This is a genomic window from Abyssibacter profundi, assembly GCF_003151135.1.
GTDB lineage: Bacteria > Pseudomonadota > Gammaproteobacteria > Nevskiales > OUC007 > Abyssibacter > Abyssibacter profundi.
The window spans coordinates 1-56528 of sequence record NZ_QEQK01000006.1 but is presented as its reverse complement, the minus strand read 5'-3'; the positions used below and the strand labels follow the sequence as shown (position 1 = coordinate 56528).

At 61.8% G+C, this 56528-nt stretch carries 58 protein-coding genes, 3 tRNA genes and 2 pseudogenes (1 of these 63 running past the window's edge); 31 read left to right on the top strand and 32 right to left on the bottom strand.

Annotated features, from left to right (window positions below):
- From DEH80_RS07965 to DEH80_RS07950, 4 genes are all read left to right on the top strand, one after another.
- Positions 1-391: the end of a RexA family antiphage protein gene (locus tag DEH80_RS07965; RefSeq protein WP_109719971.1), read on the top strand. The gene continues 539 nt to the left of window position 1, outside the view; the window shows 391 of its 930 coding nt (coding positions 540-930); the start codon falls outside the window, past its left edge; the stop codon is at positions 389-391.
- A gap of 473 nt (positions 392-864) precedes the next feature.
- Entirely contained in the window at positions 865-1233 is a 369-nt protein-coding gene (locus tag DEH80_RS17160) for a trypco2 family protein (protein ID WP_133249162.1), read from the top strand.
- An 89-nt stretch (positions 1234-1322) separates the two neighbouring features.
- Positions 1323-1598 carry a hypothetical protein gene (locus DEH80_RS07955; RefSeq protein ID WP_109719969.1) on the top strand — a complete coding sequence of 92 codons (276 nt, stop codon included), beginning with the start codon at positions 1323-1325 and terminating at the stop codon, positions 1596-1598.
- 5 nt (positions 1599-1603) lie between these two features.
- Positions 1604-2077: a PIN domain-containing protein gene (locus tag DEH80_RS07950; protein ID WP_109719968.1), complete on the top strand. Its 474-nt coding sequence runs from the start codon at positions 1604-1606 to the stop codon at positions 2075-2077.
- Between the two features lie 124 nt (positions 2078-2201).
- On the opposite strand, the gene DEH80_RS07945 is transcribed toward DEH80_RS07950, so the two are convergent.
- The 7 genes from DEH80_RS07945 to DEH80_RS17745 all read right to left on the bottom strand — a co-directional run bounded on the left by DEH80_RS07945 (position 2202) and on the right by DEH80_RS17745 (position 9529).
- Complete coding sequence (locus DEH80_RS07945; protein WP_109719967.1) at positions 2202-2501, bottom strand: hypothetical protein; 300 nt, start codon at positions 2499-2501, stop codon at positions 2202-2204.
- A complete protein-coding gene (locus DEH80_RS07940) occupies positions 2501-4450 on the bottom strand; it encodes a phage terminase large subunit family protein (RefSeq protein ID WP_279323120.1) in 1950 nt (649 codons plus the stop codon). The genes DEH80_RS07945 and DEH80_RS07940 overlap by 1 nt, the downstream gene beginning before the upstream one ends.
- A 104-nt stretch (positions 4451-4554) precedes the next feature.
- A complete protein-coding gene (locus DEH80_RS07935; RefSeq protein ID WP_109719965.1) occupies positions 4555-5298 on the bottom strand; it encodes a hypothetical protein in 744 nt (247 codons plus the stop codon).
- 515 nt (positions 5299-5813) lie between these two features.
- Complete coding sequence (locus DEH80_RS07930) at positions 5814-8090, bottom strand: VapE domain-containing protein (protein ID WP_109719964.1); 2277 nt, start codon at positions 8088-8090, stop codon at positions 5814-5816.
- Positions 8087-8377, bottom strand: coding sequence for a hypothetical protein (locus DEH80_RS07925; protein ID WP_109719963.1), 291 nt, complete (start codon positions 8375-8377; stop codon positions 8087-8089). Before DEH80_RS07925 ends, DEH80_RS07930 begins: the two co-directional genes overlap by 4 nt.
- A gap of 180 nt (positions 8378-8557) precedes the next feature.
- The gene (locus DEH80_RS07915) at positions 8558-9166 is read right to left on the bottom strand and encodes a DUF8585 domain-containing protein (protein WP_133249161.1); all 609 of its coding nucleotides are present in this window, start codon (positions 9164-9166) and stop codon (positions 8558-8560) included.
- A 147-nt stretch (positions 9167-9313) separates the two neighbouring features.
- A complete protein-coding gene (locus DEH80_RS17745) occupies positions 9314-9529 on the bottom strand; it encodes a transcriptional regulator (RefSeq protein ID WP_109720108.1) in 216 nt (71 codons plus the stop codon).
- A gap of 220 nt (positions 9530-9749) precedes the next feature.
- Between DEH80_RS17745 and DEH80_RS07905 the strand changes: the two genes are divergently transcribed.
- Both DEH80_RS07905 and DEH80_RS07900 read left to right on the top strand, forming a co-directional pair.
- Positions 9750-10280: a S24 family peptidase gene (locus DEH80_RS07905; protein WP_165831362.1), complete on the top strand. Its 531-nt coding sequence runs from the start codon at positions 9750-9752 to the stop codon at positions 10278-10280.
- Positions 10281-10379: 99 nt separating this feature from the next.
- On the top strand, positions 10380-10835 hold the full coding sequence (locus DEH80_RS07900; RefSeq protein ID WP_109719959.1) for a hypothetical protein: 456 nt from the start codon (positions 10380-10382) through the stop codon (positions 10833-10835).
- Between the two features lie 11 nt (positions 10836-10846).
- Here the strand turns inward: DEH80_RS07900 and DEH80_RS07895 are convergent, their stop codons facing one another.
- On the bottom strand, positions 10847-11461 hold the full coding sequence (locus DEH80_RS07895) for a BRCT domain-containing protein (protein ID WP_109719958.1): 615 nt from the start codon (positions 11459-11461) through the stop codon (positions 10847-10849).
- Between the two features lie 335 nt (positions 11462-11796).
- Between DEH80_RS07895 and DEH80_RS07890 the strand changes: the two genes are divergently transcribed.
- From DEH80_RS07890 to DEH80_RS07870, 5 genes are read left to right on the top strand one after another with little or no spacing between them, the layout of a single operon-like run.
- Positions 11797-12078 carry a hypothetical protein gene (locus tag DEH80_RS07890; RefSeq protein WP_109719957.1) on the top strand — a complete coding sequence of 94 codons (282 nt, stop codon included), beginning with the start codon at positions 11797-11799 and terminating at the stop codon, positions 12076-12078.
- Complete coding sequence (locus DEH80_RS07885) at positions 12075-12326, top strand: hypothetical protein (protein ID WP_109719956.1); 252 nt, start codon at positions 12075-12077, stop codon at positions 12324-12326. The genes DEH80_RS07890 and DEH80_RS07885 overlap by 4 nt, the downstream gene beginning before the upstream one ends.
- On the top strand, positions 12323-12601 hold the full coding sequence (locus DEH80_RS07880) for a hypothetical protein (RefSeq protein ID WP_109719955.1): 279 nt from the start codon (positions 12323-12325) through the stop codon (positions 12599-12601). Before DEH80_RS07885 ends, DEH80_RS07880 begins: the two co-directional genes overlap by 4 nt.
- A complete protein-coding gene (locus DEH80_RS07875; RefSeq protein WP_109719954.1) occupies positions 12598-12801 on the top strand; it encodes a hypothetical protein in 204 nt (67 codons plus the stop codon). The genes DEH80_RS07880 and DEH80_RS07875 overlap by 4 nt, the downstream gene beginning before the upstream one ends.
- Positions 12798-13106 carry a hypothetical protein gene (locus tag DEH80_RS07870; RefSeq protein WP_109719953.1) on the top strand — a complete coding sequence of 103 codons (309 nt, stop codon included), beginning with the start codon at positions 12798-12800 and terminating at the stop codon, positions 13104-13106. The genes DEH80_RS07875 and DEH80_RS07870 overlap by 4 nt, the downstream gene beginning before the upstream one ends.
- A gap of 4 nt (positions 13107-13110) precedes the next feature.
- On the opposite strand, the gene DEH80_RS07865 is transcribed toward DEH80_RS07870, so the two are convergent.
- Positions 13111-13461: an HVO_A0114 family putative DNA-binding protein gene (locus DEH80_RS07865; protein WP_109719952.1), complete on the bottom strand. Its 351-nt coding sequence runs from the start codon at positions 13459-13461 to the stop codon at positions 13111-13113.
- 1 nt (position 13462) lies between these two features.
- Positions 13463-13744 carry a toxin-antitoxin system TumE family protein gene (locus tag DEH80_RS07860; protein WP_109719951.1) on the bottom strand — a complete coding sequence of 94 codons (282 nt, stop codon included), beginning with the start codon at positions 13742-13744 and terminating at the stop codon, positions 13463-13465.
- A 74-nt stretch (positions 13745-13818) separates the two neighbouring features.
- Here DEH80_RS07860 and DEH80_RS07855 point away from each other — a divergent pair, with 74 nt between their 5' ends.
- Together DEH80_RS07855 and DEH80_RS07850 are read left to right on the top strand one after the other, a co-directional pair.
- The gene (locus DEH80_RS07855) at positions 13819-15333 is read left to right on the top strand and encodes a ParB/RepB/Spo0J family partition protein (protein ID WP_109719950.1); all 1515 of its coding nucleotides are present in this window, start codon (positions 13819-13821) and stop codon (positions 15331-15333) included.
- A 316-nt stretch (positions 15334-15649) separates the two neighbouring features.
- A complete protein-coding gene (locus tag DEH80_RS07850) occupies positions 15650-16231 on the top strand; it encodes a KilA-N domain-containing protein (protein WP_109719949.1) in 582 nt (193 codons plus the stop codon).
- A gap of 86 nt (positions 16232-16317) precedes the next feature.
- Here DEH80_RS07850 and DEH80_RS07845 read toward each other — a convergent pair whose 3' ends face one another.
- The gene (locus DEH80_RS07845) at positions 16318-16641 is read right to left on the bottom strand and encodes a hypothetical protein (RefSeq protein WP_165831361.1); all 324 of its coding nucleotides are present in this window, start codon (positions 16639-16641) and stop codon (positions 16318-16320) included.
- 89 nt (positions 16642-16730) lie between these two features.
- On the opposite strand from DEH80_RS07845, the gene xisR reads away from it, so the two are divergent.
- Genes xisR through DEH80_RS07835 form a run of 3 tightly spaced genes read left to right on the top strand, consistent with a single transcriptional unit; the run spans position 16731 to position 18666 of the window.
- Positions 16731-16949 (top strand): excisionase family protein, encoded by a 219-nt coding sequence (gene xisR / locus DEH80_RS17150; RefSeq protein ID WP_133249158.1) that lies wholly within the window; start codon positions 16731-16733, stop codon positions 16947-16949.
- The gene (locus tag DEH80_RS07840; protein WP_109719947.1) at positions 16904-18028 is read left to right on the top strand and encodes an Arm DNA-binding domain-containing protein; all 1125 of its coding nucleotides are present in this window, start codon (positions 16904-16906) and stop codon (positions 18026-18028) included. Before xisR ends, DEH80_RS07840 begins: the two co-directional genes overlap by 46 nt.
- Positions 18025-18666: a hypothetical protein gene (locus DEH80_RS07835; RefSeq protein ID WP_109719946.1), complete on the top strand. Its 642-nt coding sequence runs from the start codon at positions 18025-18027 to the stop codon at positions 18664-18666. The genes DEH80_RS07840 and DEH80_RS07835 overlap by 4 nt, the downstream gene beginning before the upstream one ends.
- Before the next feature lie 53 nt (positions 18667-18719).
- On the opposite strand, the gene DEH80_RS07830 is transcribed toward DEH80_RS07835, so the two are convergent.
- Positions 18720-18796 (bottom strand) — tRNA-Pro (locus DEH80_RS07830).
- 253 nt (positions 18797-19049) lie between these two features.
- On the opposite strand from DEH80_RS07830, the gene folD reads away from it, so the two are divergent.
- Entirely contained in the window at positions 19050-19913 is an 864-nt protein-coding gene (gene folD, locus DEH80_RS07825; protein ID WP_109719945.1) for a bifunctional methylenetetrahydrofolate dehydrogenase/methenyltetrahydrofolate cyclohydrolase FolD, read from the top strand.
- Here folD and DEH80_RS07820 read toward each other — a convergent pair.
- The 3 genes from DEH80_RS07820 to DEH80_RS07810 are packed head-to-tail and all read right to left on the bottom strand — an operon-like array spanning position 19910 to position 23582.
- Positions 19910-20896 carry a DUF3369 domain-containing protein gene (locus tag DEH80_RS07820; protein ID WP_109719944.1) on the bottom strand — a complete coding sequence of 329 codons (987 nt, stop codon included), beginning with the start codon at positions 20894-20896 and terminating at the stop codon, positions 19910-19912. The two genes, folD and DEH80_RS07820, sit on opposite strands and share 4 nt — an antisense overlap.
- The gene (locus tag DEH80_RS07815; RefSeq protein ID WP_133249157.1) at positions 20896-22494 is read right to left on the bottom strand and encodes an ATP-binding protein; all 1599 of its coding nucleotides are present in this window, start codon (positions 22492-22494) and stop codon (positions 20896-20898) included. Before DEH80_RS07815 ends, DEH80_RS07820 begins: the two co-directional genes overlap by 1 nt.
- A gap of 56 nt (positions 22495-22550) precedes the next feature.
- Complete coding sequence (locus tag DEH80_RS07810) at positions 22551-23582, bottom strand: AraC family transcriptional regulator (protein ID WP_109719942.1); 1032 nt, start codon at positions 23580-23582, stop codon at positions 22551-22553.
- Between the two features lie 119 nt (positions 23583-23701).
- Between DEH80_RS07810 and DEH80_RS07805 the strand changes: the two genes are divergently transcribed.
- The gene (locus DEH80_RS07805; protein WP_109719941.1) at positions 23702-24127 is read left to right on the top strand and encodes an SRPBCC family protein; all 426 of its coding nucleotides are present in this window, start codon (positions 23702-23704) and stop codon (positions 24125-24127) included.
- A 49-nt stretch (positions 24128-24176) separates the two neighbouring features.
- A complete protein-coding gene (locus DEH80_RS07800) occupies positions 24177-25085 on the top strand; it encodes a sterol desaturase family protein (RefSeq protein ID WP_109719940.1) in 909 nt (302 codons plus the stop codon).
- Here DEH80_RS07800 and DEH80_RS07795 read toward each other — a convergent pair.
- The 14 genes from DEH80_RS07795 to DEH80_RS07730 form a co-directional block, all read right to left on the bottom strand.
- The gene (locus DEH80_RS07795; RefSeq protein WP_109719939.1) at positions 25019-25552 is read right to left on the bottom strand and encodes a phosphatidylglycerophosphatase A family protein; all 534 of its coding nucleotides are present in this window, start codon (positions 25550-25552) and stop codon (positions 25019-25021) included. The two genes, DEH80_RS07800 and DEH80_RS07795, sit on opposite strands and share 67 nt — an antisense overlap.
- Positions 25553-25571: 19 nt before the next feature.
- Positions 25572-26519, bottom strand: a complete 948-nt coding sequence (gene thiL, locus DEH80_RS07790) for a thiamine-phosphate kinase (RefSeq protein WP_165831360.1) — start codon at positions 26517-26519, stop codon at positions 25572-25574.
- On the bottom strand, positions 26516-26983 hold the full coding sequence (gene nusB / locus DEH80_RS07785) for a transcription antitermination factor NusB (protein ID WP_165831359.1): 468 nt from the start codon (positions 26981-26983) through the stop codon (positions 26516-26518). Before nusB ends, thiL begins: the two co-directional genes overlap by 4 nt.
- Complete coding sequence (ribH, locus tag DEH80_RS07780; RefSeq protein ID WP_109719936.1) at positions 26980-27498, bottom strand: 6,7-dimethyl-8-ribityllumazine synthase; 519 nt, start codon at positions 27496-27498, stop codon at positions 26980-26982. Before ribH ends, nusB begins: the two co-directional genes overlap by 4 nt.
- Positions 27488-28585, bottom strand: coding sequence for a 3,4-dihydroxy-2-butanone-4-phosphate synthase (ribB, locus tag DEH80_RS07775; RefSeq protein ID WP_109719935.1), 1098 nt, complete (start codon positions 28583-28585; stop codon positions 27488-27490). The genes ribH and ribB overlap by 11 nt, the downstream gene beginning before the upstream one ends.
- Positions 28582-29190 carry a riboflavin synthase gene (locus tag DEH80_RS07770; protein WP_109719934.1) on the bottom strand — a complete coding sequence of 203 codons (609 nt, stop codon included), beginning with the start codon at positions 29188-29190 and terminating at the stop codon, positions 28582-28584. Before DEH80_RS07770 ends, ribB begins: the two co-directional genes overlap by 4 nt.
- The gene (gene ribD / locus DEH80_RS07765) at positions 29175-30302 is read right to left on the bottom strand and encodes a bifunctional diaminohydroxyphosphoribosylaminopyrimidine deaminase/5-amino-6-(5-phosphoribosylamino)uracil reductase RibD (RefSeq protein ID WP_330408663.1); all 1128 of its coding nucleotides are present in this window, start codon (positions 30300-30302) and stop codon (positions 29175-29177) included. Before ribD ends, DEH80_RS07770 begins: the two co-directional genes overlap by 16 nt.
- Before the next feature lie 18 nt (positions 30303-30320).
- The gene (nrdR, locus tag DEH80_RS07760; protein ID WP_109719932.1) at positions 30321-30827 is read right to left on the bottom strand and encodes a transcriptional regulator NrdR; all 507 of its coding nucleotides are present in this window, start codon (positions 30825-30827) and stop codon (positions 30321-30323) included.
- A gap of 16 nt (positions 30828-30843) precedes the next feature.
- Positions 30844-32136, bottom strand: coding sequence for a serine hydroxymethyltransferase (glyA, locus tag DEH80_RS07755; protein WP_109719931.1), 1293 nt, complete (start codon positions 32134-32136; stop codon positions 30844-30846).
- Between the two features lie 118 nt (positions 32137-32254).
- Positions 32255-33355, bottom strand: a complete 1101-nt coding sequence (nadA, locus tag DEH80_RS07750; RefSeq protein WP_109719930.1) for a quinolinate synthase NadA — start codon at positions 33353-33355, stop codon at positions 32255-32257.
- 72 nt (positions 33356-33427) lie between these two features.
- A complete protein-coding gene (locus tag DEH80_RS07745) occupies positions 33428-34774 on the bottom strand; it encodes a hypothetical protein (RefSeq protein ID WP_109719929.1) in 1347 nt (448 codons plus the stop codon).
- Entirely contained in the window at positions 34771-36561 is a 1791-nt protein-coding gene (gene aspS, locus DEH80_RS07740) for an aspartate--tRNA ligase (RefSeq protein WP_109719928.1), read from the bottom strand. The genes DEH80_RS07745 and aspS overlap by 4 nt, the downstream gene beginning before the upstream one ends.
- 52 nt (positions 36562-36613) lie before the next feature.
- Positions 36614-37261, bottom strand: a complete 648-nt coding sequence (locus DEH80_RS07735) for a DUF502 domain-containing protein (protein WP_109719927.1) — start codon at positions 37259-37261, stop codon at positions 36614-36616.
- Positions 37258-37569 carry an FmdB family zinc ribbon protein gene (locus tag DEH80_RS07730; RefSeq protein ID WP_109719926.1) on the bottom strand — a complete coding sequence of 104 codons (312 nt, stop codon included), beginning with the start codon at positions 37567-37569 and terminating at the stop codon, positions 37258-37260. The genes DEH80_RS07735 and DEH80_RS07730 overlap by 4 nt, the downstream gene beginning before the upstream one ends.
- A gap of 243 nt (positions 37570-37812) precedes the next feature.
- On the opposite strand from DEH80_RS07730, the gene DEH80_RS07725 reads away from it, so the two are divergent.
- From DEH80_RS07725 to DEH80_RS07680, 10 genes are all read left to right on the top strand, one after another.
- Complete coding sequence (locus DEH80_RS07725) at positions 37813-40275, top strand: DUF1302 domain-containing protein (RefSeq protein WP_109719925.1); 2463 nt, start codon at positions 37813-37815, stop codon at positions 40273-40275.
- Between the two features lie 425 nt (positions 40276-40700).
- Positions 40701-43169 carry a DUF1302 domain-containing protein gene (locus tag DEH80_RS07720; protein WP_165831358.1) on the top strand — a complete coding sequence of 823 codons (2469 nt, stop codon included), beginning with the start codon at positions 40701-40703 and terminating at the stop codon, positions 43167-43169.
- 109 nt (positions 43170-43278) lie between these two features.
- Positions 43279-44622 carry a DUF1329 domain-containing protein gene (locus tag DEH80_RS07715; protein WP_109719923.1) on the top strand — a complete coding sequence of 448 codons (1344 nt, stop codon included), beginning with the start codon at positions 43279-43281 and terminating at the stop codon, positions 44620-44622.
- 102 nt (positions 44623-44724) lie between these two features.
- Entirely contained in the window at positions 44725-45732 is a 1008-nt protein-coding gene (locus DEH80_RS07710) for a WD40/YVTN/BNR-like repeat-containing protein (RefSeq protein ID WP_109719922.1), read from the top strand.
- Between the two features lie 53 nt (positions 45733-45785).
- Positions 45786-48587: an efflux RND transporter permease subunit gene (locus tag DEH80_RS07705; protein ID WP_109719921.1), complete on the top strand. Its 2802-nt coding sequence runs from the start codon at positions 45786-45788 to the stop codon at positions 48585-48587.
- A 199-nt stretch (positions 48588-48786) separates the two neighbouring features.
- Positions 48787-49899 (top strand): GDP-mannose 4,6-dehydratase, encoded by a 1113-nt coding sequence (gene gmd, locus DEH80_RS07700; RefSeq protein WP_109719920.1) that lies wholly within the window; start codon positions 48787-48789, stop codon positions 49897-49899.
- Positions 49900-49904: 5 nt separating this feature from the next.
- Entirely contained in the window at positions 49905-50846 is a 942-nt protein-coding gene (gene fcl / locus DEH80_RS07695) for a GDP-L-fucose synthase (protein WP_109719919.1), read from the top strand.
- Between the two features lie 47 nt (positions 50847-50893).
- Positions 50894-51889 carry an NAD-dependent epimerase/dehydratase family protein gene (locus DEH80_RS07690; RefSeq protein ID WP_165831357.1) on the top strand — a complete coding sequence of 332 codons (996 nt, stop codon included), beginning with the start codon at positions 50894-50896 and terminating at the stop codon, positions 51887-51889.
- Between the two features lie 51 nt (positions 51890-51940).
- Positions 51941-53218: a WcaI family glycosyltransferase gene (locus DEH80_RS07685; RefSeq protein WP_109719917.1), complete on the top strand. Its 1278-nt coding sequence runs from the start codon at positions 51941-51943 to the stop codon at positions 53216-53218.
- A 30-nt stretch (positions 53219-53248) separates the two neighbouring features.
- Complete coding sequence (locus DEH80_RS07680) at positions 53249-54583, top strand: UDP-glucose dehydrogenase family protein (protein WP_109719916.1); 1335 nt, start codon at positions 53249-53251, stop codon at positions 54581-54583.
- A gap of 50 nt (positions 54584-54633) precedes the next feature.
- Here the strand turns inward: DEH80_RS07680 and DEH80_RS07675 are convergent.
- The 3 genes from DEH80_RS07675 to galE form a co-directional block, all read right to left on the bottom strand.
- Positions 54634-54709: transfer RNA gene (locus DEH80_RS07675), tRNA-Glu, on the bottom strand.
- 4 nt (positions 54710-54713) lie between these two features.
- A tRNA-Ala gene (locus tag DEH80_RS07670) sits at positions 54714-54789 on the bottom strand.
- Positions 54790-54846: 57 nt separating this feature from the next.
- Complete coding sequence (gene galE / locus DEH80_RS07665; RefSeq protein ID WP_109719915.1) at positions 54847-55866, bottom strand: UDP-glucose 4-epimerase GalE; 1020 nt, start codon at positions 55864-55866, stop codon at positions 54847-54849.
- 160 nt (positions 55867-56026) lie between these two features.
- Here galE and DEH80_RS07660 point away from each other — a divergent pair.
- Positions 56027-56284, top strand: a pseudogene (locus DEH80_RS07660) (transposase); the annotation flags it as partial.
- Positions 56285-56325: 41 nt separating this feature from the next.
- A pseudogene (locus DEH80_RS07655) lies at positions 56326-56528 on the top strand (IS3-like element ISXac4 family transposase); the annotation flags it as partial.

Sequence of the window (56528 nt, the reverse complement as noted above, 5' to 3'; positions counted from 1 at the left end):
TGGCACTTCAGAAGAATTTGCAGATGTCGACTCATTCGAACTAACGATCAAACCAAGGAGGAAGCAGAATATTGAACCTGCAGTAAAAAAGGTTATTGCAGGCGTTCGAGACGAGGGATTAGATAAAATGATGATCAGAGCCCGCGAAGAAATCGGAGACGAGATAATGGATGTTTATCTCGCTGGCAAAGGCCATGTGTCAGACAACATCATCAAGACAAAAGATCGCACAATTCACGAGCAGATAAAGGAAAAAATCAAAACCAACAGCACCCTTCAGCAAAAGGTCGTAGAGCATGAGTCAAATTCCGAGTTCAAGAAAAAGGAGCCTAATTCTTTTGCTAAGCTTCATGATGCTGACTCCTGGGCCCATCGGATTAGCAACTTATGAGCTGATACAAATATGCGCTCCGTCCTTCAGCCTTGGCCTTGCCTCGGAGCGCACTGCAATAGCCCAAGTAGTATCGGGTTTCGCGTTCACTATGCTAGGGTTCCTTGCTGCCGTTATTACTATCTTGTTCAATTTTACGCAGACATCCTCCTTCCGCCGCTACAAACGGCGCGGCTATTTAGATATTTTTCTGTTCTGCTATTTTTTAACCGTAGCTTCACTAATCATCACCAGCTTTCTCGCGCTAGGTAATTTTTCACACTTGCATCATGGATACTTGTTTTCTGCAATGCTCGCCAGCTTTGCAAACAATATCATGCAGATTGGACTGCTGACATTCGTGTTATGCAATGTGGCGAGAAGTGCAGCCAAAGAAATTTAACATGAACATGAATTTTTGAATTTATACAACCAAGCGATTTGCGCCGCAATCCGCCTCCAACATACGACGTTTCCGTCAGCGGGATTAAAATATGGACTTGAAAGACTTCGTCAAAGACTCATTAGCGCAGATCGCCGAAGGAATAATTGAAGCCAATGAGAGCTTGGCGCATACAGACGCAATCATCAATCCAACGGCCATAACTGTGAACAGCGAAAGTTCTCAAGCTTATGCTCGAACACGACCACAAGCTCGTAGCGATGATCGAACTCGCGTAGTGGAAAAAGTTGATTTCGACATTGCAGTAACAGTTCACGAGAGCGAAAAAACAAATGCGGGCATCAGAGTATCAGTTGTGTCTATTGGCCTAGGCGCAGGAGGTGAGTCCTCAGCACTATCCGGCTCGAATTCACGAATAAAATTCACGGTGCCAATGGTCTTCCCATCAAAAAGAACATAGAAAGTGAACCGAGCCGACACAATCTCCGCAGCGCAATATATTGCACCTCACCCATAAATTTGAGCGCCAGCACAATTGGTAACAGAAAAATGAAAGTAAAGGATGCAGTCACACTTGCCAAGACCCACGTAGTCGAGTTATTCGCTGATGAAGATGTGCGAAACGTTGGGCTTGAGGAGGTTGAGCTGGATATCGATCACAAGCAATGGTTGGTAACAATTGGTTTTTCCAGACCATGGGATGAGCCAAGAAATACTCTCGCTAATCTTGCCGGCGGCGCCAACTTCCCTCGCCGATCATTTAAGATGGTAAAAATATCGGACACGTCGGGTGAGGTTTTGTCCGTCAAGAATAGGGAAGTTTAGAAACGGTGAAGAGTACTATTCTTTTAGACACAAACCTGCTCCTTCTATTCACCGTTGGAAGCACGAAGCGAGAGTATGTTGAAAAGCATAAACGATTGAGTAATTTTTGCCTCCAAGATTTTGACCTATTAGCAGAAACGTTGAGCGCAGCTTCGGCCATCCTGCTGTTCCCAAACACTCTTACGGAAACGTCAAATCTGGCCGCTTACATAGAAGAGCCTGCGCGTAGCGAAATATTTCATACCTTACGCACGATTATCCATGAGTGCGACGAACGGTTTGTCACCAGCAAAGCCGCCATCGATTGCCCAGAGTTTATTAGGCTTGGATTGGCTGATTCCGTCCTGCTGAGCCAGGCCGAAGCTGACTTCGTTGTTCTTACAGCGGATCTGGATTTATATGTAGCCACCGTTACCAGAGGTTCGGAAGCGGTGAACTTCAATCACTTGCGCGATAGCCACTTCCCGGTGGCAATTTGAACCTTCCGTACAGCGGCATTGAATTCGACATTCATTCATGGGGTCTGTTTTCATAGTTCAAGCCTCGCTCAGTTTTATATTTGAGTGATTTACTGCGTTAAGCAGCCAACTATGGCGACTTCGCTCATCCACACCTCCCCCGCCGCCGGTTCAGCAGCCGATACAGCGTCGCCCGCGAGATGCGATGCTCCGCAATCACCTCCGCCGCGTTGTCACCGGTGAAGTCGGCCAGCACCTTCTCGGGGTCGTAGAGCCGCGGCTGACGGATGTACACCTCGCCAGGGCCCAGCAGCGCGCGGATCTCATCGATCACCAGTTCGGCCAGCTCGCGCGCGTTGTCCATGTTGTTGCCCAGGCGTGGCGCCAGTTTGGCGGCCACCTGGTCGACTGTTTGGCCGAGTTCGTCAGGTTGGGTGGCTGGCATCAGTCTCCTCGGTATCCGGTGAATCGCTGCGCCCGGCCCGCCTTTCGGGCCGGGGTAGTTTGTTCGGCGGTGCGACCGGTCGGTGCAGGGGTCAGCAGACTGGGTTGCCGCAGCTCGCGCTCAGCGGCATCCCAGTGGTGGCTCTCCCAGGTGTGCAACCGGTGCCGGTGCGCCTGGTGCAGGCACATGACGGTCAGGTCCAGTGGCTCATTCGGCACGCCGGCTTTTTTGACGTAGTACGCCACGCCATTGGCCTTTGGCAGCTTGGCTTCGCTGGTCAGGCCATGCAGGTAGGTGGCGTTGGTGTCTGCATCAAAATGCATGCGCCCTGGCCCGCTGCCGGTGAGCTTGAGCCGACCGTAGATCTGATCCTTGGCGGTCCGCGTGCCAATCATGTAGAGCTTGAGGCCGTACTTAGCAGCCTTGTCGTTCGTCGTGGTGTCGACCGGCTTTGGCGGCGTGAAGATTGGCGCTTGGCGCCGCCCCTGCTCGTTGTGCCCTTTGATGGGGATAAAGCCACGCGCGCGATTGCGACGACAGTAGGCGAGCACAGCATCCATCGTCATGCCGTCGGAGGCGTCGATGCTCACGCCACGCAGGGGCATATCGCCGCCCCCCGCGTTCTTCACTGGCGTCTTAGCCCACACTTCGTCCAGCGCATCCCAAGTGGCGGGTTCCAGGGGGTTGCCGAGCACAACTCCGTAGGCAACGCGCCAACTTTCCATCTCTCGCCCGTACGCCGTGATCTGGTATTCGAGCCGCGGCTCGCCGCTGCTCTCGCCCCCTCGCTGGACGTCGACAGCCCCGACCAGTACTAAGCCTCCGTGGGGGCACGTCCATGAGGGATAGCGCTCTACGCGATCGACCAAGACTTCGACTTCCGGCGTATCCGGCTTGAGCCGCCACGGTTTCGCCAGGGTGCCATTCCAGAACTCGATCAGCTTCTCTGGCTTTCCGCGCCGCTCCTCGTGCTTCGCCTCGAGGTAACGACGCACAAGGATCTCCATGCGCGATTCGCTGAGCGTGGAGTACAGCTCGCCGCCACCCTCCAGGTCGAACCCGCGTACGCCGGTGAACGATGCCGTAGCCTGCCAGCCGAGGTCTGGATCGAGATCGGCCTGCCGGATGGCTTCGTTCTTCTGCGCATTGGTCCACAGCGCTCCACAGCCCTCAGCAACGCACAGGTACCGTGCGGTGTCGGGTCGGTGCTGGCCGTAGACCACGTGGCTGACGTCGGCGTCTGACAGCCATTCGACCTGCCCCCAATCCAGCCGCTGCGGGTGCCCGCAATCAGGACAAGCGACCAGGTAGCGCTGTCGATCGCTGATGGCCATTTCGGCGCTGATGGCCGAATGGTCCTCGATGGTAGGCGTACCGCCGATGACGATTTTGCGGTCTGGGAATGTCTTGGTGCGGGCCTTGGCGAGCGAGATGGCGTCACCCTGCCCTTTGACGTCGTGCGAGACGTCGTCGGGCTCCTCCACCAGCACGACGCGCGCATCAGTGGATTTCACATTGGCGGGACTGTTCGCGCCCGCCAGCATCAGGAACCCGCCCGGGAAGCCCTTGAAGTCGTTGGTGTTGGCCGGGTCGTTGCGCTTGTCGACCGGGATCCGCTCTGCCAGTGGTGCCGTGGCTCGGATTGTGGGGTCGAGCTTTTCGCGCACGAATCGTTTGGCCGCGCCGTCCTTGGCGAACAGCGCAATCATTGCGCACGGTGCCTGGTGAATCAGGAAGCCGATGATGTTGAGAACCACGGAGACGGTCCAGCCGATCTGCGATGGCTTCCGGAAGACGATCTCGGTGACGGCAGGATCATCAAACGCTTCCAGAATCTCGCGCAGCACAGGGACCGCATCTGACCTGAACTGTCCGCTCCGCGACCCAGTCGCGACGTAGCGGTGGCGCTCCGCCCATTGGGTAATGGTCAGTCGCTCCGATGGCCGCACGCGGCGTACGGTGCGGCGAAATACGCGCTCTGCCGGCAAGGACAACGCCGCCAGAAAGCCAGGCGGGAGCCGCGTACCCGATGCGGTTTGCTCGGCGCTTGACGTCACGCTGAGGCCTCTTCGTGCGCCTCGGCATCCACCGCGTCCGCCATGCGCTCGAGAGCGCGGTCGAACTCACGGTCGATAGCCCGGCCACGCTCGAGATCGGTGCCCAGGCCGGCCAGCTCCGCCTTGAGCTGCGCCCGCAGCCCCTGCATAGCGCCCAGGAACAGCGCCTGCTGGGTGTCGAGACAGAGTTGCAGCTCATCGTCGGAAACCAGGCTGCCCTCTTCGCGCTTCCTCTTGGTCCGCAGTGCAATGGCTTCCTCGGCCGCTTTCCAGTGCCGTGGATCTCGACCCCCAATGACCTCCATGAGCAGGTCCAGCAGCTCAGGGTCTTCGTGTCCGTCGGCCTTTGCAGCCTGGACGCGATCTTTCAGAGACGGCCGCCCCATTGAGTCTGTCGCGCCCTGTTGTATCGGCAGTCCGGCGCAAGCCTGCTCACGCGCCGAAATTCCTCCAGGATCGGGGACAGGCGACGGTTCGGCCGCGCGACGCAGCATCTGGAGCACGGTGTCGCCAGCCTCGAGCCGGTCACCCGCGCGCTCGGCGCGATCGCACAGCCATTGCACCACGTCGACCAGGCGGTACCGGTGCGATTGCCCGTTCTGCCCGCGCTGCGCGATCGGACACGGAATCTCCTCGTGGATCCACCGCCGAACGGCTGCAGCCGTCCAGGTACCGACCTCCAGCTCATCGAGCTGCGCCACCAACTGGCGGCCCGACAGCAGCCGCTCGCGATCAGCCATGGCCACGCCCCATGTGACGGTGAATCACATCCGCCGCACACCCTAAGCCCCCGACCTGTGAACCGATCCGGCAACCCGCGCGCCTGCGAAAAAACTGCGACTTTCTATGCCCGCATGGCGTGCGGCTAGGGAGGACCCGTGGGCATTGGCGGGCAACGGCTTGATGGAGGCGGGTCCTGCCTGGGTCCGACTGAATCGCCATTGGGTCCGGGTATACCTGGACCCACTTTTTCCCGTCGTTACGGGCTAAACGGCACTGGGTCCGGGTTGTCCGGGTGAAATCTCGCACACATAGGGGGTGCGGTAGCGCTGGTTGTTCGTCTCGCGTGCGTGCGCGGGCGGGCGTGTGCGCACGAGGGAGGCCGGACCGCTGGACCCAGCCCATGATTCCGGCACTTTTTACCCGGACCCAAGGTGGACCCAGCCCGGACCTACCCCGGACCCAACGCCGCACGTTGCCCGGCAGACGCTGGCCCACCACCAGCGAAACTACCGAGCGTTGCGCACGCGCAATCTCAGAATACATCGTCGACCTCCGGAGCAGGCGCCGAGACTCGGGCTGGCGCTTCAGCCGGCCGTTCGTAGACGCGTGGCCGGCTAGGCGCCTCCTGCTTGCCGAGGCGACGCTGGGTCCAACCAAGGCGCGTCATGATCCGCCCCATTCGCCCAGACTCCTGCTGTGTATGCCGGCCGAAGTCGACATGCACCGCCCACCGCAACAGGTCCGACACACTGGCTCGATGCACTTGCCGCCCTGGGCCTGTCACATACCGCAGCGTGATGGACTTGTTCTCGGCCGGGTACTGCTCTTCACCGCCCTTGCCTGCCAGCCACTGAGCCACAGGCACTGCCCACGGATCATCTTGATAGCGGGCGTCCTGCTCCTCCTGGGCCGACTCTGGCACCTGCCACCAAGACTCGTCGCGTTCGCAGGCCTCGCGGTAGCGAACGCTGGCCTCAGCCCACAGTTGGTCTCGGTTCTGGCGTAAGCCTGAGCGATCGACGAATCCGGCCCGCACCGGTAAAAAGCGGCGCGCCCCAGTGTGATCACGCAGGTACTCACTCTCGTTAGTGGTGCCGACAAACACACACTGCCGGGGATAGTCACGCGCGACGCGGCCGTAACTGGGCCGGTACGTGTCCTTCTGCGCAGAGAGGCCGGCCTTGACCTTGTTGACGTCGGGCTTGGATAACGCGGCGATCTCGGCGAGCTCAATCACCCACTTACCTGCCAACGCTTGGTAAAAGTCCTTGTCGCCGAACGGCTGGCTGGTGTCCATGAACCACTCGGGCCCTACCAGCTCGCGGATGCCTGAGCTCTTGCCCAGCCCTTGCGAGCCCTCCAGCACCACCATCGTGTCGACCTTGCAGCCGGGGTGCCGCACGCGGGCCACGCAGCTCAGCATGAACAATCGGCTGACGGCCAAGGTGTAGTCGTCGTCTGCCCCTCCGAAAAACGCAGTGAACAACCCGTCCACCCGAGGCACGCCATCCCATTCCAATGCGTCGAGATACTCGCAGACCGGGTGATACGCGTAACGGGTAGCCACCATCGAGACCGTCTCGGCCGCCAGTGATTGCGACACGCTCATGTCGTAGCTGTACGGGTGGCCAAACCAGGCCGCGATCTCACTCAGCTCCGCGTCGGTAACTTCCCGGCGAGTGCCGCCGAACGGTGGCTCGCGCGTCATCACGATTCGATTGGCGAAGCTGTCGAGTCGCAGCAGCCCGGCCCAGGCCGGATCTCGCTCCAAGATCAGCGCGACGTTGTGCTGATTGGCCTTGTACCCGCCAGAGCGCTTGGAATACGTCAACTGCTGCCGCCACCGCCCACCGCGCGCTCGCTTTGCAGCAGCGACCACGATCTGTCGCACCGCATCGAGCCCCTGCTCTGCGTGCAGATCGTTAAAGTCAGTGCGGCCCGTGCGATTCTGGAAACTCGGCCAGCACCAGGCGCCTCGCACCGCCTTGGCGGCGTCTATTCCCTTGGACTTGCCTGGGTTCTTGCGCTGGGTGTGGTCATCATCGCAACACACCACCATCCGATGATGGTCGTACTGCTCACGCCACAATGCCGCGACCTCCGGCAAATTGCCGGCATCAAAGCACACCAACACCGGCCAGCCCGTGGCCATGTAGATGGAGACCGCTGTGGCGTAGCCCTCAGCCAGGCCGATCACGACATCGTCGCCATCCACATCCAGCTCACCGACGATCGAGAAGGCGCCCTGCTTCGGCGTGCCGCTCAGAAACCGCTTTTCGCCATCCGACTGGATGAACTGCAGGCCGACCAGCTTGCGCTCGACCGAATAGAGCGGCACCACAAGCGAGTCCCGCATCACGCGGGCGCCGATACGATCGATGCCCTTGCGGTCCAGATACGGCGTTCGTCCATGCTCGCGCGCACGCGACCAAAGTCTGCGGGCCCGCTCGGCGCAGCTCTCGGCGGCCTCCTTGGCGTCCTTCGCGCGCTGCGCATCCATCGCCTTGCGATGCTTCGCGATCTCCTCGAGCTGCGATCGGTCAAGCTTGCTGTCCGGCGGCTCGAACTTACCCCAGGTATCGGCCCAGTAGTTCTTCCACCAGCCGATGACCATCGAGCCGCCATCGCGCAGCGTGATCAACTTGGCGTAATAGCGGCCGGTGTCCTTTTTCGGTGGCTTACCCACCACCTCGCGAGACACCGGGCAGTAGGTGCGCTTGTCCAGCTCCAGGGACTCGACGATGAGGCCTTCGGCGGCAAGTTGATCGATCGCATGCACGATCGCCTCGTGCGTGGACGTAACCGTCACGGCAGCTGCTCCGCGAGCTCTTCCAACACCTGCTTCGCAAGACTCGCTGCCGGCGCCAGCTCCAGTCGGCACGTGCGCACACTGACCCACTCGCCGGCCAGCTGCACATACACGGGGTAACTCTGCCCCGATGTCCCCGGTATTGGGCCAGAACGGTAGATGCGCACCCGTCCGCAAGGGCTCTGCAAGTAATTCGTGTCACGCACCCGCTGCCAACCCGGCAGTAAATCCTTCATCGCAGCGGGCGCCGCGACAGCCTCTGGGGCCGAGTCGAACAGTTCGCTCACGCCTCCTCCCCCGGCTCCGTCTGGCGGTCCAGGAGGCAGTCCGAGCAAATGGCGTAATCAGGACGATCATTGCGGCCACCGCAATCGCCGCACACCAGCACTCGCTGCGCCGGGCTGCACCGATTACTCAGCGCCTGGTGCAGGTGCAGATCCTGTAAGACCTGGGCACGATCTACGACATCAGCCATTGCCTGCCCCCGACTGCACCTGAGCCACCCGCGCCGCCACACTCGCTAGCGCGGCCTGCGCGTCAAAGATGCGATCCATCAGTGTCGGGTCTCGACGCAGGTCGTCCGCATCAATCACCCCGTCGGCCAGGGCCTGCGACAAGCCGCTCAAGCACTCCCCGGTTTGGGTCATCACCCGACCCACCGCCTCGCCATCCGTGCACGCAGCGGTCTGAGGTGTCTCGGCGGCCAGAAAGCCATACCGCCGCGCCAAGCGCGTACGGGCAGCCTGCTGGTACGGATCCGGCAAGGCAGCTACCCACGCCTCCTCCAGTTCCACCGGCAGATGCAGTGACCCATCCACGTATCGCTGCACCCGTTTACGGATACGGCCAACCGCCTTCGCGTAGTCGCTGTACGAGCCGCGATCCTGCGGCGGCTCCAGATCGAGCGACCGGGCATGTTCCGGTACCAGCCCGTGGTACGCACGGGCCAACGCCTCCGAAAAATCGTCCAATGAAAAACGCGTCTCAGCCGTAGCGCGCTGGAGATAGAACACCAGCACATCCACGCGCGTAACGTGGGTCTGTCCAGCACCGGACATAGGCAGAGGCTCAGACATCGAACATCCTCATCGGCATGGGGCAAGCAGCAGGTAATACGACCGATGCAGATCGATCGAATGAGCAAAGAAAAGCCGACCGGCTATGTAAGCCGGCCGGCAACGGGGCGGGCGCCATGGAACGCCCTGGGGAGACTCGGGGAGACATCAAGCGGCGGCCTCTGGTGCGTCACCAAATACATCCGGGCGCAATGCGTAGCGGGTGACTTCACCTTCCGTGGCCTCCTCTACCGCTCGGCATCGCTCAGCTGGCACACGCCCCCGCTTTCGCCACTGGGAGACTGTCATCGGCACGACGCCAAGCTTGTCAGCGAGCGCTGCTGCGCTCCCGCAATGCTCAATCGCTTTGTCCAGTTCAGTCATACAGAAAGTCAACACCATGTTTCATGGTTAGTCAACATTTTGTTTTGACTTGCCGCGCAGTGAACTAAACACTTCGTTTATGAACCGTGCAGAGTTACGCGCCTCTCGCTTCCGGGAGCTCCTGGGGGGAAGGGGTGGACAAGTCAGACTGGCCGAGGCGCTAGGCCTCGAAGTGCCCGTTATTAACAACTGGACTCGTCGCGGAGTTGCCAAGTCCGAGATGTACCGCGTAAAGGAACACTTCGGAGTCAGCTATGAATGGCTAGATGGTGACCCTGAGGCTGCCAAGTATGGCGATCGTGAAGATGCGCTCGAATACCCTCTAGACTCATCGCTGGAGCAAGCCCCCACGCGAGGCGATGACGTTCCACTCATAAGCTGGACTCAGGCCGGTGACTGGGAGCCAACCTTTGACCCCTATTCGCCTGGTGAAGCAGAGGAATGGCTCCCGAATCCAACTCGAAGCGGCCCTCATACTTATGCCCTGCGTGTGGTTGGAGAAAGTATGTGGCCTACGTTCAGCGATGGGGACATCATCTTTGTCGATCCCGAGCGCAGCCCTCGCCACAATGATTTTGTTGTCGCCCGTTTGGCCACAAGCGACCGGACGACCTTCAAGCAGCTCAAACTCGATCAGAACGGCAATGGAACCCTTCACGCCGTGAATGACAGGTACCCCGACCCAATCATCCCAGCTGATGAGAACGTATTCATCAAAGGCGTCGTGGTATTTAGCGGACGCGCCTGGTAGTCAACCGTCTATCAGGCCGCCCGCCAAAACAAAACATATTGTTGACTTAAGGAAACGTGGCGTTTATGTTCGAACTCAACATTTTGTTGAGCGCCGAACATGCAACACGAACTCGCAGCACCCCTCAGCCCCACGCTTGAGGCCCTAATCGGCCACACGGGTTTCGTACCCGTTACCGTCCACACCGCAGCCACGCAACTGCGCACCACGCCGAAGTTCGCGCACAAGCCCGAACTGCTGGACATGGACCTGAGCCCGTGGGTGCCGTGCACGATCACCGGCGGGCGGTTTCAGGCCGGAATTCCCGCTGAATACACAGTGGAGCTGAAGGACGGCGACCTGCTCACGCTGGCGCCGGACGGCCTTCTGTTCGTCCAGCGCTCGACCCTCGACGACATCGACCGCCTACGCGCCAAGCATGCGGGCGACGACTGGATGTCGATGTCATTCGGCGAGTACCGGCGGGCGTTCCCCAGCCTCGATATCGCCGTCCGCGACTGGCTGTTCCTCTCCGACTGCCGCTGGCACAAGCAGATGAAGGCGGCCCAGGCATGAGCCGCGCAACGTCATTCAGGCAACGAGTTGAACAGGTGCGATTCTCTGACGATCAGCACGTGGTGCCCCTCGTCTCTTGCGGTCGCGGCCGCTTCAATCTTCCGGCCGTAGGTGGCGTGAACCCACGCCGGCGTGCACAGATCACCGATCACCAGCACATCCACCTGTGCGGAAAAGCCCGACTTGTACTGGCCGCCCGCCTTTTCGATGCAGGCCACTACACGCTTGCGCGGGCCGTACGAAAAGGTGCCCGTCAGGCAGAACGCACTGCCAGGTATGAGCAGCTCTGGTTCCGGTCGAGTCAGCGGCAACCAAGTCGGCAAATTACTCTCGTGGGCCTCATCTACGCGAGTGAAGTCGGCGAGCAATTCCATCAACTCGCGCTGCTCGTCTGCGTCCAGCTCACCATCGGCAAGCATCGCTCGCAGTCTGTCGTGGATGATCCGCCCTTCCCAGCTAACCGATGCTTGGAAGCGGCCATCGAGCCAGCCCAGCAGGAATTCAGCCTCTTCCTGCACCAGAGTGCCGTCGGCCAACACGCCTTTGCACAGCCCGATCAACTCATTGATTTCTGCGTCTTTGACGTAGTCCGGCTCTACAGCGCGTCGCCAATCCGAGTCACTCATTCCACCCCCGGCAGTTCAACCCCTTCACTGATCGTAGCAGCAAGCTGCTCACGGGTGACCACCACGAGGGACGAATCTGCGGCCGGCCAACGGAGCACACGCAGCGTCAATTGTTCCCCATTCGCCTCGACAACCTGCACAGACAGGCCTTCAGTCGGTGGCCAGTCAGCGTATGCAGACGCTTGTGAATGCAAGGTGTCGCCAACCCGAAATTCACCACGCCTAACCACCTTGCGAAAAATCTCTGGTACCGGCCATGCAAGGGGTGGCTGGTCTTTTTCAGGTTTTGCTCTCTCAGTCATAGCACTTTTGATGGTAGCACCCGGGGTGCGGTCATGAACGGCCGCTCCAGCCATCCTAGCGCCGCCCTCACGCGGTTCCGCCGCAAGCTCGACGCGCAGGCCGCAATGCAACTGCGAGCCGAACTTACCCGCCTCATTGAAGAGAACGAATCACTGCGAGCGGAGCTGCACGCAGCCCGGGCCGATGCCGAGTGGGCCCGACAGCAGATCGACTATCTGGATGAGCTGTTGGATGAGCAACGCCCGGGGGCTGCACGCGCGATCACGCCGTCTGGTCAGTTCCTCCGCGTCCTTCTGCCGGAGAGCCACGCATGACCCGCGACCGCGTCGATGAGCCCTACCCGGCCCCGGGCACTGTTGCGCATGCGCAACACCCCGCAGGCCGCCTGTGCGAGGGCCATACCCGCAACTTGTTGCTCCTCAGTGTCGAGAGGGCAGCCATCGAACTCTCCAACGCTGGCGGCGATGTGATGGATCGCCGCCACACCCGTAACAGCGAGCAACGGCTCGTCCGAATGCCGGACGGCCGACGGCTGAAACTCACAGCGGAGGTCATCCGATGATCGGCCAACCCTTGTTCTCAATCGAGCCCCACAGCGCCGGCGCATTCCGCGCCCGCATGGCGCGGCGGCTGCTCCAGGCTCAAGGCCTGCACGCAGCGGCAGACACCCTGCGCCGCGCCTACAACAACCGCCGGGCAGCACAGGAGCAGCTGTTCTGCGTGTTGGTCGACGGGCGCGCCATCAACACCTACGCGGCGAGCCGTGCCGAGGCCCAACTCAAGTATCCAGCGGCCACCGGCATCGTCCCAGTCACGCAGGCGGGGTCCAACGAATGAAACAGACCGCTCTATTCCCCCTGCCCGCCGGCGCCCCGCCTGCAGCTTGCCTGCCCGTGCGCCGGGCCATCGAACAAATCTCGCAGGCTGTCTCGCTCACCGACAGCCGAGACGATCTGGTGACCGTCACCCTGCCGCGCTACCAGCTGGAGGCCGTGGCCACCGCCGCGATCGCCGGCGACCACCCGGAGCAATCATGATCAATCCCGAGCAAGCTGAACTCCCGGACCTCATTGACGCTTGGGTGCGCATGCAGCGCCAAGCACAGGCTGACGCCGAACACGCAGACGCGGTCGCCATTCAGGCGCGGCGCAGCGCCGACCAGGCAAAAACCCTGCACTCGGCCATCCGCGCGCGCATGCGCACCTTGGGCGTGCAAGCCTGCACCCACAATCACTGCGTGTACCAGCTGGACAAGGGCCAGCTACACGCCACAGCGGCACCCGATGCCCGCTACCTCGAACATCCAGGCGAACTCCCCCTGGATAAGGAGAGCGTGGCGTGATGCCCTACGCCGCAGCCTCCAGCGTGCAATCCACGTGTACGGCGTCGAAGCCCAGCGAGACCTTGCCGTCCTCACTTCGTCGCAGCACCCCGGCATCGGTGAGTGCCTTGACATCCCGCAGCACCCCTGTGGGATCACGCTCCACGCGCCGAGCCAGCTCGCGCAGCCCGATAGCGCCTACGCCGCACAAGGCACGCAGCACGCCCAGCCGGTTGGTGGTGAGCAGGTCAAACAGCAGCTCCGCGCTGGCAAAGGCATGCACCGCATCGCCGCCATCACCACCGGCGTTCAACGCCGACAGCGCGCTCGCCTTGAATTGCTCCGTGGTCTGCACGGTCAGGGTCAGCGTTGCCATATCAGCCCTCCAGGTTGTCGATGGCTGCGAAGAAATCGATGAGCAGCTGCTCGGGCGAGGTGAACGCGTAGTCGCGTTCCTCACCGTGCTCGTGAATGTGCCCGCCCTTGCCGGCCTCGTTATCGAAGCGCAGCACGCAGGCGCCATCCATCACGTACGCCAGCCGGAACTTGAACAGATGGTCCGAGCCCGGCACCGGAGTCGCCAGCTTCCAGATCACCACCTCTGCGAACGCGTTGGCGCTGAGAGTGATGCGGCGGTTGATGACGGCTTCGGCTTTCATGTTGTCAATTATGACAACACTGGTATTTGTTGTCAACGGAGACAACACACGCCCCGACAAGCGGAGATAGCCGCATGACCCAGATCCCGCTCGACCACATCCGGCCTGATCCAAACCAGCCGCGCAAGCACTTCGACGAGGAGAACATCCGGGAGCTGGCAGACAGCATTCTCCTGAATGGCCTGATTCAGCCGATCACCGTCCGGCTGGACCCTCAGTCCAACACCGACGGCGCAGACCACTACCTGATTGTGGCCGGCGAGCGCCGCTATCGCGCGCACAAACTGCTGGGCTGGCCGACCATCGAAGCTGCGGTGATCGAATCGACAAACCGGGCCGGCCTGGCCGCGATCCAGATCGTCGAAAATCTCCAGCGCGAAAACCTCTCCACGGCCGAGCTGGTCCAGGGCATCAGCGAGCTGGTGGAAATGCCCGGGAACACCGGATCGCCGCTCGGCGTAGGTGGTGTAGCCGCGATGCTGGGCAAGTCCAAGACCTGGGTGAGCCGAAGAGCGAAGATCGCCCGCATGGCCGAGCCCATCCGCCAGCTCGTGGCCGACGGCCTCATCACCGATGTGGATGCGGCCGACGCGCTCGATGCGCTGCATGCCGAGTTCAAGAGCCTGGCTGTCAACGCCATCAAACAGATACGCGGCGAGCAGGTCCGACACGATTGGAAAGCGCCCTACACGCTGGACCGCGCAGGGTTCCGCGAATGCCTGCAGCGAGCACGTGAGCGTGCCAAGGCCGCCGAGGAGGAACACGCACGCAATGCGGCGGACCCTGACTACGTGCTCGTCGGCGAGCGCTGGGAGCATCGCCCCCAGCAGAGCAACAAGTCCCAGGCCGAGCAAGATTCCGACAGGGCCAGGCGACAGGCCAACGAGCAGCTACGCCCTCTGCGCGAACAGATGAACGCCACGCTGCGGCAGATTCGGCAGCAACTGTGCATGCCGGCGGACGAGCACAGCTACTGCGCTTTGACCACCGGTCAACTGTTCAGCACTGACTTTGTGCCGCACGGCAACGCGGCGAAACCTGTGCCCGACTGGAACGCGCTCACGCGCAACTTCCGGGCAAGCGTCACCACCACGGAGCAGCTCGCGCGACTGATCGGTGCCCTAGCGCACGTAGGCGTGACCGCGCCGGGCTGGCAGGTAGACGGATTCAAGGAGCTGGAGCTTTCAGGCCAGCAGCTCGACACCATCGTTGAGTGGCTCAAAGCGCACCCCACCGGCCGCCTCGCCATCGATGATGAGCCCGCCGTGGCCGTTGCGCATGCGCAACCCGACGTCTGCATGACGCTGGACGAAGCCATCGGCACCTTCATCGCCGAGCGCTGCGAGCTATCGCCGGCTGGATCTACTCGCATCGCAGACGCCTACGACGCCTGGCTGGACTGGTGCCAGGCCACCGGGAACCGGGCCTGCGACCAAGCAGAGTTCTCAAGGCAAATGCAGGCCGGCGACGTCACCAAAAAACGGCGCGAGGACGCGCACTACTTCATCGGGCTCGCGCTGCTTGGTGATGAAGCGTTAGGAAACGCTCGGCATGAGGGAGGCGATCAGAATGGAACGCGAAGTGTGTAACGAGGCTTGCGCCGAGCTCCATGCCGTTGTTAGACGGCGCATGGCGCCGTGCTTGACAACCCAGCGCGCGCCGGCGCAGGCTTGCCGTACGGAGTGTAGTAGCTCCATGACTAGCGGCACCCGCGCCCGACAGCTACGCGGTTTTTTTGTGCCCGGCATTCGGATTAGTCCGACTATGGCCGGGAGGGCGACGGATACAACACGCGTTCGCGCGAAAGAAGTCCACCGTCTAGTCACGGCTACTAACCTCCCGGCCACCTCGCGGGGCTGTGTAGTAGCGGCTCCGCGAGTTCTCAGAACTCGACTAGGAGTCGCCATGACACAGCTCACCATCGGTGAACGCACCATTCGCGCCCGCGACGGGCGCTTCTCTCTCAATGACCTGCATCGGGCCAGCGGCGGCGCTGAACGGAATACCCCTAACCGTTGGATTCGCAACCGAGAAACGCAGGACCTGATTAAGGAAGTAGAGCAAACGCCAGATTTGGCGTCTGCCCCCATCGCTACCAAGCGCGGTGGTCACGGGGCCGGCACGTACGCCTGCAAAGAACTGGTCTACGCCTACGCGATGTGGATCAGCCCCAAGTTTCACCTGCACGTGATCCGCGCGTTTGACGCGCTGCAGCAGCACGCACCGCAAGCCGCCCAATCCGCGCCCGCCGACCACATCGTCAAACCGCCCGACATGCTTAGCCTGCGCGTGCTGACTTCGCTGGATCACGAGGGCAAGCAGCACAGCACCATGCTGGGAGATGATGAATTCATCTGCTCATGGGACACCCTGCCAGACCACCTTCACTCAAGCACGCGCGTGAGCGCGGATCAGCTACTGGCCATCCAAAACGAATGCGTTCGGCTGCTGGCAGCCATCGCACGATTCGCGGAGCGCCATAAATGATCGCGTTTAGCAGGACCTGCCGGGCAGCGCTGAGCACACCAGAGAGTTCCGGCGCAGGGCCGGTCGTTCGGGATACGACGTCATCACTACGCGCACGCCCTACTAGGCCAAGTAACCGCCATGATCGCGTCCGCAGCCGCCCACAGGCGCTGGTCGAGCTCCACCGGCTGAACCCTGCAACGGTTGAGTTGTGCCTCATCATTGCGAGCGTCTGTGATCTCCAGCACGCGCCCGTAGAAGCGCTCGCCGTCCAGCTGCTCGGCTTCAAAGAAGACTCGCTCACCGTCTTCAGTGTGCAATTCAACGATGCAGCCCACGTCCGGGAGTCGCGCCGCGTAGTCCGTCCAGTCACCCAAGTCCTCGATCGTGCAACGCCAGTGATCCCCGATCCGTCGTGTGAACTCAGCCATCAATCGCTCCATGCAGTTCTCTCTCCGCTGATAACGGACTGCAGCAACAAAACCGGACACGCTGAAAATGATCTCCGAGGAGGTGGGAGGTGACTGGCGAAGCACCGACGATTGACTGGGTGACACCGCATAAGCTGGAGCAGCTCACGGGTTTGACCGTCAAGGCCATGCAGCGGAAGCGAGAGCGCGGTGTTTGGCGCGCGGGTGAGCAATACCGCTACGATGGGAAAAACGTGCTCTACAGCATCCGGGGATACAACAAATGGGCAAACTCCCTGCCGGCATCGAGATCCACCGCGGGCGACTAAGAATCGTCTTCATGCTCGATGGGCGCCGCCGCCGTCGCAGCCTGGACCTGCCGCCCACAAAGACCAACATCAACGGCGCCGAGCGTTTGCGCGCTGAGATCCTCCGAGCAATAGCGGCCGGTACGTTCCGATGGTCCACGTTCTTTCCTGAGGGCGACGATGCCGCCATCGAGGACAAGACCGACCTCTTCGAGTCAGTGGCCGAAGACTGGTACGAACTGCACACGCACGTGGCCAAGTCCACACGCTTGGGCTACCGCCGATTCCTCGACTACACCTGGTTGCCTGAATTCCGAGGCCGACCGATCCAGAGCATCACCACACTGGATATCAAACGCGTCGTGGCCACAAAAAAATGGGGAGCCAAGCGCGCCTACAATGTCATCAGCTGCCTCCGCCTGATCTTCGATCACGCCATTGAGGCCGAGCTAATCGACGCCAATCCCTGTGCAAAGCTGAAACTCAGCAAACCGCAGAAACCGCTACCTGATCCCTTCAGCCAGGCGGAAGCGACGGCGATCCTGGAATACCTCGAGCAACATGAGCCAGGGTGGCACAACTACTTCGACCTGGTGTTCCACTCAGGACTGCGGCCCAGTGAAGCCATCGCACTACGGTGGCCGCAAGCCGATCTGTTCAACGACCGGGTCCGCATCGAACGGGCGCATGTGGCCCACGAGGACAAGGCAACCAAAACCAACAAGGTCCGCGACGTGCGCCTCAACTCCCGAGCCCGGGCGGCGCTGGAACGCCAGAAAGCCAGCACCTACCTCGCCGGCGACCACGTGTTTCTGCACCCCGGCACCGGCGAGCCCATCAAGGACGACAAAGCCCCGCGCAAAGCGTTCACCCGCGCATTGAAGGCACTGGGCATCCGACATCGCCCCGCGTACAACGCACGTCACACCTACGCCACGGTCGGCCTCATGGCTGGCGCCAATCCCGCCTGGATGGCCAGGCAAATGGGTCACTCACTCAAGGTGTTCTTTGAGGTCTATGCGACGTGGATCGAGGGGCAGGATGGAGATGCGCAGATGGAAAAAGTTGAGACGTTCCTTGCCGCCGAGAAGAACGCATGAGCGTAGAGCTGGCCGAACATGTAGCTGTCATCAGCGACATCATCGTCGGTCTCGCCGCCTTCATGACCGCAGTCGCTGCGCTTTGCGGATTAAGTACTTGGCGCACGGAGATCGCGGGCCAAGCTCACTTTGAGGCCGCAAGAAAGCTTAACCTGGCTACGTTTAGGCTCAAAGGTGCAATTGAAACATGCAGACATCCGGTGTTCGCGGTCTCGGAGTTTCCCCCTGGAGACTATCCGACAGCAGGGGCGGAAGAGCGCCGACGAAATTTTGAACGCTACACTCATGCCTACCGAAACAGATGGGAGCCGGTTCAAGAAGCTTTCGCCGAGTTCAACTCTATAGCTGTGGAATGCGAAGCCCTTTGGGGTCACGAATGCGTACGTGCTGCAGCTGCTATGAGACGCCGTGTGTTTCAACTGCGTGACGCGATCTCGCAGTATCTCTCATCGCTCGCGCCGGAAAATGCAGTCGCCCTGCGTACTAGGGAGCAACAAGATGCGAACAGACGGATACGGCTTTGGGGTGTGACTGTGCCTGAGACGGAGACCGAGGCTGTGGATGATCAGTTCGCTAGAGATGTCGAAGCGGCGATCGCCGAAATTGGCACTCTCACGAAGAGGCATTTGAGGCACTGAGCGGAGCACATTGCCCCCGCTTTGCCCCCAGCCACTCCAAGTCATTGAAAAAATGGTCGGGGCGGAGGGATTTGAACCCCCGACCCTCTGCTCCCAAAGCAGATGCGCTACCAGGCTGCGCTACGCCCCGACGGTGACCACAAACAGGCGGTATTCCACACACCCCTTCGTGAACGATCTGGATCCGGCCACTGATGGGTAGGCTCCAGGCCCGCGGCGGCTGGATCGACTCCGTACCGGCGTCGCGGGCGGCGGATTGTAGCAGGTTCGTCCGGCAATCGGTCAGCCCGTCTGGGGATGGGTCGAATCGCGGCATGGTAGATAGCCGCGGCCACCACGGGCATGCGACAATTTTGGCTGCACCATCAGCCCCTGCCGACTGCATGACAGCCCAACTCATAGACGGACGCGCGATTGCCGACCGCGTGCTGGATCGCGTTCGAAACGCACTGGCATCGCGCGCCGAGAACGACCGCCCCTGCCTCGCCGTGGTCCTGGTGGGCGCCGACCCGGCCTCGCAAACCTATGTCGGCTCCAAGCGACGTACCTGCGAGAAGCTCAACTTTGGCTCGGTGGGACTGGACCTTCCCGCTGACACCACACAGGAAGCGTTGCTCGCGCACATCGACAGGCTGAACGCCGACGATTCGGTCAACGGCATCCTCGTGCAGTTGCCCCTGCCCGCGCACATCGACCCGACGGCCATTATCGAGCGCATCCATCCTGCGAAGGATGTCGATGGCTTTCATCCCTACAACATCGGCCGTCTGGCCCAACGCATTCCTGCGCTGCGCCCCTGCACCCCACTGGGTGTCATGACGCTGTTGGAGGAAAGCGGATTGGACGTGCGCGGCAAGCGCGCGGTGATCGTCGGGGCGTCGAATATTGTCGGTCGCCCCATGGCCATGGAACTGCTGCTGGCCGGTGCCACCGTCACCGTCACCCATCGTTTCACCGAGCGTCTGGATGAAGAGGTCGCGCGGGGTGACCTGGTGATCGCCGCAGCGGGCAAACCCGGCCTGGTGCGCGGCGAGTGGATCAAACCGGGCGCCGTGGTCATCGATGTGGGCATCAATCGCCGTGACGACGGCAAGCTCGTCGGCGACGTGGAGTTCGACGCTGCAAGGGAGCGCGCCGCGTGGATTACACCGGTGCCAGGCGGTGTGGGGCCGATGACCGTGGCCATGCTCATGGCCAACACGCTCACCGCATTCGAAATGCAGCGGCGAGCGTCGCCGGGCGACTAGTCCGATTCAGACTCAGCGCTGTCGTCTGACGCCCCAGCCTTTTCGGTATTAATCCGATTCAGCATGGCCTCATAGGCCAGCGCAACGCTGCGCAGGAACATATCGATCAATTCCTGATCGGGGCGTGACATCGTCGCCGGCCCCGACACGTACAACAGGTGCTGGCCGCCGCCCGTCGATTCGAAGTAACCCGAAAAATGGTCGGGCGTGACGATGTTGCGCTGTTTGCGCAATGCCAGCGTTAAGTTGTGATAGTCGAAATGCGCCAAGGATTCGCGCGGGTTCTGACCGATCATGTCGGTAAATCGGCCTGTTGCAGCAACGATGCGCTCATTCGTCCCTTCCCGAACCGTCGCGATACTGGAGCTGACATACAGCATGTCGGCCGATTCGTAGATCAGCGCGGCGACCTGCTCCAGCACGCCCTGAACAAACTGCTCCACGGATTCGGTTCGAAACAGGTTGGCCGACGCCTGCACCACCTGCAGCAACCCGCGGCGATTCGCCTCCAGCGCTAGCAGGTCACGGTATGACCGCAAGGCGGTATAGACCACCGTGAACAGCTTCTTGGCTGTCAGCTCGGTCTTTTCCTTGTAGTCGTTAATGTCATAGCGGCGGATGACCTCGCGCTCGGGGGCCTGCCCCGGCTGGCCGGTGCGCAGCACGATGCGAGCGAAGCGATTTTCGATCACGTTCCGCACGAAATCGGCCACCTCCAGACCGGCATGGTCCGTCTCCATGACCACGTCCAGCAGGATGACCGCAATATCGCGGCGCTCGCGCAGCACTTCGCGGGCTTCGGATGCCGAGTGCGCCGACACGAATTCCAAACCGCGTCCGGCAAATTCGAAACCGCTGAGCGCCAGCTTTGTGACCGCATGAACTTCTTCTTCGTCGTCGACGATGAGCAGCGGCCAGCGCAAGGCCTCGCCATTGCTCTCCAGCCCTTCGTCGTCGTCTGCAAATACGAGATCGTCGTCCATCACGGCGCCCCAGGAACGTATGGAAAATCAAACGCGAAGCGAGTCCCCTGTCCCGGGGTGCTTTCGCAGCTCACGCGTCCGTCCATGGCCTGCGTGGCAAGGTTATAAACAATATGCAGTCCAAGTCCGCTGCCGCCTTGACCGCGACGCGTGGTGAAGAATGGATCAAAGATCTGTTTGACCTGATCTGCAGGGATTCCGCGCCCATCGTCGGCAAATGTCATCAAAACACGATCTCCGTTGCGCGCGACCGACAAGCTCATTCGGCCCGGCCTGTCGTCGTCGAATGCATGCAACAGCGCATTCATGACCAGATTCGTCACAATTTGCGACCAGTTGCCAGGATGACCAGAGAGAATCAAGCCCTCCTCGCATTCGAAATCCAGCGTATGCGGCGTCTTGCGCAGGTTCGGCGCCAGCGATAGCAGCACGTCTTCCAGATAGGGCCTGACTTCGAAGCTCCGCAATTCATCACTGGACTGGTCAACGGCGACTTGCTTGAAACCTTGAATCAGTTCGGCGGCGCGGCGCAGGTTGCTGAGCAGAATGCCCGCGCTGTCGGTGGCGGTCTTGAGATAGGCATCCAACTGCGACCGCCGGAGTCCACCAGCCAGCATCGCCTCCTGGAGGTCAGTGGTCTGTTCCTGCAAATGACTGGCAGCCGTCACGCCAATGCCGATGGGCGTGTTGATTTCATGCGCCACACCCGCCACCAGCCCGCCCAGCGAGGCCAGCTTTTCCGACACCAGCAATTGTTCTCGCGCGGCTTCCAGGCTTTCCTCTGCGCGCTTGCGTTCGGTGATATCGCGAATCGCACACACCAGCATGGGCTCGCCATCGGACAGCATCCGCCCGATCGAGACCTCCAGCGGAAACTCCTCGCCCGACTTACGCAGCCCAACGCCTTCCCGATCGCCTCGATCCGAGTCACCTAGCGTGCCGGCCAGCATACCGTCGATCAGGTTGCGGACAGTCGAACGCCGGTGTTCGGCGCTCAGATCGACGATGTTCATGCCGACGAGTTCGCTGGCCTCGTAGCCGAACATCCGAACCATGGCCGGGTTCACGGTCTCGATGACGCCACCGTCGCGCACGGTGACCAGACCATCGGGCACCGCCGCCACAATGCTGCGCACCAGATCTTCGGAGGCCCGGCGTACCGCCTGCGACTCCTTGACTTCTTTCGACCGGCGTTCGATGGCATAGCGAATAGTGCGCAGCAGCGCATCGCCATCTTCGTAGTCACCCTTGACGATGTAGTCCTGGGCACCCTGCTGCAATGCCGTGGTGGCAATGGTGTCGTTCTTGAGGCCGGTCAGCACGATGATGGCCGTTTCCGGCGCGACTTCGGTAATGGCGGCAATATTGGCCAGGCCCTCGCCATCTGGCAGTCCCAGATCCAGCAGGACACAATCCACGGAGTGCTCGGCGAGGTGTGCCCGCGCCTCGGACAGCCGGACCACGTGACTCATATCCAGGCCACGGGGAAAGTCCGCCATCGACAAGAAAGTTTCGATCAGGCGGGCATCAAACTTGGAGTCCTCGACCAGCAACAGGCGCATGGGGCCATTGTCGGCAGTTGTCTCAAACGCTGTCACGTCGTTACTCAAATTACTCTCGCCATTGGCGGCCGGCGCTACGCTGGCGCTCGACCTCAGTCGGATTGTAGCGATTCAATGGACGCGAGCAGGCGTTCAGGCTGGCTTCGCGCCTCACCCGGCGTCATGTCGAACCAGCGGCGAAACGCACGATTGAATGCGGTCTGGTCCGAGAACCCAAGCATGAACGCCAACTCGGCGCCTGTCATCCCGGGTTCAGCAAACAATTCCAGCGCAAGCGTGCGTCGGGTGTCATCCACCAAGCGATTGAACGTCCAGCCCTCGGTCGCCAGGCGGCGCTGCAGCGTGCGCGGCGCCACATTCAGCGCGGCGGCGGCCGTGACCAGCTGTGCGTCACCGGCCGCTAAATGCCGGCGCAGCCAGTGTCGCAAACGGCCCTCCGCGCGGCGGGACTGCGCATACTCGGTGAGCAGCCGCTGCGCGTAGCGGTCCATTTGTTCGCGCAACCCGGGGTCGGCCTGGGCCATGCGCAAATCCAGATAGTGGGCCGGAAACTCCAGCGCGGTGACACCGGCATCAAAGTGAACCGGGCATTGGAATAACGCGGCGTGCGCCTGCTGATCATCGGGCGCCGGATGGGGCAGCAGCACGCGCGTGGGCGAGAGGTCCTCGCCGGTAATCCACCGTGCATAGCTCACCCAGCCCGCCAGATTGTGCTCGGCCAGTTGTCGCGTCGGTGGACGCTGCGTCGCCCAGGTCAACCGCAGCTGCCCGTCAGGCAGAGGGGTCAGGCTGGCCTCACCGATATCGGCCACCAGGCGCTGGTAGCGCAGATGGCGTGTCAATGCGTCGCCCAGGGTGTCGCAGCTCATGACGACATAGCCAAGCACCCCGTAGTGTCCTGGCCGGATGGCCGAGCCCACAGCCAACCCAAGATCGGGTCGCCGCAACTGCGCAGCCGCCGCATCAAACAGACGCGCGAACACCGCACCGGGCACCCGGTCGGCCGTCGGGGCCAAGGCCTGGGCAGACAGGCCCACCTGCGACAACAACGCCGGCACGTCACCGCCGGCCTGCTCCACATAGTCCAGCACCGATTGCACATAGCTGACGGCCACGGAGCCCATTATTGACCGCTCCCGGGCCGAATCCGCCGGTCCATGGCGCCATCGGCAAAGGCCTCGGCGCGCACGGTCAAGACGTTCGGGCTATGTTTAGCCATCATTCCAATCAACAAGGAGACACCATGCCCAAGCAGCGGATTGCCATCACCCAGGATTTTCCAGCGTCGCGTGATGCCGTGTTTGCCCATCTCACCGACCACAACAAGGTAGGCCCGATTCTCGGCGCCAAGATGGAGCGCATCAAGGACGGCGACGACGCGCCCAATGGGGTGCACTCCGTGCGCAAGGTGTCCATCGGGCCCCTGTCCTTCGAGGAAACCGTGGTCCGCCACGAGCCCCCGGCCCGCATGGAATACACGGTGACCTCCAAGGCCCCTATCAAGAACCACCGCGGCATCATGCTGTTCGAAGACACCAGCGACGGCTGCCGCCTGCATTACGAAATCCTGTTCGACGGGCGCCTGCCCTTCACGGGCGGACTGATCCGCAAGCAGCTCGAGGCCGCGATTCGTAAGGGTCTCAGCCGCTACGCCCGGTCACTGGCCTAGGCGAACAATCGCCGGGGCCGGACGAACAGCTGCCATACGGAGACACACGATGGAATCACTGATTCTGCTGGCCCTGGCCCCCATCTTCTACGGTTGCATGCTGTGGGAGGCCCTGTACTGGAGACGCCGTGGAGTGGCGCAGTACACCTGGCGCGACACCCTGTCGAACATGACCCTGGCCGGCATGCATCAGGTCGCCGATGGACTGGCCTGGGTCGTACTGCTCGGTCTTTACACGGTCGTTTATCAGTTCCGGCTGCTGGACCTGGACATGGGTCCCTGGGTGGTTGCGGCCCTGTTCATTGGTCAGGACTTTTTCTACTACTGGTTCCACCGGGTGAGCCACGGCATGCGCTGGATGTGGGCCTCGCATGTCACCCATCATTCCTCGGAGCGGCTGAATCTGTCCACGGCGTTCCGCCAAAGCCTCACCTACCCCATCTCCGGGATGTGGGTGTTCTGGCTACCGCTGGCCTGGATCGGCTTCGAACCGCAGTGGGTGGTGCTGGTCGTGGGCATCAACCTCGCCTACCAGTTCTTCGTGCACACCGAAGCCGTGCGGAAACTGCCGGCCTGGGTCGAGTTCATCTTCAACACGCCCTCGCATCACCGGGTACACCATGCGCGTAACGACCGCTACGTCGACCGGAACTTTGGCGGTGTGTTGATCATCTGGGACCGGCTGTTCGGCACGTTTGTCGAGGAGCGTGAGGATGACCCCTGCGAATACGGCATCACCCGCCGTCAGATCCGCACGCATAACCCGATCACGCTGACCTTTCAGGAATGGCGCTACATGCTGCGGCAGGCCACCCAGCCGGGACTGCGCCTCGGTGAGCGCCTGCGGTATCTATGGGGCCATCCCGACTGGGAGGCGGATTCGCTGCAGACTCAGCCCAGCCAGGCGAAGACCCAGGCAATGGGCCAGCCCGTTAGCACCGTGAACAAACCCGCGTAGACGCCCGCCAGCACATCGTCCAGCACAATGCCGGTCCCGCCACCAACGTGGCGGTCGACCCAACGAATTGGCCAGGGCTTGAGGATGTCGAAAAAGCGGAACCAGATGAACGTGATCACCGCCCACACCCAGACCGGCATGGGCGCAACCATCTGCGGAATCGCCATATTGAGCGGGATGAGCGCCAGCCACAGGCCGACGATCTCATCCCAAACAATGCCCGGCTCGTCATGCACTTTTAGCAGCCGGGCACTGGCACCGCAGATATAAAGCCCGAAGAGAAACGCCAGCACCACCACGGCCCAGTACAGCTCGCGCGGCAACCAGCCGATCACCCCGTACAACAGCAGCCCGACCAGGCTGCCGAAGGTCCCGGGCGCAACCGGCGCCAGACCGCTGCCGAATCCGAACGCCCAGAAGTGCACGGGCGTCGTCAGAATGAGTCGATTAGGCGGACGTGGAGTCATGTCGAGCGCTCGGACCGGATTAGAAATGGCGAAAGCCGGAGGATACGGGATCGATTGTCGGCGCGTCGCCCTGCCACTGCAGGCCAGGCGCATCGACCAGTTCACCGATGCACAGGGGCGCCAGGCCCTGCTCGGCCCAGATCGACGCCAGCGTCTGGGCACGCTCGGGCGGCACAGCGACCAGCAGCTCATAGTCATCGCCACCGGTCCAGATCCAAGGCGCCGGCGCCTCGCCCAATGAATCGGCCAGCGCCTGCATGGCAGCGGTCGGGCGCAAGGCATCGGCGTCCAGTCGTGCGCCAAGCCTTGATGCCTTTAGCAGGTGGTCCAGATCAGCCAGCACCCCATCCGAGACATCGATGGCAGCATGCGCCAGCCCCCGCGCTGCCCGCCCGGCCGCACAGCGCGCCTGAGGGCGGTCCAGCCGGGTGAGCAAGGAGGCATCGGGTGTAACCCCCGCAGCGAGCCCGGCCACCGCAGCGGCGGCCTGACCGGTCGTACCGGTTAGCCAGAGCTGATCTCCGGCCTGCGCGGCGCCTCGAGTCAATGGGGCATCTAGGGTTTCGCCCAGGGCCGTCACGCCAATGGTCAACGGCCCGCGGGTGATGTCCCCCCCAACCAGTTCGGCCTCAACCTGCTCGGCTGCCGCCCGAAACCCGTCAGCAAAAGCAGCCACCCAGGCGTCATCGGCCTCGGGCAGCGTCAGCGCCAGCGTCAGCCAGCGCGGCGTGCCACCCATGGCCGCCAGATCGCTGAGATTCACCATCGCCGCTTTCCAGCCCAAGGCATCGGCGGGCACGTCCGGGCGAAAATGTCGTCCGACCACCAGCGTATCGGTGGTTACGAGCAAGGTCGCGCCGGGCGCGGGCGTCAGCGCGGCGGCGTCATCGCCAATGCCGATGCGAACCTCAGCCGAACGGGCGGGACGCTTGAAATGGCGGGCGATGAGTTCGAACTCACCCGTCACCGTTTTGCAGCCTTGACCTCCACCGCACGGGCCTGACGCGCAACGCGGTCGAGTACGCCATTGATATAGCGGTGACTGTCCTGGGCGCCGAATAGTCGGGCCAGTTCCACACCTTCGGTGATGATGACGCGGTACGGGGTTCCGAAATCCTGCGTCAGCTCGTAGGTGCCCAGCAGCAAAATGCCCTGCTCCACCGGATCGATCTGCCCCCAGGGGCGGTCGAGATGTTCGGAGACCTGGCTGGCCAGCGGGCCGGCGGCATGGATAATCCCGCGCAACGCCTCGGCAAACCACTCCGGATCGGCGCTGCGCATGTCCTCGGCCAAGCGGTACTCGGCCAGTAGCGTGGTCAACTCGGCATCGGCCAGACGCCATTGATAAAGCGCCTGAACCAATAGGCGCCGGGTCCAGTGGCGACGATTCGGGCGAGGCTTGCGGGCTGGCTTGGTGGGTTGTTCGCTCACAGCAATCGCATCGCCCGATCAAAGCGCATCATGTCGAGCATGGCTTCAGCGGCCTCGCGTCCCTTGTTGTTCTCCGGGGTCGCCCGCGCCTCGGCCTGCTCGATGTTGTCGACGGTGAGTACGCCAAAGCCAATCGGCAGCTCGCGCTTAATGGCCACGTCCTGCACGCCACGCGCGCATTCGCCCGCGACGAAATCGAAATGGGGTGTGTCGCCCCGTACCACGGCGCCCAGCGCGATCAAGCCGTGAAACCGTCCGGTGCCCGCCATGCCGTCGGCGGCATGGGGGACCTCAAAGGCACCCGGCACGCGGACAAAGCGCATGGCCGACGACGAAATGCCGGCCTCGTGCAGGGCCTCGACAGCACCTTCGACCAGCTTGTCGATGATGTCCACGGCCCAGCTGGTGGCGATAATGCCGATACGGGCGTCGGAGACGTCCTGGTCCAGGGTGATGACGGGCACGCCGAAATCAGCCCGCGTGGTCTTGCTGCGAGCGCGATGATCACTGGACATAGTCGATGACCTCCAAGTCGAATCCTGAAATAGCCGACAACCGCTTGGGTGCCGACAGGACGCGCATCTTGCGCACGCCCAGGTTGGATAGAATCTGGGCGCCCAGACCGTAGGTGCGAAGCTCCTGGTCGGTCGCCTCACGCTCGCCCTGAGGCTCGGGATGCGCCAGCCCGGCGATGCGCGAGACCATCTCCGCCGGGGTTTCGGGGGTCCGAAGAATCACGACCACCCCCTCGCCCTCCTCGGCAATGCGCTTGAGCGCGCTGTCCAGCGGCCAGCCAAAGCTGGCGTGCTGGATTTTGAGCAGATCCGCCAAGGTGTTGCGCACATGCACACGCACGAGCGTCGGCCGGTCTGCCGACGGGGTGCCGCGCACCATCGCCAGATGCAGACAATTGTCGATCTGGTCCTCGTAGACCACCAGATTGAATGGCCCGTGCGGGGTTTCGACCTGCTGAGAGGCGACGCGCGAAATCGTGCGCTCATTGGCCAGGCGGTAGCGAATCAAATCGGCGATGGTGCCGATCTTCAGACCATGTTCCTTGGCGAATTCATGCAGTTCCGGCGCCCGCTTCATGGTGCCGTCATCATTGACGATCTCGCAGATCACGCCACAAGGCCGCTTACCGGCCAAGCGCATTAAATCGACGGTCGCCTCGGTATGCCCGGCCCGGCTCAGCACGCCGCCCTTGTCCGCGCGCAGCGGGAAGATATGCCCCGGGCGGTTGAAATCGCGCTCATGGGATTCGGGATCGGCCAGCGCGCGAATGGTCGTGGCGCGGTCTGCTGCGGAGATGCCCGTTGTCGTCCCGTGCCGGTAATCCACCGACACGGTAAACGCCGTGCGGTGCGACTCGGTGTTCTCCGGGACCATTTGTGGCAGGCGCAGCGCCTCGACCCGATCCGAAGACATGGGCGTGCAGATGATGCCGCTGGAGTGGCGCACGATGAACGCGACCTGCTCCGGTGTAATGCTTTCTGCCGCGACGATGAGATCGCCCTCGTTCTCGCGGTCCTCGTCATCCATCATCACGACCATGCGGCCGGCGCGGATTTCGTCAATGATGTCTTCGATCGAATCTGTCATGCCGATTGTCCAGTCGTTTCAAGCAGGCGCTGCGCGTAGCGCGCCATCAGGTCCACCTCGAGATTGACGCGCGCACCGACCTGCCAGTGCTCCAGCGTCGTCACCTCCCAGGTGTGGGGAATCAAGTTGACTCCAAATTCGTCGCCCTCGACCTCGTTGACCGTCAGGCTGACGCCATCGAGCGCCACGGAGCCCTTGGGCGCGATGAATCGGGCCAGGGTGTTCGGCGCCTGCAGGCGCACACGCCGGCTGCTGGCATCACCTGCCAGCGCGACAATCGTCGCCACACCATCCACATGCCCCTGTACCAGATGGCCGCCTAGCGGCTTGGTCAGCGTGAGCGAGCGTTCGAGATTCAAGCGTGAGCCCACCGCCCAGTCGCCCAGGGTGGTGACCTGCAGCGACTCATTCGAGACATCCGCCGAGAAGCCCTCGGCGTCGATGTCCAGCGCGGTCATGCACGCGCCCGAGCAGGCCACGCTGTCTCCCGCCCGCAGGCCCTCGGTGTAGCCAGCAGGCGTGCGGACACGCATCCGCACATCGCCGCCATGCTGGCGTGTGTAATCGACCACCTCGCCGGTGGCCTCGATCAGACCGGTGAACATGCTTTCGGATGCGCCTGTGCAGGCATAACAGGGCGCGCGATCATACGCCAGTCGGCGCCCAGCTTGCGAACATCGACAATCTCCAGCATCGGCGTCTGGGCGAGATGCTCCAGGCCCGGTAACTCAACCAAGCCGCGCGCACCATTGCCCAGCAGCCGTGGCGCCATGTAAATCACCAGCTCATCGACCAGATTCGCCGCGACCAGCGCGCCCGCCAGGGTCGCCCCGCACTCGACGAACAGCTCGTGCACATCCCGACCGGCCAGCATTTGCAGGGCATGGCCCAGGTCCACTTGCTCGCCCTCGCCCGGCACGGCCAGGCACTCGACATGTTCCGGGTATGCAGCGGCGGCATGGGCGCCTGCAGCGCCGAGCAGCAAGACCGGTGCATCGCCGGCGCAGACGGCCGCATCGGCGGGCGTGCGGTAGCGGCTGTCGAACACCACCCGCGTGGGCTGGCGATCGGTGTCGATGCCACGTGCCGTCAACCGCGGGTTATCCGCCAGCACGGTTTCCACGCCGGTCGCAATGGCGCTGGCCTCGGCGCGCATCCGATGGACATCCAGCCGGGCGGCCTCACCCGTAATCCACTGGCTCTCGCCGCTGGCCATGGCCGTCCGCCCGTCCAGACTCATCGCCAGCTTGAGCCTCACCCAGGGGCGGCCCGCGTCGAATCGTTGAAAGAACCCCGGATTGAGTCGCCGCGCGGCCTCGGCCAGCACCCCGGTCGTCACGCCAATACCCGCTTGCTCCAGGCGGCCCCGCGCACGTCCCCGCGTCCGGGGATTGGGGTCTTCGCAAGCGTAGACCACTCGCGACACACCCGCCTCGATCAGACCATCCACGCAGGGCGGTGTCCGACCGAAATGGCTGCAAGGTTCCAGCGTGACGTAAGCCGTGGCACCTGCAGCTTGGGAGCCGGCCGCCGCCAGCGCCATCCGTTCGGCATGGGGTTCGCCCGCCGCACGATGCCCGCCGGCACCCACGCATTGATCGCCCTGCACCAGCACACAGCCGACGCGTGGGTTGGGATGCGCGGTGTAACGCCCGACGTCTGCGTGCTGAATGGCCAGGGCCATCCAGTGTTCGTCACACGCGGCTGAGTCTTGCACCCGTTGCGAATCCGCGCGTCAGCGCTCGCCGGAGATGAGCGACAGTTGCTGGCGTCGCACTTCCGCGGGGTCGGGTTCGGCTTGCAGTCGCTCGATCTCGGCGCGGAAGGCCTCGACATCCTCAAAGTCGCGGTACACCGAGGCAAAACGCACATAGGCCACATGATCCAGCTCGCGCAGCGCGTCCATGACCAGGTTGCCGACAACACCGGCATCGATGTCCCGGTCGCTAATCGCGACCAGCTTGCGTTTGATCTGGGCGATGGCCGCCTCGATTTGCTCGACGCTGACCGGGCGCTTGTACAACGCCCGCTCCATGCCACGGCGTAGCTTGGGCTCGCTGAACGGTTCGGGCTTGCCGTCGCGCTTGACGATGCGCGGCATCTTTAGCTCGGCCACCTCGAAGGTGGTGAAGCGCCCGCCACAATCGCCACACTCGCGACGGCGGCGGACCTGCGCTTCCTCCGCCATGACCCGGCTGTCGACCACCCGCGTGTCACGGGCTCCGCAGAAGGGACAAAGCACCTGAGGCGGCCGTGGCTCAGGCGGCCGAAGCCGTCTGGGTGTACACCGGATGGCGGGCGCAAAGCGCCTCGACCTTGCCGCGCACGGTGGCGACGGTCTCGTCGACCTTCGCGCTGTCTTCGGCATCCAGGGCGTCCAACACGTCGCAAATCCAGTGGGCGACATTCCGCATATCGTCTTCGTTAAACCCACGTGTGGTCGATGCCGGCGAGCCCAGCCGCAACCCGCTGGTCACACGCGGCGGACGCGGGTCGTTCGGAACCGAGTTCTTGTTGACGGTGATATGCGCCTGGCCCAGGGTCTCCTCGGCGTCGTGACCGGTGACGTTGCGACCGACCATGCTGACCAGAATCAGGTGGTTGTCGGTCCCACCGGAGATGACGTCGTAGCCGCGTTCCAGCACCACCTCGGCCATGGCGGCGGCATTGGCGCGCACCTTGACCTGGTAATCCTTGAACTCCGGCTGCAGGGCTTCTGCAAAGGCCACGGCCTTGGCGGCAATCACGTGCATCAGCGGACCGCCCTGGGTGCCGGGGAAGACGGCCGAGTTGAGCTTCTTGTAGAGGTCGGCATCCCCCGCATTGGAGAGGATCAGACCGCCGCGGGGGCCGCGCAGCGTCTTGTGCGTGGTCGTGGTGACCACGTGGGCATGCGGGATCGGGCTGGGGTACTCACCGGCGGCGACCAGACCTGCGACATGCGCCATGTCGACCATGAACTTGGCCCCGACCTCATCGGCAATGGCGCGCATCTTCGACCAGTCGATCTGGCGAGAGTACGCAGAGAACCCACCGATCAGCATCTTCGGCTGCTCGCGGCGTGCGGTCTCGGCGATCTTTTCGTAGTCGATCAAACCCGATTCGGGGTCGATCTCATAATGCACGGCGTTGTAGTTCTTGCCGGAAAAGTTGGGCTTGGCGCCGTGGGTCAGGTGACCGCCATGGGCCAGACTCATGCCGAGAAAGGTCTCGCCCGGCTTCAGCAGGGCCAGGAAGACCGCAGCGTTGGCCTGTGCGCCGGAATGCGGTTGCACGTTCGCGAACTCGCAGCCAAACAACTGCTTGGCCCGCTCGATGGCCAGGTCCTCGGCCACATCCACATGCTCGCAGCCACCGTAGTAGCGACGGCCAGGGTAGCCCTCGGCGTACTTGTTGGTTAGCAGCGAACCCTGGGCCGCCATCACCCGCGGGCTGGCGTAGTTTTCCGACGCGATCAGCTCGATGTGGGCCTCTTGCCGGGCAGCCTCTGCATCCAAGGCAGCGGCGAGATCGGGATCGAAGGCGGACAGCGTGGAAACATTACGCCACATGTAGGCAACTCCTGCGGGAAGGAACAAAGACAACAATCAATGCATTGTAACGCGCCGCCCTTCTGCGACCCCAGAACGGATCGTCAGGCGGCGCGGGGCGGCCAACCGCCGTATGCGGCTAGCGCGTGATGCTCAGCATCAAGTCCAGCGCGGCCTTGGCCGGCTTGGCGACCTCGGCGGGGACCTGGATGCGGTTCACGACCTCGCCGGCCTGGATGGACTCCAGCGTCCACGCCAGATGCTGCGGGTCGGTGCGGAACATGGTCGAGCACATGCAGACCGTGGGCGACATGAACTGCACGGTCACGCCCTTGGGCTTCATCTCGTCATGCAGTCGGTTGACCAGGTTCAGCTCGGTACCGACCAGCCAGTGACTACCCGGCTCGGCGGCGCGCACGGTCTTGAGGATGGTTTCCGTGGAGCCGACATAGTCGGATTTCTGGCAGACCTCAAAGCTGTTCTCGGGGTGACTGATGACAAACCCCTGCGGATGCGCTTCGCGGAAGCGGTCGATATGACCCGGCTGAAACATCTGGTGCACCGAGCAAAAGCCCTTCCAGAGAATCATCTTGGCGTTCTTGATCTGCTCCGGCGTCAGCCCGCCCATGGGGAGCATGAAGTCCCAGACGACCATGTCCTCCAGCGCAATGCCCATGTCGTAACCGGTATTGCGCCCCAGATGCTGGTCGGGGAAAAACAACACCTTCTCGCGTCGCGAAAAGGCCCAGTCCAACACGCCGCGGGCATTCGATGAGGTACAGACGATGCCGCCGTGCTCGCCGCAAAACGCTTTGAGGTCAGCGGCCGAGTTGATGTAGGTCACCGGCGTGACCTGCTCGTCCGGATCCAGCACCGACTGCAATTCGGCCCAGGCGCGGCGCACGTTGCGCAGGTTCGCCATATCGGCCATGGAACACCCAGCTGCGAGATCCGGCAGGATCACAACTTGGTTGTCGCGGGTCAGAATGTCGGCCACTTCGGCCATGAAGTGAACACCGCAGAACACGATGTACTGCGCATCCGATTCGGCGGCCATGGCCGACAGCTTGAGCGAGTCGCCACTGACGTCGGCATGCGCAAACACTTCGTCGCGCTGGTAGTGATGCCCGAGGATCATCAAGCGATCCCCCAAAGCGGCTTTGGCCGCACGGATGCGGGCGTCGCACTGCTCGTCGCTCAGTGCCGTGAAAGAGTCCAATGCAAGCGCTGTTGCTGCCATGGTGATCTCCTGTGGCGCTGATGTTGCGCCAAACTAACAAAGCCCCCCGGCCTTGGCCCAGGGGTGTCAAGGCTAACGTGCGGTAACCGCTTCCTCGTCGGATTCTTCCGTGTCTTCATCGACCACCGGCTCGATGGTCACGGTTTCCGTGGCCTCGACAATGGTGTCGTCTTCGCCGGTGGTGAACCGGGCAGTCACAATCGACTGACCCGCTTCATTGACCAGCGGGAAGAAACGATTCGCCGTCAGGAACGTGTTGCCAAACCGTGCCACGTCGGTGTCGTCGGTGGACCAGCCAGCGCTTCGCGTAATGACCTGCTCGAAGGCACCATCATCGAAGCTGCCGGTGGCGACGAAGTCGAGCGTGTCGCCAAAAGCCACGGTGGGCGTATCCGGGGTGATGTCCAGCGAGGTCAGCACGGCATCGACCACCGTCACGTCTTGCGGGGCGGAGGTCATGCCGGTGCTGAGATCGATTTCCTCGCCCTCTTCCGGCTCCTCGGCCCCGAAGGTGGCGGTCACCTGGACCGGACCACCGGCGGCCAGCGCCAACACCAGGCTGGGCGCGGTGCTAAAGGCATCCACCAGCACGACTTCTTCATCCGAAGACGTGAAGATCACCTGCCCATCCAGATCCTGCTCATCGCCGTTTTCGAACAACGCAAACGGATACATGAACTCGGTGGTGCCGGTCACCAACTGGGTGGAACCCTCATACTCGCGGCGCAGTTCCAGCGTCTGGACCGGCGCCACCCGCACGACTGCCGTGGCACGTTCCTCACAGAAGTCCAGCACGGCAACCGCCTGGCGTTCGCCGGCAGCCAGACCATCGACGCGCCCGGCGTAGCTGCCGTCGGCGCGTTGGACATACTCGATCTCTGCGACGTCCTCGTTGGTGTCATCGAATGACCAACTCGCACGGATGCTCAGGTCCAGTTCCTCGCCGTCCTCGTCACCGACGGCCCGCAGAAAGCGAAACGCACCGATGGCGGTCGTCGACTCGGGCACATCAATGGCCAGACCATCCAGCGCATCGACGACCACATCAAGGCGGGTTTCCAACCCTGCGAGTTCGGCGAACACCGATGCGGTACCGGGAGCCACCGGCACCAGCACACCCGACCCGAAGGTGCCACCACTGCTCGGGGCTTCGATGTCGCGGTTACTGACGCGCACGACCGACTCGTCCGTGCTGCGCCAGGTCACCCGATCCGTGAAGTCACCGGCGCGACCGTTGGTGAACTCGGCCAACGCATTGAGCTGCACGATATTGCACTCGGTGGCCTCCAGAATGCCGTCCTCGCCCTGGGCGATGCTCAGTGATTCCGGCGCATTGCCCTCACCCAGGCCTTCGCAGCCAGCCAACCCGGTGACTGCCAGTGCGGCGGCCAGGACGATCTTATGATTTCGCTTGCTCACGCGTTCGATTCCTCAGTCGGTTTCGGGCGCAGTCGCAGGCCCAGCTCACGCAGCTGAGCGGGATCGACCGAGCCCGGCGCCTGGGTTAGCAGGCAGCTTGCAGTCTGTGTCTTGGGGAAGGCGATCACGTCGCGAATGGTCTGGGCGCCGCTCATCAGCATGACCAGTCGATCCAGACCGTAGGCAATGCCGCCATGCGGCGGAGCGCCGTGGCCCAAGGCCTCCAGCAGGAAGCCGAACTTGGCCGACGCTTCCTCCTCGGAGATGCCGAGCACCTCGAAAACGGCCGCCTGCATGTCCGGGTCGTGAATACGCACCGAACCGCCGCCGATCTCCACCCCGTTCAACACAAAGTCGTAGGCCTGAGACATGGCCGCGCCGGGATCGTTCTTCAGCGCAGCCGGGTCGGGATCGGCCGGGGCCGTGAAGGGGTGGTGCAGGGCCTGCCAGCGGTTCTCGCGCTCGTCCCACTCGAACATCGGCCAGTCCACCACCCACAGCGGGCGCCAGCCATCCTCGTTCAGATCCAGATCGCGACCGACGGCCAGACGCAACGCACCGAGTGCATCGCAGACCACCGTAGCGCGGTCGGCGCCGAAGAAAATCAGATCGCCCGTTTCGGCAGCGGTGCGCTCCATGATGCCGGCCACCGCATCGTCCGACAGGAACTTCAGAATCGGAGACTGCAGGCCGTCACGGCCGGCTGCGGCATCGGCCACCTTGACGTACGCCAGACCCTTGGCGCCGTACCGGCCAACGAACTTGGTGTACTCATCAATCTGCTTGCGTGACAGGCTCGCCCCGCCCGGCACGCGCAGGGCAGCGACCCGCCCCTTGGGATCCTTGGCCGGTGCGGAGAACACCTTGAATTCGGCATCGGCGACCAGATCGGCCACGTCGACCAGTTCCAGCGGGTTTCGCAGATCCGGCTTATCCGAGCCATACCGACGCATCGCCTCGGCGTAGCTCATGCGGGGCAGCGGATCGGGGAACTGCACGTCCAGCACCTCGGCGAACAGGCCGCCGATCAGGCGTTCGTTCAGCGCCAGGATCTCGTCCATGGTCATGAACGAGGTTTCGATATCCAGCTGGGTGAATTCCGGCTGCCGGTCGGCACGCAGGTCCTCATCGCGGAAGCAGCGGGCGACCTGGTAGTACCGGTCGAAGCCGGCAATCATCAACAGCTGCTTGAACAGCTGCGGGGACTGTGGCAAGGCGAAAAACTCACCGGGATAGGTGCGGCTGGGCACCAGATAGTCGCGGGCACCTTCCGGGGTCGAGCGCGTGAGAATCGGCGTCTCGACATCCAGGAAGCCTTCCTGATCGAGAAACACCCGCAGGAAGGTCGACACCCGCGAGCGCAGTCGCATGCGCTCGATCATGGCCGGCCGGCGCAGATCCATATACCGGTGGCGCAGGCGCACATCCTCGCCTGCTTCTTCGTCGTCGAGCGGGAATGGCGGTGTCTGGGCCCGCGACTGGACCGTTAGGGCGGTGGCATAAAGCTCCACCTCACCGCTGGCCAGCTTGTCGTTCACCGTCCCCTCGGGCCGGCGGCGCACGCGCCCCGTCACGGTGATCACATACTCGGAGCGCAAGCGCTCGGCCTCGCCGAACACCGCCGGATCATCCGGATCGAACACCACCTGCAGCAGACCTTCGCGGTCGCGCAAATCGATGAAGATCACGCCACCGTGGTCGCGACGGCGGTGAACCCAGCCGGAAACCGTGACGGTGGTGTCGAGTGCGGCGGCAGTCACCTGCCCGCAGTAATGCGTTCGGTACATGGAATGTCTTGGTGTTCGGCGCGCTGGCGCCCATGCGAAAAGGCCGGCGATTCTACCGACCGGGGGTGGCGGCGTCGATGCGCACCGGCGCAGGCTCCGCGCCCTCCGGTCGCAACGCCCCCATCGAGATGATCAATTGCAATGCCGCCTCGACCGGCATGTCCAGCGGCACCAGCTCGTCCTCGTCAGCCATCACGACGAATCCCGAGGTCGGATTGGGCGTCGTCGGCACATAAACCGTCGCCATGCGTCGCCCGGTGTGCCGATTGATTTCCGACGGCGCCTGCCCCGTGCGAAACCCCAGCGTCCAAAGCCCCTTGCGCGGGTACTCCAGCATCAGCACCTCACGAAACGCATTGCCCTTGTCGGAAAACACCGTCTCGGCAACGCGCTTCATGGACTTGTAGATGCTGCGGATCAGCGGCAGGCGATCCACGACGGATTCCCCCACGCCGAGCAGCTTCAGCCCCACCCAGTTCGCGGCCAGCGCGCCGGTCGCCAGCACGATGATCAGGCTGAACAGCAGACCCAAGCCGGGTAGCTCGAAGCCCAGCCAGCGCTCCGGCTGCCAGGCGGCGGGCATCCAGGCGATGGTCTGATCCAGCAAGTCCACCAGAAAGCGAACCGCCAGAATCGTGGCGACAATCGGCAACCAGATCACCACGCCGGCCAGCAGCCAGCGCTGGAGCAGCCGTCTCACGCCGCGCTGGAGGACGACGACGTGCTGGACTTGCTGGACGCTGTATCTGAGCCGCCGGATGCGCTCCCGTTTCCGCCGGAGGCCGACCCGCTGGACTGCCCATCGCTGGCCAGATTGCGCTTGCCGCCCGACTTGAAGTCAGTCTCGTACCAGCCGCCGCCCTTCAGGCGGAAGCCCGCGGCCGAGACCTTTTTTTGGAGCGATGCCGCCTCGCAGGACGGGCAGTCACTGAGCGGATCGTCGGACAGGCGCTGCAGCGCCTCGAGTTCATGGCCGCAGTCGCGGCAGATGTATTCGTAAATCGGCATTGTTGTTCTCCACACCCACCGATGGGCGCTCGCAATATGGGGGCCACCGTGTCCGGTTCCAAGAGCCTGCGCCACCTCCCCCGCCTGCAATCGGTGTGTGGCGCCAGCGCGCATGCAACTTGCTGACCTCGCTGGACCGCTCTAGAGTCCGGTGACATAGGACAAACAGCGGCATCAGACCGCCAGTCCGATACAAAAAACCGGGTTCGATTCAGCGAACACCGGCACAAGGAGGAGACAGAGATGGGACAGGTGTATCTGTCGTTTGGCGCGTGCGGCCTACGCTTGGCCGCCGGCGTCGGGGTGGGGGTTGTGCTGGCGTTTCCTGCCCAGGCACTGCAATTCAATTTCGACAAGCTGTCGGCGACCATCAATACCTCGATGGAAGTGGGCGCACAGTGGCGCATGCAGGACCGGGACAGCCGCCTGGTCGGCAAGGCGAATCTGGACCCGGAGCTTTGCCGCATTTCGTCTTGTCAGGGCCACAGCAACGGTTTCGATGCAAATGGAAACCCCGAACCGGGCCTCGGCATCATCGGCGAGGGTCCGGACCGCAACCAGCGCGCGGTCGACGCGCCCGGGGCGTTCTCGATCAACCACGACGATGGCAACCTGAACTTCGACAAATACGACGTGACCCAGGGCCTGGTGAAACTGGCCCAGGACATCACACTGACCTTCGAAGCCTTCGACCTGGATTGGAAGTTCTTCGGGCGCTACCACGCCCACTACGACTTCGCGAACTACGATCGCCCGGAGTTCCACCCCAATCGGATCACCCAGAACGCGATCAACAACAACCCGGATTCGGGCCTGTTCCCTGACGACGACCCGCCCAACCGCCGCCTGGGTGTGGGCGAGCCGGTGTTCGTCGAGCGTAACGACCGGCAGCAGGAGCAGATCGGGCTCGGCTACCAGCTGCTGGACTTCAACCTTAATACCCGCCTGCCCTTCATCGGCGACCGCGACCTGGACGTCACCATCGGTCGGCAGCTCATCAACTGGGGGGAATCCACCTATCTGGCGATTGGCTCGCTCAACAGCTTTTCGTCTATCGACGTCAATGCCTTCATGCGACCGGGCTTTCTGAACATCGAAGAAACCTTCCGGCCGCTGGGCGCCGTGTCGTTCAAGACCGACCTGACCTACGACATTGGCATCTCCGCTTGGTATGGCTACGAATGGGAGCCTGCCGCAATCCCGCCGCCGGGCTCGTATTTCTCATTTGTCGACCTGGACACCAACAATTCGGCGGATTCCATCGCCATCAACTTCGGCAAGACCGCCGAAGACCCGCTGGGTCTGGCGCTGGGCAACCAGTCACTGCTGGTGGCGCTGGCCGAGACCGGCGCCACGGCCGAACTGCTGCCGCAGAAGGAAGCGCGTGATGGCGGCCAGTTCGGCCTGTCCATGTCGTTTTATTTCCCGGACCTGTTCTCCGGCACCGAGCTCAACCTCTACTACGCGCGCTACCACAGCCGCCTGCCTTTCCTGTCCGCATACGCAGGGAGCATTGGCTGCCTCGACAACGCCGTGCCGTCTGGCAGTCAAGTCCAGGACACGCTGGCCGTGTTCACCGACTGCCCGGAGGCCCACACCGAGTCCGCTCTGTGGGCCATCCAAACCGGTGGCGACCCGGCCAACGATCCCAACGGCGGGGCTCCCGAACAGGACACCAACCGCCAGACCGACCCCGAGGGCTATGCCCAACCGGGCGTAGGCGGCACGGCCTACCCGCTGGACACGGTGAAATTCCAGCTGGAGTACCCGGAAGACATCGACATGATGGGCTTCTCGTTTAATACGGCCATCGGCGATGTCTCCTTCCAGGGCGAGTTCGTGTATCGACCCGAAGACCCGCTGCAGGTCTCGACGGTGGATGTCGGCTTCTCGGCTTTGCAAACCGTTTTCCCGGCCGGCTGCTCGGCTGACCCCACGGTGTGCACGCCAGGCAGCGCCGAAGATTTTCTGGATGTGTCACTCCCAGGCGTTGGCAGCACGGTGACCACCATCACCGGCCGCTCCTTCGTCGGCCCGTCGTTCCTGCTGGACTATCGCGGCGTACCCAACCACTCCTCCATGGACGGCGGCATCCAGCCGGGTGACTACATCCGGGGCTATGAGCCCTTCCAGACCATTAACTGGATTCTGGGCGCGACCTACGTGCTGGGCCCGGACAACTGGTTCGCAGCCGATCAGATCATTCTGCTATTCGAGCTGGGCGGCACGCATATTCTGGACCTGCCGCCGCTGCATGAATTGCAGATCGAAGCGCCCGGCCAGTTCACGCATGCCTCCGCCGGTGCCGACGGTTCCGGTGCGGACGGCAATCTCGACGGCCTGGCCAACAGCGGCTGGGTGGGGCCCTCCGGTGCTCGCTTCAATCCGCGTCAGGCCGACCCGAATCACTGGACCAGCGCCAACTCGTTCGGCTACGACATCATCGCCATCATGCGCTACGAGAGTGTCTTCCCAGGCATTAGCTTCGAGCCGGTCCTGCTGGCCAAGCATGATGTCTCCGGCATCTCGCCTGGTCCGGGCGAGCGCTTCGTGCAGGGGCGTCAGCAGTACTCGGTCAATGTGGAGATGCGCGTCAAGAACGCGCTGTCGTTTACCGCCGGCTACCAGTGGTTTACCGGCGCGAAAGAAAACAACGTGCTGCGCGACCGCGACTTCGCTCAGCTGGGGGCACGCTACCGCTTTTAAGCACCCCTTCCATACCGTGTCTGCGAGCGGGCAGGCGGTCTGAGGCCAGACCGTCTGCCCGTTTTTGCATGCGACACCACGACCACGGCCGGCGCGGGCGACCAGCGGCGTCATCTTGATGGCCGCGCCTCGCGCCTGCCTGAACCACCGTACATTCAGCCACTTTGGCCCACAGCCTCCGCCAATCCGCCCCACTCAAATGACTAGGCGTCACCTTTGATCCACCCCAGATGCTTGAGCGAATCTGAACGATCGATTAGGTTTCACTGACTACCTGTGCGGTCATCGCCATTGACACGCCGGGAGAACCCCAGTGGTGACGGTCGACATAAGGCCCCGCCGAACAATCAAGACGCCAGAGCCGGGCCCCTACCCGGCCACGAGACGCGTGCGACAGGATGGTCAGCGCGACGGAGACTTCAAGGATGCTCAAGCTGCATGGGCCCCAGGGCCGGGGATGGAACGCGACGGCAGGTTTCGCAGGATTGGGATGCCTCTTACTGGCGGCACCCAGCCAGGCGCTGAAAATCGATTTCGGCGAAATCAGCGGCACGGTCAACACGACCATGGAGATAGGCGCCCAGTGGCGCATGCAGGACCGCGACAGCCGACTGGTCGGCAAGTCCAATCTCAATCCCGACCTGTGCGCCTTGTCCTCCTGCCAGGGCCATAGCAATGGCTTTGACGCAAACGGCAACCCCGAACCCGGCGTTGGCGTGGTCGGCGAGGGCCCGGCCCGTAACCAGCGCGCGGTCGACGCGCCGGGCGTGTTTTCGGTCAATGCCGACGACGGCAACCTGAATTTCGACAAGTACGACATGACCCAGGGGCTGGTGAAGATCGCCCAGGACATTTCGCTGGATTTCGAAGCGCTGGGGCTGGACTGGGAATTCTTCACCCGCTACTACGGCCACTACGACTTCGCGAACTACGACCGGGCGGAGTTTCACCCGAACGTCATCACCGAAAACACCATCGCCAACAATCCACATGCGGCCCCGCCCTTCGGGCCTGGCGGCACCGGCAACACGCGCCTAAGCCGCGGTGAACCCGTGTTCGTGGAACGCAACGATCGCCAGCAGGAAATCGTGGGCATGGACCTGGAACTGCTGGATTTCCGACTGGCCACACGCCTTCCATTCTTTGGCGACCGTGACCTCAACGTCACCGTGGGGCGCCAGCTGATCAACTGGGGCGAGTCGACCTACCTCGCGGTGGGTTCGCTCAACACCTTCGGTGCGCTGGACGCCAACGCGCTGAACCGCCCGGCCTTCCTGAACATCGAGGAAGTGTTCAAGCCACTGGGCGCCGTGTCCTTCAAGACCGATCTGACGTATGACATCGGCATCTCCGGCTGGTACGGCTACGAGTGGGAGCCCGTCGTCATTCCGCCACCGGGCGCGTTCCTGTCCTTTATTGACGTGGATACGAACAACTCGGCGGACCACGTATCCATCGGATTCGGCAAGACGCCCGAAGACCCGCACGCCCTGGCCATCGCCAACCAGGGCCTGTTGTCCGCCCTGGCCGAGACCAGCCTGACCGCAGAGCTGCTGCCGCAAAAAGAGGCCCGCGACGACGGTCAGTACGGCCTGGCGTTGTCGATGTACCTGCCCGACCTGCTCACCGGCACGGAGCTGAACTTCTACTTCGCCAACTACCACAGCCGTCTACCCTTCCTGTCCTCGTATGCGGGCAATGTCGGCTGCCTGGAGAACGTGGTACCCAGCGGCAATCAGGTCCAGGACACGCTGGCCCTGTTCACCGCCTGTCCCCAGGCGTCGTTGGATGCGGTCCTTTGGGCGATTACCTACGGCGGCGACCCGGCCAATGACCCCAACGGCGGCCCCGCCGAGCAGGACACGGGCCGCAGTGCCGGCGGCACGGCCTACTCTGACCCCGGCGTCGGCGGCACGGCCTACCCGCTGGACACCGTGAAGTTCCAACTGGAATACCCCGAAGACATCAAGCTGTTCGGGATGTCCTTCAACACGGCGGTGGGCGAGGTCTCGCTACAGGGTGAGTTCGTGTATCGCCCCAATGACCCGTTACAAGTCTCCATCATCGATGTGGGCTTCTCGGCACTGGCCAACCCCTTCCCTTCGGGCTGTGCGGCCGATCCCACCGTCTGCACACCCGGCGGTCCGGAAGATTTCCTCGATATTTCCCTGCCCGGCGTTGGCTCGACCGTCACCACCATCACCGGCCAGGATTTTGTCGGACCAACCTACCTGCTGGACTACCGGGGTGTGAGCGGCTACTCGGGTGACCCGAACGGCCTGCAGCCCGGTGACTACATCCGCGGCTACGAGGAGTTCCAGACCATTAACTGGATTCTCGGCGCGACCTACATCATGGGCCCGGACAACTGGATTGGCGCCGACCAGATCATCTGGCTGTTCGAGTTGGGCGGCACGCATATTCTCGACCTGCCCGACCTCGCGGAGCTGCAAATCGAAGGGCCCGGCCAATATACCCACGCCTCGGCGGGTGCGGACGGCTCCGGCGCCGATGGCAACCTGAACGGCTTGGCCAATAGCGGCTGGGTCGGCCCGTCGGGTGCGCGATTCAACCCCATGCAGGCCGATCCGGACCAGTGGGTTTCGGCCAATTCCTTTGGCTACGACATCATCGCCATCGTGCGCTACGAAAGCGTCTTCCCCGGCATCAGCTTTGAACCCGTGTTCCTGGCCAAGCATGATGTATATGGCATTTCCCCCGGCCCCGGCGAGCGCTTCGTGCAGGGCCGCCAACAGTATTCGGTCAATGTCGAGATGCGCGTGAAGAACGCGCTGTCGTTCACGGCCGGCTATCAGTGGTATACAGGGGCCAAGGAAAACAACGTGCTGCGGGATCGCGACTTTGCCCAGTTGGGCGCGCGGTACCGCTTCTGATCGCATCGCGTCGCCCGCATTCGCGCGATGCGGCGGCACGAACAAAAGAATAGAGACGAACGGCTCGCCCGCAGGCGGCCAACGACGACTTCACTGGAGGAGTGCTTACATGCGTTACACGCCCATGATTCTCGCTGGGGCTTTAAGCCTGGCCGCCCAGCCACTGCTGGCCAAGGTGTCGCCCGAAGAAGCGGCCAAGCTTGGCAAAGAACTCACCCCCATTGGCGCAGAGCGCGCGGGCAATGCCGACGGCACCATCCCCGAATGGACGGGGGGTCTGCCAGCGCTGGACATCGACGAGCCCACGCACTGGGAAGACCCGTTCCCGGACGACAAGGTCTTGTTCACGATCACCAAGGACAATGTTGATCAGTACAAGGACAAGCTGACCGTCGGCCACCTGGCGCTGTTCAACGCCTACGGCGACACCTACAAGATGAACGTGTACAAAACGCGGCGCTCCTCGGGCTTCCCGGAGGAGTACTACGAGTACACCAAGAAGAACGCGACCAACGCCAGTCTGGAAGGCACCGACCTGCTGCTGGGCGCCGAAGTGGGCTTCCCCTTCCCGATCCCGAAGAATGGCGCGGAAGTCATCTGGAACCATCGCCTGAAGTACCGCGGCAAGGCCATCCAGCGCTTCAACAACCAGTTCATCGTGCTGCCGGACGGCTCCTACACCCAGTCCACGCTGCGTGAGGATGTGCTGTTCCCCTACGCGAACCTGTCGGGAGACCACACGGTCATCGACGACAAGGACGACGTGACCATTTACTACGTGGCCGAGATCCTCTCCCCGCCGCGTAATGCCGGCCTGTTCCTGATGGCCTGGGAGCATGTGGACTACCGCAGCGCCTGGCTGTACCCGCCGGCCCTGCGCCGCGTGCGTCGTGCGCCCTCGGTCGCGTATGACAATCCGTACGAAGGCACCGACGGCAACCAGTTCTACGATCAGGTCGACATGTACAACGGCGCCCTGGATCGCTTCACCTGGAAGCTGGTGGGCAAGAAGGAAATGTACATCCCGGTCAACTCGTTCCGCATGAACGAAGCCGGCGTGAAGTACGACGACGTGATCGGCAAGAGCCACATCAACCAGGATCTGCCGCGTTACGAGCTGCGCCGCGTCTGGGTGGTGGAATCGGACCTCAAGGAAGGCACGACGCATAAGTTCGGCAAGCGCCGCTTCTACGTGGATGAAGACAGCTGGAACGTGGTCGCCGTGGACTGCTACGACACCCGTGGCAACCTGTGGAAGGTGCAGGAAGGCCATCTGATCGTCGAGCGCAACCTGCCCGCCTCAACCACGGTGCCGGAAGTGATTTACGACCTGCAGGCCCGGTCCTACTTCGCCACCGCGCTGCGATCCGAGGACGAGCCCAACAACCCCTTTGTGGACTACGACACGCGCTTCTTTGACCCGCGTGAACTCAAGCGCCGCGCCACGCGCTAGCGCCTGACAAGCCCGGCGGATGTGCATGCATTCGCCGGGCTTTTTACTGCGGGCCCGCCCGCTCGATCACAAGAACAAGACCGACTCACCGGGAGAAACCACATGCGCTGCAACTGGCTTGCCGCATTGCCCCTGGCCTGCTGCACCCTGGCATGGGCCGCACCGCAGGACGACCCCATCCAGCCGCATCCGGCCATGTTGTCGGAACTGGCGGATCAATCCATCGTTACCGACATCGGCCAGGCCGGCAACACGCTGATCGCCGTGGGCGAGCGTGGGCACATTCTGCGCTCCACCGACGGCAAACAATGGACCCAGGTGGAATCCCCGGTCTCGGTGATGCTCACGCGCGTGCATTTTGCCGACGAGCGCACAGGATGGATCGGCGGCCAAGACGCCACCGTGCTGAAAACGACGGACGGCGGTCAAAGCTGGTCGCTGCTGAACTACCAGCCCGAGCTGGAGCAGGCAATTTACGACCTGCACTTTTTCGATGCCGACAACGGCTTGGCCGTAGGTGCCTACGACCTGTTCTGGCGCACCGATGACGGCGGCGCCAGCTGGACGCCGGTCGACTCCCCGGTCGGGCAAGGCGAGCTACATCACTACTCCATCACCGAACTGGCGGATGGCACGCTGCTCATCGCCGGTGAACGCAGCATGCTCGCCCGCTCCACCGACCAGGGCCAGACCTGGGAACGCGTGGCCAGCCCCTACTTCGGCTCCTACTTTGGTGCCGTGCCCAATGGCGACACGGGGGCCATCATCTTCGGCCTGCGCGGCAATGTGTATCTGCTGCCGAATGTCGCCAACCTGCCGACGCTGGAAGGTGACGAGTACGGCGAGTATCCGCTGGGCGAGATTCCTGATGGCCAGGTCACCCAGCTGAGCTTTGGCGGCACCGACTCGCTGTTCAACGGCATCGCCACCGACACCGGCGCGCTGATGGTCGGGGTCAACGGCACCATCGTGGAATACCGCAATGGCCAGTCGCAGCTGACGCGCGTGGATGGCGGCGGCTCGGCCGCTCTGGGCGATATTCACTTGCTGGCCAACCTGCGCGCCCTGGGCGGCGAAACAGGCCTGAACCACATCGACAGCGGACGCTAAACGCCGCGATATTGGCCGCGCACTGACGCGGCCGGAGCTGGGAGAACACAAACATGGCGACGACTTCTGCGTCCAACAGCGGCTGGACCGACCGCATTCTGCGAGTGGTGGAACCGCTGGTCTATGGCAAACGCTGGGTGGGGATTACCTGGCTGACGATTCTGACGGTCCTGCTGAGCTATCAGGCCCTGCAACTGGAGCCGGATGCCGGCTTCGAGAAATCCATCCCGCTTGAACACCCGTACATGAACGTGTTCAAGCAGTACCAGTCGGACTTCGGCGGCGCCAATACGGTGCTCGTGGCGCTGCTGCAAAAAGACGGCAGCGACATCTACAACGGCGAGTTTCTGGAAAAGCTCAAGTTCGTCACCGACGAGGTCTTCTACGTGCCCGGCAACGACCGCCGGCGCGTCACCTCGCTGTTCACCCGCAACGTGCGCTACATCGAGGTGGTCGAAGGCGGTCTGTCTGGCGCCAACGTGGTACCGGCCGATTACCAGCCCACCCAAGCCAATTTCGACCTGATCCGCACCAATGTGGGCAAGGCCGACATCATCGGCCGGCTGGTCACCGAGGACGAATCGGGCGCACTGGTCCAGACCGAGTTGCTGGAATTCGACCCGCAATCTGGTGAGAAGCTGGACTACCGTGCTGTGGCTGCCGAGCTGGAGCGCATTCGTGGCTCCATCAACAGCCCGCGCAAATGGGAGTACCGGCTAAAGCAGCCTGTGGCCCAGGAAGATGCCGGCACCGTGGTCGCCACCAAGTTCAGCGAGCCCGGCAAGATGGACCGTTGGTTTGGCAAAACCACGGTGGTCAGCGCCAATGAAGACGGCGTGCCGATCACTGTTGAGGTCAACAATCGCGATCTCGACATCGTGGAGATGGAGAACGAGAACTACTCCGAAACCGTCTCCGTCCACATCATCGGCTTCGCCAAGATCATCGGCGATGTCACCGACGCCACGCTGGAAGTGGTCGGCTTCTTCCTGCTGACCCTGCTGATGACCTTCGTGCTGCTGTGGGGCTACACCTCATCGCTCAAGCTGGCGTTTTTGCCGCTGGCCTGCTCCATCGTGGCGGTCATCTGGGAGTTCGGACTGCTGACGACCGCCGGTTACGGTCTGGACCCCTTCGCGATTCTGGTGCCGTTCTTGGTGTTGTCGGTGTCGGTGTCGCACGGCGTGCAGTACGTCAACGCCTGGGTGGATGAAATCGCCGCCGGCAAGACCAGCTACGACGCCTCGCTGGAAACCTTCCGCCGCTTGGCGATTCCCGGCACTACGGCACTGATCACCGACGTCGCGGGCTTTGCGACGATTTACCTAATCCCCATCGACATTATTCGCGAAATGTCGCTCAACGCCGCCTTCGGTGTGGCCTCCATCATCATCACCAACAAAGTGATGATGCCGATCTGGCTGACCTACGTGTCGATTGGCGACGTGGACAAGTTCCAGGCCAAGCAGGCCAAGAAGGAAGCCCTGCTCGCCGGCCTGTTCCGGTTCCTGGCCAAGATCACCCGCCGCGGCCCGGCCATCGTTACGCTATTGGTCTGCGCCGTACTGCTAGCATTTTCGCTCTACAAGTACCCGGATCTGCAGGTGGGCGACGCGCAAAAGGGTGTGCCGGAACTACGGCCCGACTCGCGCTACAACCAAGACTCCGCCGCCATTGTCGAAAACTTCGACCTGGGCGTGGACATCCTCAAGGTCGTCGCCGAAACGGACCCCGAGGCCTGTCGCTTCTACCACACGATGGAGCAGGTGGATCGGTTCCTGTGGACCATGCAAAACACCGACGGCGTGCAAACCGCATTGGGCCTGCCCACCTACATGAAGCTGGTCTATTCGGGCTTCAACGAGGGGCACATCAACGCGCGCATCCTGCCGCGTAACCCCAATGCCATGGCGCTGCTGCTATCGCAGTTCCCCTCCTCCACCGGGCTGCTCAACAGTGACTGTTCGGCCATGGCGATGTTTGTCTTCACCGAAGACCACAAGGCCGGCACGATCAAGCACATCGTCAACGCCGTTGAAGCGTTTAACACGCAGAACGCCGAACGGTTCGCCAACGATCACCCCGGCACCGACTTGGCCGTCTGCGAGGAGAAAACCCAGCTCATCCGCCAGGCCGGCCAGACCGCGCTGGACCTCAAGCTGCGCAACGACCGCCTCGTTGCGCTCGATGCCAACAGCGAAGAGGCCAAGCGACTCAAGGCAGAGGCAGAGACGCTGCAAACCAAGCTGGGCGAACAGCGCGAGCAGATCAGCGCCATCGACTCGCCCTGCCCCGTTAACTTTGCGCTGGCCACCGGCAACGTCGGCGTGATGGCGGCCACCAACGAGGTGGTGGAAGAACAGGAGCTGCAAGTCGTGTTTTGGGTCTACGTCGTCGTGATTCTGTTCCTGTGGCTTAGCTTCCGCACCCTGGCCGGCGTCATCTGCGTCGTCGCCCCGCTGTCGCTGGTTTCGATCATGGCCTACGCCGTCATGGCGATGACCGACATCGGCCTCAAGGTCGCCACCCTGCCCGTGGTCGCACTGGCCGTCGGCATTGGCGTGGACTACGGCATCTACGTCTACGCCACTTTAGTCGACGGGATCGAACGCGGCCTGTCGCTGGAAGAAGCCATGTTCGAAACGCTGAACAAGACCGGCAAGGCCGTGCTCTTCACCGGTGTTGCCCTGGGCGTGGGCGTGGGCACCTGGCTCTTCTCCGCCCTGCAGTTCCAGGCCGACATGGGCCTGCTGCTGGTGTTCATGTTCACCGCCAACATGTTTGGCGCCATCTTGGTGCTGCCGGCGCTGGCGCGGTTCCTGACCAAGCGGTCGGATGGGAGTAAGCCGGCATAGCGGCCACCGCCTGAACGCAAGACGGCGTGACCAAGGTCACGCCGTTTTCTTTAGGGGGTCCGAATCGTCACAAAGGCCTGCTAGACTCCGGCCCAGTTATTGCACTGCAACGATGGCAGTGGTTCAAGTCCGCCAGCGCGCCTCCCCGGCCGCAAACTAAGGGCGGGCAGATCTCTCAAGCGCAACGGATAAGAGCGTAGTGAAAAAAGCACTGATTACCGGCGTCACCGGCCAGGATGGCGCCTATCTCGCCGAACTTTTGCTGGAAAAAGGGTACGAGGTTCACGGCATCAAGCGTCGCGCCTCCTTGTTCAATACCGACCGAATTGACCACCTGTACCAGGACCCGCATGAGAGCAATCGGCGCTTTGTGCTGCACTACGGTGACCTGACCGATTCGACCAATCTCATCCGCATCGTGCAGCAAATCGAGCCGGACGAGATCTACAATCTCGGTGCGCAGTCGCATGTGGCCGTCTCTTTCGACAGCCCTGAGTACACCGCGAACGGCGACGCACTCGGTACATTGCGCCTGCTGGAAGCCATCCGCATTCTAGGATTAACCGACAAGACCAAGTTCTACCAGGCGTCGACGTCGGAGCTGTATGGGCTGGTGCAGGAAATTCCCCAGAAGGAAACCACGCCCTTCTACCCGCGTTCGCCCTATGCCGTCGCCAAGCTCTACGGCTACTGGATCACGGTGAACTACCGCGAAAGCTACGGCATGTATGCCTGCAACGGCATTCTGTTCAACCACGAATCACCCATTCGCGGCGAAACCTTCGTGACCCGCAAGATCACGCGCGCCATCGCCCGTATTGCCCTCGGTCTGCAGGACAAGCTGCACCTCGGCAACATGGATGCGCTGCGCGACTGGGGCCACGCCAAGGATTACGTCGAAATGCAGTGGATGATGCTGCAGCAGGACACGCCAGAAGACTTTGTCATCGCGACCGGCGAGCAGCACTCTGTGCGTGAGTTCGTCCAGCGTTCTGCCGCTGAGTTGGGCATGGAGATCGAGTTCTCCGGTGAAGGCGTTAATGAAATCGGCACCGTCACCGCAGTGACCAACCCTGAACTGAAGGTGAAGCCGGGCCAGCAAATCGTTGGCGTGGACCCGCGCTACTTCCGCCCAGCAGAAGTCGAAACCTTGCTCGGTGACCCGACCAAGGCCAAGGAGAAACTCGGCTGGGTGCCCAAGATCAGCTTTGAAGAACTGGTCAAGGACATGATCACCTCCGACTTCGAGCACGCCAAGCGTGACCGCCTGGTGACCGAAGCGGGTTATCGCGCGTTCGACTACAACGAGTAAGCCCGGTGAATCCTGAGTCAAAGATCTATGTAGCCGGCCACCGCGGGCTGGCCGGGTCCGCCATTGTCCGGGCGCTCAAGCGCAAGGGTTACAACAACCTGATCACGCGCACCCATTCAGAGCTGGACCTGACAGACCAGCTTGCAGTGCAAGCCTTCTTTGAAGCCGAGCAGCCGACACACGTCATTCTGGCCGCCGCCAAGGTTGGAGGCATCCACGCCAATGACACCTACCCGGCTGAGTTCATTCGCGACAATCTAGCAATCCAGACCAACGTCATCCATTCGGCCTGGCAGTCGGGAGTGGACAAACTGGTGTTCTTGGGCTCCTCGTGCATTTATCCCAAGTTTGCAGAACAGCCGATGCGAGAGGATTCTCTGCTAACGGGGCCTCTAGAGCCCACCAACGAGTGGTACGCCATCGCCAAGATCGCCGGCATCAAGATGTGCCAGGCCTATCGCAAGCAGTACGGCTTTGACGCCATCTCGTTAATGCCGACAAACCTCTACGGACCTGGCGATAACTTCAATCTTGAGAACTCGCACGTCCTGCCCGCCCTGCTTCGCAAGTTCCATGAAGCCAAGCTCAATCACGACCCGCAGGTTGTGATGTGGGGAACGGGTTCTCCAAAACGCGAGTTCTTACATGTTGATGATCTGGGCGACGCCGTTGTTCACCTAACCGAACACTATTCAGACAGTGACATCGTCAATGTCGGGGTGGGAACGGATGTATCGATCCGCGAACTGGCCGAGCTGGTCAAAAACGTCGTCGGGTACGAGGGTGACATCGTCAACGACACCAGCAAGCCAGACGGCACGCCGCGAAAGCTTATGAATGTTGACCGACTATCTGAACTGGGTTGGTCCGCCGGTATCAGCCTCAAGCAAGGTGTGGAGAATACCTACGAATGGTTTCTCCAGAACAAGGACAGCTACCGCAGCTAACCTGACCTCGGCTGTTCATACCTTTCCAACCACTCAGGACCTCATCGTTGAGTAAGAAAGCTCCCACCTCAGTTGGCCGCGTCGTGGCAATTACAGGCGGATCCGGATTTATCGGCGGACATCTCCTCGACGCCCTTATTGCCGACGATACGGTCTCTCGTATCTATGTAATGGATATCGCACCGACCACACGCTGGTGCGAAAAAGTCACGTTTGTTTACACCAACCTAGCTCGAGACGTTCAGTTCGAACCCCAGCAGAAGATCGACGTGGTCTACCATCTCGCAGCTGTTTCAAGAGAACCTGGCTTTGAGTGGAACGAGTACTTCGATATCAACTACGAAGGCACCCGCCGTTTGCTCAAGTGGGCATCCAAACTCGACATCAAGAACATCGTGTTCACCAGCACGGGGATGGTGTTCAAAGCCGGCCCCTTTCACCGAGCCCCCAGCGAGGTTCCGTCCGCTGACACCGCCTATGGAATCTCAAAGGCGCTCGCCGAAGAAGCCTTGTCGGGGTGGCAGCAATCCAAACGTGGCCGCCACGTCGCCGTCGTGCGACCCGGCGCTGTTTTTGGGAGGGGCTGCGGAGGTAATTTTGTCAATCTACACCGCGCTTTGCGTTTGGGCACCTTCGCGTACATCGGCGGACCGGATACGGTCAAAAGTTGCATCTACGTGAAGGATCTCGTGGCGCTGATGCGAGGTGCCGCCGAACTGAAGGGCTGGCATGTGCTGCATGGCACCTACCCGCAGGCACCAACCATAGGAGAAATCTGCAACGCGTTTTGCAAGGTCTTCGGCTGGACACGCGTTATTCCTACCGTGCCACTGAACCTCGCGCTCCGTGCGGCAGCCCCGCTTCAAATGCTTAACGAACTTGGATTTTCTAATCCCGTACACAAACGGCGTGTTGAGAAGCTGCACTATTCCACAGATATTGACGGCAGTGGGTTACTTGAGCTGAATCTCGCGCCTACGCATTCCCTCGTCGAGGCGATCCAAGACTGGCGGGATGAATGTGCTCCCGCTGACCCACACTGAAGCTGGTTGCCTAATCAAGCAGCCAGCCACGAAATAGCAGGACGACTCCGTATGAAGATACTCATGCTCTCCCTGTACTTTTACCCAGACCAAACTGGCGTACCCAAGTACTCCGGCGAAATGGCTAAATGGCTTGCCGACGCCGGGCATGACGTCACCGTGATCGCCGGCGTCCCACACTACCCGGACTGGAAGCGCGCGCCTGGCTCTCCCTTACTACGCCCCAAGACTGAACACTGGGGCAATGTGACGATCCATCGCGTGCCTCACTACGTGCCCGGAGATGGAAAGATCAGCACCATTAAGCGCATGCTGATTGATGCGTCCTATCTAGGGGCCGCTGGAGCCAAACTTGTCGAGTCGACGCTCAAGCGCGAAAAATATGATGTTGCAATCGCGATCTGCCCGCCCCTCTTTTCAGGCATCTTGGCGCTCGCCAAGCGGCTTCTAGATGGAGTGCCTTGGGTGTTCCACATTCAAGACTTCCAAGTCGATGCGGCGATGCGTCTTAACCTCCTGAACATCGGTCCAGTCGGGCAAATTCTGTATCAAATGGAAGGCGGTCTCCTCAAGAGCGCCAATCGCGTGACATCCATCACCGATGCCATGTGTCGACGCGCAGTTGCCAAAGGCGCCACTAACCAGCGTGTGATCGTTTCTCCAAACTGGGCTGATGTCAAAAACATCAAGCCAATGCCGCGTGACAACGAATTCAGGCAGGCGTTTGGCGCGGGAGAAGACAATATCGTCGCACTGTACGCAGGCGCAATGGGTGCGAAGCAAGGGCTAGACCTTGTCCTCGATGCCGCCGAACGATTGGTCGCCGATACCCGATTCAAGTTTGTGATGGTGGGCGGTGGCCCTGAATGGCGACGCCTCTGCACCGAGTCCGGCGAGCGCGGCTTGAGCAACATCCAGTTCGTGCCGCTGCAACCCATTGAGAAGCTCCCTGCCTTGCTTGCAGCTGCCGATGTCCATCTGGTCGTGCAAAAGGCTGAAGCCGCAGACATTGTGATGCCATCCAAGCTCACGAACATCCTAGCCTCTGGACGGGCAACCATCGCGACGGCTAATCAAGGCACCGCGTTGTCCGATGCCATCGAGCAAAGCGGTGCAGGGCTCGTTATTCCGCCCGAGCAGCCAACGGAACTCGTTTCTGCGCTCCAGACACTTGCAGACAGCCCGGAGTCGACAAAGGAAATGGGTATCAAGGCCCGGGCATTTGCGGAAGCGACACTGGACCGAGATGTCATCATGCGCGCCTTTGAGCAGGAATTGAACACGATTGCAGAGTCTGCATCCGAGCACCGACGCTGGTTACTGCCTTAACTTATTGATATTTGGATTCATAAACACCCCATGAACATCAGCATCTTTGGCTCAGGCTATGTTGGCCTAGTCACCGCCGCCTGCTTTGCAGAAGCCGGCAACGAAGTCATCTGTGTCGATATCGACGAAGCCAGAATCCAAAAACTCACCGAAGGGCATTGCCCGTTCTACGAGCCCGGGGTCGATGATCTTCTCAAACGAAATGTCGAGGCTGGCCGACTACGGTTCACCACAGACGCCAAGGCTGCCATCGATCACGGCCTGTTCATCATGATTGCCGTAGGCACCCCACCGGACGAGGATGGCTCTGCAGACCTCCGCCACGTTCTCACAGTCGCACGGACGATCGGTGAGCACATGAAGGAGTACAAGGTCGTGATCACGAAATCCACTGTACCGGTGGGCTCGGCAGAACACGTGCGTAGAGCGGTGAACGAAACGCTGTCATCGCGCAGCGAGAACATCGAGTTCGATGTGGTCTCCAACCCTGAATTCCTTAAGGAAGGCAGCGCAGTTGAAGACTTCATGAAACCTGACCGGACGATCGTGGGCGTCGACAACCCGCGTACCGGTGAATTGATGCGCGCGCTTTACGCGCCGTTCAACCGTTCCAGAGACCGCGTGATCGTCATGGATATCGCTTCGTCAGAACTGACGAAATACGCAGCCAATGCAATGCTCGCGACCAAGATCAGTTTCATGAACGAACTGTCCAACTTGGCAGACCGTGTTGGCGCCGATATCGAAGCCGTTCGCAAGGGTATCGGCTCCGACCCCCGCATCGGTTACAAATTCATCTATCCAGGCGCTGGCTACGGCGGCTCCTGCTTCCCGAAGGATGTGTCTGCACTCTCCAAGACCGGAGAACAGGTTGGGTACAACATGGAACTGGTGGATGCCGTCAACGCCGTCAACCACCGTCAGAAGCAGGTTTTGTTCGACAAAATCAAAGCCTACTTCGGCGATCTCAGCGGCAAAACCATCGCCATCTGGGGCTTGGCGTTCAAGCCAAATACAGACGATGTCAGAGAAGCCCCTGCTCGTGACCTAATGGAAGCGCTCTGGGGGGCTGGTGCAGCCGTTCGTGTTCACGACCCTGAGGCGATGGATACGATTCGTGCGTGCTACGGTGAGCCGGAAAATCTCACCTATTGCAACTCCCCTGCTGAAGCAACCCAAGGTGCAGACGCGCTGGCCATTCTCACGGAATGGAAGCTCTACCACAGCCCGAATTTTGAGCAACTTGCCGAAACGCTAACCGCCAAGGTCATCTTCGACGGAAGAAACCTGTTTGATCCAGCGGTGGTGACGCGATTTGGCCTCGAATACCACAGCATTGGTCGCCCTGTGGCCAAACCTGATTAGCAGACACTGCGGATAAAAAAAAGCCGGCGAAAGCCGGCTTTTTTGTTAGATGGCGTCCCCAAGGGGATTCGAACCCCTGTTACCGCCGTGAAAGGGCGGTGTCCTAGGCCTCTAGACGATGGGGACAACTTGGTGGAGCTAGGCGGGATCGAACCGCCGACCTCTTGCATGCCATGCAAGCGCTCTCCCAGCTGAGCTATAGCCCCGTGAAGCGGGGCTTAGTATAACGAGCTTCTACGCCCGTTACCACACTTTTTTGTCCTTTAGGCGACCTTGTACTCACGAAGCAACTGCTCCAGTGGGACACCACCCGCGCGGTGCTGCTCCCAGACCCAAGCATCCTCAACGATGCTACGTAGATCAGAGCGTTTCGGGCGCCAACCCAACTTGCGCATAGCCGCTTCGGGGTTAGCAACCAGACTCGGTGGATCACCTGGACGACGAGGCCCGTAGGCAACGGGGATCTCACACTCAGACACTTCGCTCGCCGCTTCTACAACTTCTCGAACAGAGTGACCACGGCCTGTACCAAGGTTGAATGCACCTGAACTACAGCCTCCGAGTAAAGCCCGGTAGCCCAGGTAGTGGGCCTCGCAGAGGTCCTCAACGTGCAAAAAATCTCGCACGCAAGTGCCGTCCGGCGTCCCCCAATCGGTACCATTGACCGTCAAACACCCACGCTTACCCAGTGCAGCATGCAGCGCATTTGGGATTAGATGCGTCTCTGGCTCGTGCCGCTCGCCGAGCCCTAGCTGTGGAGATGCACCTGACGCATTGAAATAACGAAACGACATGTACTGCATCCCATACGCCGCCTCGAAGTCGGGCAACGCCAGTTCGACCAGCCACTTGCTGCGCCCATAGGGATTCACTGGATGCTTCGGATGGCGCTCATCCAGAGGTATCTCGATGGGATTTCCATATACAGCAGCTGTAGATGAAAATATGAACCGCTTAACCCCAGCTTTCGCCGCAACTGACGCTAGACTCAGCGTGCGAGACGTGTTGTTCGAATAATACTCAGCGGGATCTCGTATGGATTCAGCGACACTGATAGAACCGGCGAGATGGATAATAGTGGTGATATCCCGGTCGGAGATCAGCGAAGAGACGAGCTCAGAGTCACCCATATCCCCACACACAAACTCCCCAAATTTGACGGCATCCCGGTAACCAGTGCTGAGATTATCCAAGGTCGTAACATTGAGCCCTTTACGCACAAGCAACGCCACCATGTGGGAGCCGATGTAGCCAGCCCCGCCCACGACCAGTACGCTATCCATTTATTTCGTGATTACTTTTGGTGATCTATGGCCTTCAATATACCGTAGGCCGCGCACTCCCACACCTCAATTTTGTGCGCTGCATCACCGTAAGCTTCCCCAAATCGAAGACAGGTAGTAAGTAGAACTTTCTGGCACATTGCCAGCCAGCAGGTTTGAAATGAAGAAGTCCCGATTCAGCGAGTCCCAGATTGTCGCAATTCTGAAAGAAGCGGATGCCGGCCTACCGGTCAAGGAGGTCTGCCGCAAACACGGCATCAGCTCACCCACGTACTACAAGTGGAAATCCAAGTACGGCGGCATGGAGGCCTCAGATCTGCGCCGCGTGAMGGAGCTGGAGGCGGAGAATGCTCGGCTCAAGCGGATGTACGCGGATCTGGCACTTGAGAACACAGCGATGAAGGAYGTCATCGCAAAAAAGCTTTAGGGCCGAGCGATCGACGCGAGGTYGCACGCTACATGACGGCCACTCACGACCTACCGGTCRCCGCGGCTTGTCGGTGTGCATCGCTCTCTCGGTCGGCCTATTACAACGAGCCCGATCACTGGACGGTCCGGGATGCCGAGATCATTGCCGTGCTGGCCGAGCTGGTCGCCGACCGGCCCAGCCGGGGATTCTGGAAGTGCTACAAGATCATCCGTCGTCGCGGCTATGACTGGAA

Coding starts and splice junctions, on each gene's coding strand:
- nadA (WP_109719930.1), bottom strand. CDS start 33,355: ATGGCAGCAACAGCGCTTGCATTGGACTCTTTCACGGCACTGAGCGAC.
- DEH80_RS07915 (WP_133249161.1), bottom strand. CDS start 9,166: ATGTCTGAGCCTCTGCCTATGTCCGGTGCTGGACAGACCCACGTTACG.
- DEH80_RS07805 (WP_109719941.1), top strand. CDS start 23,702: ATGCCCAAGCAGCGGATTGCCATCACCCAGGATTTTCCAGCGTCGCGT.
- ribH (WP_109719936.1), bottom strand. CDS start 27,498: ATGTCCAGTGATCATCGCGCTCGCAGCAAGACCACGCGGGCTGATTTC.
- DEH80_RS07880 (WP_109719955.1), top strand. CDS start 12,323: ATGATCGGCCAACCCTTGTTCTCAATCGAGCCCCACAGCGCCGGCGCA.
- DEH80_RS07905 (WP_165831362.1), top strand. CDS start 9,750: ATGTACCGCGTAAAGGAACACTTCGGAGTCAGCTATGAATGGCTAGAT.
- DEH80_RS07725 (WP_109719925.1), top strand. CDS start 37,813: ATGGGACAGGTGTATCTGTCGTTTGGCGCGTGCGGCCTACGCTTGGCC.
- DEH80_RS07900 (WP_109719959.1), top strand. CDS start 10,380: ATGCAACACGAACTCGCAGCACCCCTCAGCCCCACGCTTGAGGCCCTA.
- DEH80_RS07835 (WP_109719946.1), top strand. CDS start 18,025: ATGAGCGTAGAGCTGGCCGAACATGTAGCTGTCATCAGCGACATCATC.
- glyA (WP_109719931.1), bottom strand. CDS start 32,136: ATGTGGCGTAATGTTTCCACGCTGTCCGCCTTCGATCCCGATCTCGCC.
- ribB (WP_109719935.1), bottom strand. CDS start 28,585: ATGACAGATTCGATCGAAGACATCATTGACGAAATCCGCGCCGGCCGC.
- DEH80_RS07870 (WP_109719953.1), top strand. CDS start 12,798: ATGATCAATCCCGAGCAAGCTGAACTCCCGGACCTCATTGACGCTTGG.
- DEH80_RS07860 (WP_109719951.1), bottom strand. CDS start 13,744: ATGAAAGCCGAAGCCGTCATCAACCGCCGCATCACTCTCAGCGCCAAC.
- DEH80_RS17160 (WP_133249162.1), top strand. CDS start 865: ATGGACTTGAAAGACTTCGTCAAAGACTCATTAGCGCAGATCGCCGAA.
- DEH80_RS07955 (WP_109719969.1), top strand. CDS start 1,323: ATGAAAGTAAAGGATGCAGTCACACTTGCCAAGACCCACGTAGTCGAG.
- DEH80_RS07720 (WP_165831358.1), top strand. CDS start 40,701: ATGCTCAAGCTGCATGGGCCCCAGGGCCGGGGATGGAACGCGACGGCA.
- DEH80_RS07800 (WP_109719940.1), top strand. CDS start 24,177: ATGGAATCACTGATTCTGCTGGCCCTGGCCCCCATCTTCTACGGTTGC.
- DEH80_RS07850 (WP_109719949.1), top strand. CDS start 15,650: ATGACACAGCTCACCATCGGTGAACGCACCATTCGCGCCCGCGACGGG.
- DEH80_RS07935 (WP_109719965.1), bottom strand. CDS start 5,298: ATGGCTGATCGCGAGCGGCTGCTGTCGGGCCGCCAGTTGGTGGCGCAG.
- DEH80_RS07945 (WP_109719967.1), bottom strand. CDS start 2,501: ATGCCAGCCACCCAACCTGACGAACTCGGCCAAACAGTCGACCAGGTG.
- aspS (WP_109719928.1), bottom strand. CDS start 36,561: ATGTACCGAACGCATTACTGCGGGCAGGTGACTGCCGCCGCACTCGAC.
- DEH80_RS07715 (WP_109719923.1), top strand. CDS start 43,279: ATGCGTTACACGCCCATGATTCTCGCTGGGGCTTTAAGCCTGGCCGCC.
- DEH80_RS07875 (WP_109719954.1), top strand. CDS start 12,598: ATGAAACAGACCGCTCTATTCCCCCTGCCCGCCGGCGCCCCGCCTGCA.
- DEH80_RS07840 (WP_109719947.1), top strand. CDS start 16,904: ATGGGCAAACTCCCTGCCGGCATCGAGATCCACCGCGGGCGACTAAGA.
- DEH80_RS07895 (WP_109719958.1), bottom strand. CDS start 11,461: ATGAGTGACTCGGATTGGCGACGCGCTGTAGAGCCGGACTACGTCAAA.
- DEH80_RS07795 (WP_109719939.1), bottom strand. CDS start 25,552: ATGACTCCACGTCCGCCTAATCGACTCATTCTGACGACGCCCGTGCAC.
- DEH80_RS07890 (WP_109719957.1), top strand. CDS start 11,797: ATGAACGGCCGCTCCAGCCATCCTAGCGCCGCCCTCACGCGGTTCCGC.
- folD (WP_109719945.1), top strand. CDS start 19,050: ATGACAGCCCAACTCATAGACGGACGCGCGATTGCCGACCGCGTGCTG.
- galE (WP_109719915.1), bottom strand. CDS start 55,866: ATGGATAGCGTACTGGTCGTGGGCGGGGCTGGCTACATCGGCTCCCAC.
- DEH80_RS07770 (WP_109719934.1), bottom strand. CDS start 29,190: ATGTTCACCGGTCTGATCGAGGCCACCGGCGAGGTGGTCGATTACACA.
- DEH80_RS07855 (WP_109719950.1), top strand. CDS start 13,819: ATGACCCAGATCCCGCTCGACCACATCCGGCCTGATCCAAACCAGCCG.
- DEH80_RS07810 (WP_109719942.1), bottom strand. CDS start 23,582: ATGGGCTCCGTGGCCGTCAGCTATGTGCAATCGGTGCTGGACTATGTG.
- DEH80_RS07820 (WP_109719944.1), bottom strand. CDS start 20,896: ATGGACGACGATCTCGTATTTGCAGACGACGACGAAGGGCTGGAGAGC.
- DEH80_RS07710 (WP_109719922.1), top strand. CDS start 44,725: ATGCGCTGCAACTGGCTTGCCGCATTGCCCCTGGCCTGCTGCACCCTG.
- DEH80_RS07680 (WP_109719916.1), top strand. CDS start 53,249: ATGAACATCAGCATCTTTGGCTCAGGCTATGTTGGCCTAGTCACCGCC.
- DEH80_RS07865 (WP_109719952.1), bottom strand. CDS start 13,461: ATGGCAACGCTGACCCTGACCGTGCAGACCACGGAGCAATTCAAGGCG.
- DEH80_RS17745 (WP_109720108.1), bottom strand. CDS start 9,529: ATGACTGAACTGGACAAAGCGATTGAGCATTGCGGGAGCGCAGCAGCG.
- DEH80_RS07885 (WP_109719956.1), top strand. CDS start 12,075: ATGACCCGCGACCGCGTCGATGAGCCCTACCCGGCCCCGGGCACTGTT.
- DEH80_RS07730 (WP_109719926.1), bottom strand. CDS start 37,569: ATGCCGATTTACGAATACATCTGCCGCGACTGCGGCCATGAACTCGAG.
- DEH80_RS07685 (WP_109719917.1), top strand. CDS start 51,941: ATGAAGATACTCATGCTCTCCCTGTACTTTTACCCAGACCAAACTGGC.
- DEH80_RS07845 (WP_165831361.1), bottom strand. CDS start 16,641: ATGGCTGAGTTCACACGACGGATCGGGGATCACTGGCGTTGCACGATC.
- DEH80_RS07705 (WP_109719921.1), top strand. CDS start 45,786: ATGGCGACGACTTCTGCGTCCAACAGCGGCTGGACCGACCGCATTCTG.